The sequence below is a fragment of the uncultured Ruminococcus sp. genome (assembly GCA_902785355.1).
Classification (GTDB): domain Bacteria; phylum Bacillota; class Clostridia; order Oscillospirales; family Acutalibacteraceae; genus Ruminococcoides.
Window position 1 is genome coordinate 1 of the sequence record CACZYF010000005.1, and the last position, 56,285, is coordinate 56,285.

51 protein-coding genes are annotated in these 56,285 nt (G+C 52.9%); 4 read left to right on the forward strand and 47 right to left on the reverse strand.

The features are described 5' to 3' along the window. Positions 1-330: 330 nt before the first annotated feature. The 33 genes from uvrA to hprK all read right to left on the reverse strand — a co-directional run bounded on the left by uvrA (position 331) and on the right by hprK (position 42,308). On the reverse strand, positions 331-3,150 hold the full coding sequence (gene uvrA, locus R2I50_RS01845; RefSeq protein WP_316607383.1) for an excinuclease ABC subunit UvrA: 2,820 nt from the start codon (positions 3,148-3,150) through the stop codon (positions 331-333). A gap of 61 nt (positions 3,151-3,211) precedes the next feature. After that, positions 3,212-5,125, reverse strand: a complete 1,914-nt coding sequence (ftsH, locus tag R2I50_RS01850) for an ATP-dependent zinc metalloprotease FtsH (RefSeq protein ID WP_316607438.1) — start codon at positions 5,123-5,125, stop codon at positions 3,212-3,214. Between the two features lie 129 nt (positions 5,126-5,254). Beyond that, positions 5,255-5,794, reverse strand: coding sequence for a hypoxanthine phosphoribosyltransferase (gene hpt, locus R2I50_RS01855; RefSeq protein WP_316607384.1), 540 nt, complete (start codon positions 5,792-5,794; stop codon positions 5,255-5,257). Next, positions 5,787-7,142 carry a tRNA lysidine(34) synthetase TilS gene (gene tilS / locus R2I50_RS01860; protein ID WP_316607386.1) on the reverse strand — a complete coding sequence of 452 codons (1,356 nt, stop codon included), beginning with the start codon at positions 7,140-7,142 and terminating at the stop codon, positions 5,787-5,789. Before tilS ends, hpt begins: the two co-directional genes overlap by 8 nt. After that, positions 7,135-8,502 (reverse strand): replicative DNA helicase, encoded by a 1,368-nt coding sequence (gene dnaB / locus R2I50_RS01865; protein ID WP_316607388.1) that lies wholly within the window; start codon positions 8,500-8,502, stop codon positions 7,135-7,137. The genes tilS and dnaB overlap by 8 nt, the downstream gene beginning before the upstream one ends. Positions 8,503-8,560: 58 nt before the next feature. Next, positions 8,561-9,007: a 50S ribosomal protein L9 gene (rplI, locus tag R2I50_RS01870; RefSeq protein ID WP_316607389.1), complete on the reverse strand. Its 447-nt coding sequence runs from the start codon at positions 9,005-9,007 to the stop codon at positions 8,561-8,563. A 60-nt stretch (positions 9,008-9,067) separates the two neighbouring features. After that, complete coding sequence (locus R2I50_RS01875; RefSeq protein ID WP_316607390.1) at positions 9,068-11,005, reverse strand: DHH family phosphoesterase; 1,938 nt, start codon at positions 11,003-11,005, stop codon at positions 9,068-9,070. Between the two features lie 231 nt (positions 11,006-11,236). Further along, a complete protein-coding gene (locus tag R2I50_RS01880; protein WP_316607391.1) occupies positions 11,237-12,916 on the reverse strand; it encodes an InlB B-repeat-containing protein in 1,680 nt (559 codons plus the stop codon). Between the two features lie 168 nt (positions 12,917-13,084). Next, positions 13,085-14,551, reverse strand: coding sequence for a dockerin type I domain-containing protein (locus R2I50_RS01885; protein ID WP_316607392.1), 1,467 nt, complete (start codon positions 14,549-14,551; stop codon positions 13,085-13,087). 45 nt (positions 14,552-14,596) lie between these two features. Continuing rightward, entirely contained in the window at positions 14,597-16,420 is a 1,824-nt protein-coding gene (locus R2I50_RS01890; protein WP_399552814.1) for a ribonuclease J, read from the reverse strand. Between the two features lie 251 nt (positions 16,421-16,671). Next, the gene (gene htpG / locus R2I50_RS01895) at positions 16,672-18,576 is read right to left on the reverse strand and encodes a molecular chaperone HtpG (RefSeq protein ID WP_316607393.1); all 1,905 of its coding nucleotides are present in this window, start codon (positions 18,574-18,576) and stop codon (positions 16,672-16,674) included. 247 nt (positions 18,577-18,823) lie between these two features. Then, positions 18,824-19,879: a dockerin type I repeat-containing protein gene (locus R2I50_RS01900; RefSeq protein WP_316607394.1), complete on the reverse strand. Its 1,056-nt coding sequence runs from the start codon at positions 19,877-19,879 to the stop codon at positions 18,824-18,826. 43 nt (positions 19,880-19,922) lie between these two features. After that, positions 19,923-20,807 carry a hypothetical protein gene (locus tag R2I50_RS01905; protein WP_316607395.1) on the reverse strand — a complete coding sequence of 295 codons (885 nt, stop codon included), beginning with the start codon at positions 20,805-20,807 and terminating at the stop codon, positions 19,923-19,925. Beyond that, positions 20,804-21,286 carry an RNA polymerase sigma factor gene (locus R2I50_RS01910; protein WP_316607396.1) on the reverse strand — a complete coding sequence of 161 codons (483 nt, stop codon included), beginning with the start codon at positions 21,284-21,286 and terminating at the stop codon, positions 20,804-20,806. Before R2I50_RS01910 ends, R2I50_RS01905 begins: the two co-directional genes overlap by 4 nt. Before the next feature lie 206 nt (positions 21,287-21,492). Continuing rightward, on the reverse strand, positions 21,493-21,768 hold the full coding sequence (locus R2I50_RS01915; RefSeq protein WP_316607397.1) for an HU family DNA-binding protein: 276 nt from the start codon (positions 21,766-21,768) through the stop codon (positions 21,493-21,495). A 47-nt stretch (positions 21,769-21,815) separates the two neighbouring features. Continuing rightward, positions 21,816-22,601 (reverse strand): nucleoside triphosphate pyrophosphohydrolase, encoded by a 786-nt coding sequence (gene mazG, locus R2I50_RS01920; protein ID WP_316607398.1) that lies wholly within the window; start codon positions 22,599-22,601, stop codon positions 21,816-21,818. A 34-nt stretch (positions 22,602-22,635) separates the two neighbouring features. After that, the gene (locus tag R2I50_RS01925) at positions 22,636-24,447 is read right to left on the reverse strand and encodes a polysaccharide biosynthesis protein (protein WP_316607399.1); all 1,812 of its coding nucleotides are present in this window, start codon (positions 24,445-24,447) and stop codon (positions 22,636-22,638) included. 114 nt (positions 24,448-24,561) lie between these two features. Next, the gene (gene hemZ / locus R2I50_RS01930) at positions 24,562-26,055 is read right to left on the reverse strand and encodes a coproporphyrinogen dehydrogenase HemZ (RefSeq protein ID WP_316607400.1); all 1,494 of its coding nucleotides are present in this window, start codon (positions 26,053-26,055) and stop codon (positions 24,562-24,564) included. Positions 26,056-26,112: 57 nt separating this feature from the next. Further along, the gene (locus tag R2I50_RS01935) at positions 26,113-26,733 is read right to left on the reverse strand and encodes an MBL fold metallo-hydrolase (RefSeq protein WP_316607401.1); all 621 of its coding nucleotides are present in this window, start codon (positions 26,731-26,733) and stop codon (positions 26,113-26,115) included. Continuing rightward, positions 26,730-27,185, reverse strand: coding sequence for a D-aminoacyl-tRNA deacylase (gene dtd, locus R2I50_RS01940; RefSeq protein ID WP_316607402.1), 456 nt, complete (start codon positions 27,183-27,185; stop codon positions 26,730-26,732). Before dtd ends, R2I50_RS01935 begins: the two co-directional genes overlap by 4 nt. A gap of 47 nt (positions 27,186-27,232) precedes the next feature. After that, positions 27,233-29,422, reverse strand: a complete 2,190-nt coding sequence (locus R2I50_RS01945; RefSeq protein ID WP_316607404.1) for a bifunctional (p)ppGpp synthetase/guanosine-3',5'-bis(diphosphate) 3'-pyrophosphohydrolase — start codon at positions 29,420-29,422, stop codon at positions 27,233-27,235. Further along, entirely contained in the window at positions 29,415-31,463 is a 2,049-nt protein-coding gene (gene recJ / locus R2I50_RS01950; protein WP_316607405.1) for a single-stranded-DNA-specific exonuclease RecJ, read from the reverse strand. The genes R2I50_RS01945 and recJ overlap by 8 nt, the downstream gene beginning before the upstream one ends. 51 nt (positions 31,464-31,514) lie before the next feature. Further along, positions 31,515-33,185, reverse strand: a complete 1,671-nt coding sequence (gene recN / locus R2I50_RS01955) for a DNA repair protein RecN (RefSeq protein ID WP_316607406.1) — start codon at positions 33,183-33,185, stop codon at positions 31,515-31,517. Positions 33,186-33,238: 53 nt separating this feature from the next. Continuing rightward, positions 33,239-33,688, reverse strand: a complete 450-nt coding sequence (argR, locus tag R2I50_RS01960; RefSeq protein ID WP_316607407.1) for an arginine repressor — start codon at positions 33,686-33,688, stop codon at positions 33,239-33,241. A 4-nt stretch (positions 33,689-33,692) separates the two neighbouring features. Further along, positions 33,693-34,532: an NAD(+)/NADH kinase gene (locus tag R2I50_RS01965; RefSeq protein ID WP_316607408.1), complete on the reverse strand. Its 840-nt coding sequence runs from the start codon at positions 34,530-34,532 to the stop codon at positions 33,693-33,695. A 5-nt stretch (positions 34,533-34,537) separates the two neighbouring features. Next, the gene (locus tag R2I50_RS01970; protein ID WP_316607409.1) at positions 34,538-35,338 is read right to left on the reverse strand and encodes a TlyA family RNA methyltransferase; all 801 of its coding nucleotides are present in this window, start codon (positions 35,336-35,338) and stop codon (positions 34,538-34,540) included. Positions 35,339-35,345: 7 nt separating this feature from the next. Then, complete coding sequence (gene dxs / locus R2I50_RS01975) at positions 35,346-37,193, reverse strand: 1-deoxy-D-xylulose-5-phosphate synthase (protein ID WP_316607410.1); 1,848 nt, start codon at positions 37,191-37,193, stop codon at positions 35,346-35,348. Between the two features lie 48 nt (positions 37,194-37,241). After that, complete coding sequence (locus tag R2I50_RS01980) at positions 37,242-38,114, reverse strand: farnesyl diphosphate synthase (RefSeq protein ID WP_316607411.1); 873 nt, start codon at positions 38,112-38,114, stop codon at positions 37,242-37,244. Position 38,115: 1 nt separating this feature from the next. After that, a complete protein-coding gene (xseB, locus tag R2I50_RS01985; protein ID WP_316607412.1) occupies positions 38,116-38,355 on the reverse strand; it encodes an exodeoxyribonuclease VII small subunit in 240 nt (79 codons plus the stop codon). Next, on the reverse strand, positions 38,352-39,275 hold the full coding sequence (whiA, locus tag R2I50_RS01990) for a DNA-binding protein WhiA (RefSeq protein ID WP_316607413.1): 924 nt from the start codon (positions 39,273-39,275) through the stop codon (positions 38,352-38,354). The genes xseB and whiA overlap by 4 nt, the downstream gene beginning before the upstream one ends. A 121-nt stretch (positions 39,276-39,396) precedes the next feature. After that, positions 39,397-40,263, reverse strand: coding sequence for an RNase adapter RapZ (rapZ, locus tag R2I50_RS01995; RefSeq protein ID WP_316607415.1), 867 nt, complete (start codon positions 40,261-40,263; stop codon positions 39,397-39,399). Positions 40,264-40,307: 44 nt separating this feature from the next. Further along, entirely contained in the window at positions 40,308-41,204 is an 897-nt protein-coding gene (gene murB / locus R2I50_RS02000) for a UDP-N-acetylmuramate dehydrogenase (protein ID WP_316607416.1), read from the reverse strand. A gap of 135 nt (positions 41,205-41,339) precedes the next feature. Further along, positions 41,340-42,308 (reverse strand): HPr(Ser) kinase/phosphatase, encoded by a 969-nt coding sequence (hprK, locus tag R2I50_RS02005; protein ID WP_316607417.1) that lies wholly within the window; start codon positions 42,306-42,308, stop codon positions 41,340-41,342. Between the two features lie 185 nt (positions 42,309-42,493). Here hprK and R2I50_RS02010 point away from each other — a divergent pair, with 185 nt between their 5' ends. The 3 genes from R2I50_RS02010 to R2I50_RS02020 all read left to right on the forward strand — a co-directional run bounded on the left by R2I50_RS02010 (position 42,494) and on the right by R2I50_RS02020 (position 44,232). Beyond that, positions 42,494-43,009, forward strand: a complete 516-nt coding sequence (locus R2I50_RS02010; RefSeq protein WP_316607418.1) for a YetF domain-containing protein — start codon at positions 42,494-42,496, stop codon at positions 43,007-43,009. Beyond that, entirely contained in the window at positions 43,006-43,386 is a 381-nt protein-coding gene (locus R2I50_RS02015; RefSeq protein WP_316607420.1) for a DUF4363 family protein, read from the forward strand. The genes R2I50_RS02010 and R2I50_RS02015 overlap by 4 nt, the downstream gene beginning before the upstream one ends. Before the next feature lie 90 nt (positions 43,387-43,476). Continuing rightward, a complete protein-coding gene (locus R2I50_RS02020; RefSeq protein ID WP_316607421.1) occupies positions 43,477-44,232 on the forward strand; it encodes a Fic family protein in 756 nt (251 codons plus the stop codon). 93 nt (positions 44,233-44,325) lie between these two features. Here R2I50_RS02020 and secF read toward each other — a convergent pair whose 3' ends face one another. Next, positions 44,326-45,264 (reverse strand): protein translocase subunit SecF, encoded by a 939-nt coding sequence (gene secF, locus R2I50_RS02025; protein ID WP_316607422.1) that lies wholly within the window; start codon positions 45,262-45,264, stop codon positions 44,326-44,328. Next, complete coding sequence (gene secD, locus R2I50_RS02030) at positions 45,261-46,598, reverse strand: SecD/SecF family protein translocase subunit (RefSeq protein ID WP_316607423.1); 1,338 nt, start codon at positions 46,596-46,598, stop codon at positions 45,261-45,263. Before secD ends, secF begins: the two co-directional genes overlap by 4 nt. Positions 46,599-47,003: 405 nt before the next feature. Here secD and R2I50_RS02035 point away from each other — a divergent pair, with 405 nt between their 5' ends. Further along, positions 47,004-47,750 (forward strand): ZIP family metal transporter, encoded by a 747-nt coding sequence (locus tag R2I50_RS02035; RefSeq protein WP_316607440.1) that lies wholly within the window; start codon positions 47,004-47,006, stop codon positions 47,748-47,750. 71 nt (positions 47,751-47,821) lie between these two features. On the opposite strand, the gene R2I50_RS02040 is transcribed toward R2I50_RS02035, so the two are convergent. From R2I50_RS02040 to R2I50_RS02095, 12 genes are all read right to left on the reverse strand, one after another. Further along, positions 47,822-49,099, reverse strand: coding sequence for an aminotransferase class I/II-fold pyridoxal phosphate-dependent enzyme (locus R2I50_RS02040; protein WP_399552817.1), 1,278 nt, complete (start codon positions 49,097-49,099; stop codon positions 47,822-47,824). Positions 49,100-49,363: 264 nt separating this feature from the next. Then, positions 49,364-50,113, reverse strand: coding sequence for a CpsD/CapB family tyrosine-protein kinase (locus R2I50_RS02045; protein ID WP_316607425.1), 750 nt, complete (start codon positions 50,111-50,113; stop codon positions 49,364-49,366). After that, complete coding sequence (locus R2I50_RS02050; protein WP_316607426.1) at positions 50,110-50,820, reverse strand: Wzz/FepE/Etk N-terminal domain-containing protein; 711 nt, start codon at positions 50,818-50,820, stop codon at positions 50,110-50,112. The genes R2I50_RS02045 and R2I50_RS02050 overlap by 4 nt, the downstream gene beginning before the upstream one ends. Before the next feature lie 138 nt (positions 50,821-50,958). Then, positions 50,959-51,255 carry a hypothetical protein gene (locus R2I50_RS02055; protein WP_316607427.1) on the reverse strand — a complete coding sequence of 99 codons (297 nt, stop codon included), beginning with the start codon at positions 51,253-51,255 and terminating at the stop codon, positions 50,959-50,961. Between the two features lie 114 nt (positions 51,256-51,369). Continuing rightward, positions 51,370-51,555, reverse strand: a complete 186-nt coding sequence (locus R2I50_RS02060) for a hypothetical protein (protein ID WP_316607428.1) — start codon at positions 51,553-51,555, stop codon at positions 51,370-51,372. A 57-nt stretch (positions 51,556-51,612) separates the two neighbouring features. After that, the gene (locus R2I50_RS02065; protein ID WP_316607429.1) at positions 51,613-51,855 is read right to left on the reverse strand and encodes a hypothetical protein; all 243 of its coding nucleotides are present in this window, start codon (positions 51,853-51,855) and stop codon (positions 51,613-51,615) included. A gap of 129 nt (positions 51,856-51,984) precedes the next feature. Then, a complete protein-coding gene (locus R2I50_RS02070) occupies positions 51,985-52,530 on the reverse strand; it encodes a hypothetical protein (RefSeq protein ID WP_316607430.1) in 546 nt (181 codons plus the stop codon). 291 nt (positions 52,531-52,821) lie between these two features. Beyond that, complete coding sequence (locus R2I50_RS02075) at positions 52,822-53,007, reverse strand: hypothetical protein (RefSeq protein ID WP_316607431.1); 186 nt, start codon at positions 53,005-53,007, stop codon at positions 52,822-52,824. A gap of 52 nt (positions 53,008-53,059) precedes the next feature. Beyond that, on the reverse strand, positions 53,060-53,194 hold the full coding sequence (locus R2I50_RS02080; RefSeq protein ID WP_316607433.1) for a hypothetical protein: 135 nt from the start codon (positions 53,192-53,194) through the stop codon (positions 53,060-53,062). Positions 53,195-53,203: 9 nt separating this feature from the next. Beyond that, positions 53,204-54,172: a hypothetical protein gene (locus tag R2I50_RS02085; RefSeq protein ID WP_316607435.1), complete on the reverse strand. Its 969-nt coding sequence runs from the start codon at positions 54,170-54,172 to the stop codon at positions 53,204-53,206. 191 nt (positions 54,173-54,363) lie between these two features. Further along, the gene (locus R2I50_RS02090) at positions 54,364-55,605 is read right to left on the reverse strand and encodes a sodium ion-translocating decarboxylase subunit beta (RefSeq protein WP_316607436.1); all 1,242 of its coding nucleotides are present in this window, start codon (positions 55,603-55,605) and stop codon (positions 54,364-54,366) included. An 11-nt stretch (positions 55,606-55,616) separates the two neighbouring features. Further along, positions 55,617-55,985, reverse strand: a complete 369-nt coding sequence (locus R2I50_RS02095) for an OadG family protein (RefSeq protein WP_316607437.1) — start codon at positions 55,983-55,985, stop codon at positions 55,617-55,619. Positions 55,986-56,285: the final 300 nt, after the last annotated feature.

A 56,285-nucleotide genomic window follows, 5' to 3' on the forward strand; every position in this document is an offset into this window, starting at 1 on the left:
AGTGAGGGATTTGAAGGCGAGTGTGCCGAGGTTCGAGCCGCGCGAAGAACCGAAGGTAAAAATGATTCGGTGAATCATTTTTAACGAGAGCGTTGATCGAGGTTTTCCTCCCGCATGGCGATCCTAAGACGATATCGATACAGTCGTACATATCGGAATACTCACTCTACGCCATAGAAAAGCAGGGTATCAAATGATGCCCTGCTTTTTTGTTACCGTACAGCGTTGAGTGAGGGATTTGAAGGCGAGTGTGCCGAAGGATAACTTGCCATGTTTGTTATACTAAGTACCATTAAAACACTTTAACATTTATTGCGTTATAATTGATGATTATTTCAGAAGCGGTTTAAGGTACTTTCCGGTGAAGGAGGCCTCGCACGCGGCGACTTCCTCAGGTGTACCTTGGGCGACCAAGGTACCGCCCATATCGCCGCCCTCGGGACCGAGATCGATGATATGATCGGCGGTCTTGATCAGCTCCAGATTATGCTCGATGACGATGACGGTGTTGCCGCTGTCGACCAGCTTATGAAGCACGTCGACCAGTCGGTGAACGTCGGCGATATGCAGCCCGGTAGTCGGCTCGTCGAGGATATAGACGGTCTTGCCGGTGGGACGCTTGCTCAGCTCGGTGCTGAGCTTGACTCGCTGTGCCTCGCCGCCGGAGAGGGTCGTGGCAGGCTGACCGATCTTGATGTAACCTAAACCAACGTCGTAAATCGTCTGCAGGCGGCGCTGAATCTTCGGGATATTCTTAAAGAACTCCAAGCCCTCCTCCACGGTCATTTCGAGGACGTCGTGGATCGACTTGCCCTTGTACTTGACCTCGAGGGTCTCGCGGTTATAGCGCTTACCCTTACAAACCTCGCAGGGTACGTAGATATCGGGCAGAAAATGCATCTCGATCTTGATGATACCGTCGCCCTGACATGCCTCGCACCGACCGCCCTTGACGTTGAACGAATAGCGGGAGGCAGTGTAGCCGCGCATCTTGCTGTCGGTAGTGGAAGCGTAGAGATTGCGGATATCGGTAAACACGCCGGTATAGGTTGCGGGATTGGAACGCGGAGTCTTGCCGATCGGACTCTGGTCGATATTGATGACCTTATCGAGCGCGTCGATACCCTCGATCGCCTTGAACTTACCGGGCGTACACTTGGCGCGATTCAGTTCACGGGCAAGATGCTTGTACAATATCTCATTGATCAGAGAGCTCTTGCCGGAGCCGGACACACCGGTCACGCAGACAAATTTCCCTAAAGGAATTTTAATATTGATGTTCTTCAGATTATTATGCTGAGCGCCGCGGATCGTCAGGAACTTGCCGTTGCCCTTTCTGCGTTTTTCGGGGAGCGGGATCGAGCGCTTACCGGAAAGGTATGCGCCGGTGATTGAGCGGTCGCAGGCTTCGATATCCTCGATGGTACCGGTCGCGACGACCTCGCCGCCGTGGACGCCCGCACCGGGGCCGATATCGACGATACAGTCGGCAGCGCGCATCGTATCCTCGTCATGCTCGACGACGATGACGGTGTTGCCGATGTCGCGCAGGTGCTTGAGGGTATCGAGCAGCTTATCGTTATCACGCTGGTGCAAGCCGATCGATGGCTCGTCAAGGATATACAGAACGCCCATCAGCGCGGAGCCGATCTGGGTCGCCAGCCGGATACGCTGGCTCTCGCCGCCGGATAAGGTCGCGGCAGCGCGGGACAGGGTCAGATAACCGAGACCCACGGATTTGAGGAAGTTGAGGCGGGAGGTGATCTCGCGCAGTACCTCGCCCGCGATCATACGGTCGCGCTCACTGATCTCGATATTCTCGATAAAGTCGAGGATCTTCACAATGCTCATATCGCACAGATCGGTGATGTTCTTGCCCGCGACGGTCACGGCGAGAGAGACCGGCGACAGGCGCTTGCCGTGACATGCGTCGCAGGGGATCTCGGTCATATAGCTCTGTATCTCATCCTTGATCCACTGGGAGCCCGTCTCACGGAAACGGCGCTCGAGGTTCGGGATGATACCCTCAAACTCTCGGTACAGCTCGCTGCGGTTGAAGGGCGTGCGGCGGATGAGGTGGAGCTTCTCTCCGTTCGTACCGTAAAGGATCGCGTTGACCGCTTCTTCGGGAAGATCCTTGATCGGCGTGAAGTAATCGAAGCCGTATTTCTCAGACAGACCGTCCATGTACATCTGGGCGATCGTGTTGCCCTCCATTGCCCAGCCGGAGCCCTTAATGCCGCCCTGGGAGATGGTCTTCTCGGGATCGGGGATGATCAGGGCGGGATCGACGCGCAGGAACACGCCGAGTCCGGTACACTTGGGACAAGCGCCGAAGGGGTTGTTGAACGAGAACATACGCGGGCTTAACTCATCGATACTGCTGCCGTGCTCAGGGCAGGCATAGTTCTGACTGTACAGAATATCCTCGCCGTCCACGACACTGATCATCACCAGTCCGTCGGCGAGCTTAGAGGCAGTCTCGAGACTGTCGGACAAGCGGGAGCGGATGCTTTCCTTGATCACTAAACGGTCAACGACAATCTCGACGCTGTGCTTTTTATTCTTTTCAAGAATAATATCTTCACTGAGATCATAAAGAATCCCGTCGGCTCTTACGCGGGCGAAGCCGGACTTGCGCGCGGAGTCGAACACACCCTTATGCTCGCCCTTCTTGCCGCGTATCACGGGGGCGAGAACCTGTATCTTCGTGCCCTCTTCCATAGAAAGTATATTGTCGGCAATCTGATCGACTGTCTGGCGGCTGATCTCGCGTCCGCACTTAGGACAGTGAGGCACGCCGATGCGAGCATACATAAGTCGGAAATAGTCGTATATCTCGGTGACGGTACCGACTGTGGAACGGGGATTTTTAGAGGTGGTTTTCTGGTCGATAGAGATCGCCGGGGACAATCCATCGATAGAATCGACCTCCGGCTTCTTCATTTGACCGAGGAACATGCGCGCGTAGGACGAAAGGCTCTCGACATAGCGGCGCTGACCCTCGGCATAAATGGTATCAAAGGCAAGAGAGCTCTTTCCCGAGCCGGATAATCCGGTCAGGACGACCAGCTTGTCACGGGGTATCTCAAGATCAACATTCTTCAGGTTATGCTTCTTTGCGCCTTTTATCACGATTTTATCTTGCATCTTATCACTTCTTCGTTACAAAAACACTGTCATTCCGTCCTTGGAATGACAGTGAGTTTTATTATTCTTCTGTGGAATTATCTATCGTTTCCTCGGCGGGAGCTTCGGACTCCTGAACGGGCTCGGCAGGCTCAGCCGGCTCAATCACCTCGACAGGCTCGACGTATGTGCCTGCCATCACGTCGGCGAAGGTCTCGCCGGACATCTTCTCATGCTTCATCAGGTAAGCTGCGGTCTCATGGAGCTTATCCATATGCTCGTTGAGGATTTCCTCGGTTCTGCGGTACGCCTTGCTGATCAGGCGGTGTACCTCTTCGTCGATCTTTCCGGCAGTCTCCTCGGAATAGTTCTTGGTGTGACCCATATCTCTGCCGATAAAAATCTCGCCGTCGCCGGAGGTATAGTTGATCGGGCCTAAGATCTCGGACATGCCGTACTTGACGACCATGTTGGTCGCGGTCTTGGTCGCCTTCTCAATATCGTTGGAAGCGCCGGTGGAGATATCGCCCATCACGAGCGCCTCGGCGACTCTGCCGCCGAGATCGACAATCAGCTCCTCCTCCATCTCACGCTTGGAGCGATAGCTGCGATCCTCCGCAGGCAGCGGCATCGTGTAACCGCCCGCCATACCGCGCGGGATGATGGATATCTGGTGGACGGGATCCTGCGTCTCACAGGCATAAAAGCAAATCGCGTGGCCTGCCTCGTGGTAGGCGGTGAGCTTCTTCTCATGCTCGCTCATAACGCGGGTTTTCTTCTCAGTGCCGACGACTACCTTGATCGCGGCTTCCTCAATCTCGGTCTGGGTGATCGCCTTCTTGTTCTTGCGGGCAGAGAGGAGAGCCGCCTCGTTGAGGAGGTTCGCCAGATCGGCGCCGGTGAAGCCTGCAGTCTGTTTCGCAACGTTACGCAGCTTGACGTCGGGCGACAGGGGCTTCTCACGCGCATGGACTTTCAGGATCGCCTCACGGCCGTTTATATCGGGATAACCCACCATGACCTGGCGATCGAAACGACCGGGTCTGAGGAGCGCGGGATCAAGAATATCGGGACGGTTGGTGGCGGCGATCATGATCACGCCCTCGTTGGCGCCGAAGCCGTCCATCTCAACCAACAGCTGGTTCAAGGTCTGCTCACGCTCGTCGTGACCTCCGCCGAGTCCGGCGCCTCTCTGGCGGCCGACAGCGTCGATCTCGTCGATAAAAATGATACACGGACTGTTCTTCTTAGCGGTCTCGAACAGATCGCGGACGCGCGACGCACCGACGCCGACGAACATCTCGACGAAGTCGGAGCCTGAGATAGAGAAGAACGGTACGCCCGCTTCACCGGCTACCGCCTTGGCAAGCAGGGTCTTACCGGTTCCGGGAGGTCCGACCAGCAGAACGCCCTTGGGGATACGCGCACCGAGCTTGTTGTACTTCTCGGGGTTCTTCAGAAACTCAACGATCTCCTCGAGCTCCTCTTTCTCTTCATCCGCACCGGCAACATCATCAAAGGTCGTTTTCTTCTTCTCGTCGTTCTGATTCTTGAACTTCGCCTTACCGAAGTTCATCTCTCTGCCGCCTATGCCGCCGCCCATACGGCGCATGACAAAGAACCAGAACGCCACCAGCGCAATCACAAGGATGGCGGTGGGGATCAGCTCGAGTAGGAACGAATTGTCGCTGATAGGCTTGAGGTCATACTTCATGGGGCTCTTGGGATTCGCCTTGTTATACGCGGCGACATCATCCTTGACGTCATCCCAGAAGGTGTACCAATCCATAATCTTATGGGTGATGATCTTGTCGTCCTTCAGCTTCATCTGAATCTTGGTCGCGGAACCGCTGCTCTCAACCTTGAACTCAGTGACCTGCTGATTCTCAAAGTAACCGACCACCTGAGAATAGGTGGTGGTATCGTTCGGCTGCCGGGTCAGTACCAGCGACATAATCAGGATCACGATAATCGGGATGCCGAGATAGATCAGCATACTCCTGACCTTACCCGTGTTGCTGTTTTTATTGTTGTTCAAATTCCTTCACTCCTTACGGGGGATTCGCAATAAATATATATCGGGTACAAACAGATATAGTGCTGTTCGCCCGTCACTGTTCACAAATCAAGAATAAACCTCAGGCTTCAAAACACCTATGTAGGGTAGGTTGCGGTAATACTCCTGATAATCCAGACCGTAGCCTACCACAAACTCATCCGGTACGTCAAAGCCGATATAGTCGACGTCGATCTCCACCTCACGGCGGGAGGGCTTATTCAGCAAAGTACAGATTCGCACGCTCTTCGCGTTCTTTGCGGAGAAGTACTTCTCGATGAAGCTGAGCGTGTTGCCGCTGTCGATAATATCCTCTACGATGATGACATTCTTATCATCTATAGGTTCTGACAAATCCTTGATGATATTCACGCGGCCGGTGCTTTTGGTACCCTTGCCGTAGCTGGATACGCACATAAAGTCGATCGTACACATCATGTCGATATTCTTCAGCAGATCAGCCATGAACTGTACGCTGCCCTTGAGCAGTCCGACCAGAACAATATCCCGCTCACCCTCATAATCACGCTCGATCTGAGCGGCAAGGCGCTTTGCTGCTTCATGTATCTCTTCTTCGGTAATCAGAATCTTTTCCAAATCCTTATGCATGGTTAACCCCCATTATGATGATCTCCCCGTCACGGGATAAATCTACTCTGCCCTGCGCGGAGGTGCCGTATCCTTGCATCCAGAGGATGACGGAGCCGTCGGCGACGACTGCGATATGATCGCGGCTCTCACGCGGGAGCTTCATTTCATTCATCAGTTTTTTCAGGCTTTTCGTCACGCCGCGGCGGGCGTCGGTAAAGGTATCGCCGGCTCTGCGGGTACGAAAAACGGTATTACATGATATTATATCACACGGAATCCCGTGTTTTAATAACAAATTGTTAATTTTCTCACTATTGTCGCCGTCGGTATCGAAAAGACTCAGCTTCCCGTCACGAATGACGACCCGCGCTCCGTGGTCTTTGATATAATCCGAGAACGGAATACAAAAATCACCCTCGGCTGCGTTATTTCCGACGACCCGCAGAACGCCCTGCGCGCAGAAAGCGGTAAATCCTCCGCCGAGCGACACAGCGCCGCCGGAGCGCATCTCTTTCATTATAAGCGCGATATGCAGAAAGTCAACCGGTGCGCCGGCGTTTTCCAAAACCTGCTTCACGGCGTATTTAAGAACGATCTCAGGCAACGTTAACAACTGTTCACAGGAATAGCCGTATTCCGTTTTCGCTATATTTAATTCTTTTTCGGAAATATCTTTGAAATAATCATCCGCTTCACGCATCAGCTGCGAATTACGGGCGACGCTCTCCCCCACCGACGGGTTCAGTTCCCGAAGGACAGGCATCACACGATGACGAATGATATTACGTGCGCAATCATCCGACAGGTTCGTCGAATCTGTCACATATTCCAAGCTGTTCTCGCGGCAATAGGCTTCGATCTCCTCACGGGAAACACAGAGGAGAGGCCGGATGATACGTCCTCTCTTTACAGGGATGCCGCTCATGCCGCTGATACCGCCGCCGCGCGTCAGATTCCACAACACCGTCTCGGCGTTATCATCGCGATGGTGGGCGGTAGCGAGCTTGCCGCCGATACGATCGAGCAGCTCATCGAAGTAACAATACCGCAGTCGGCGGGCACAGGTCTCGACGCTCTCGCCGCTGATCGCCGCCTCGGCAGGGACGTCGGCACGCCCGCAATAAAACGGGATATCCCGGCTTTCACAAAAATTCTTTGCGAACAACATATCACGATCAGCTTCCTCCCCACGGATGCCGTGGTGGAAGTGAACAACGGAGATTCGAAGGCTATATTCTTCTTTTATAGAATTAAGAATATGCAGCAGCGCAACAGAATCCGCACCGCCCGACAGTGCGACAATTACACTGTCACCGACGGACAAGAGGCGGTGTTCATCGATGAAACGCCTGACGCGGTCAATCACGGTTACGCTCCGTGCCGGTAAAGCGCATGAACTCGCCCTGCCAGTGCAGCTTGACGATCGTAGTCTCGCCGTGGCGGTTCTTCGCGACGATACACTCGCCGCTGTTCTGATCGACCGCCGCCTGAGCGGTCTCAGCGCCCTTCTCACGGTCATAATAGCCGTCGCGGTACAGGAACAGCACGATATCCGCATCCTGCTCGATCGAACCGGAGTCACGCAGGTCGGATAGCTGCGGACGGTGATCCTGACGCTGCTCGGAGGCACGGCTCAGCTGGCTCAGGCAGATGACAGGGACGTCGATCTCCTTTGCAAGAATCTTGAGGTTTCGGGTCAGCTCGGAGATCTCCTGCACACGGTTGCCGTCGCGGCGACCGGTGGACATCAGCTGCAGGTAATCGATCACAACGAGATCGACCCTCTTCAATCTTCTGAGCTTCGCTTTCATCTCCGGTACAGTGATACCGGGCGTATCATCAAGATACATATTCGCGTTTTTCAGCACGTCGCCCGCGCCGATCAGCCGCTCCCACTCCTCGTTAGAAAGTCGTCCGGTACGCAGCTTGGTACCGCCGACAAGCGCCTCAGAGGACAGCAGACGCGACGCGAGCTGTTCCTTGGTCATTTCGAGCGAGAAAAACGCGACGGTCTTTTTGCCGATGACGGAAACGTTGCGCGCGATGTTAAGCGCGAAGGAGGTCTTACCCATACCGGGACGAGCCGCGAGCAGAATCAGATCGGAGCGGTTCAGTCCGGTAATGACCCGGTCGAGGTCGCCGATACCGGTGGAAACGGGCTTTACCGAATCATCCTCACGGCTGAGCATATCCAGACGATCGAAGGTCTGGAAGAGCACCTCGTCGATACGCTGTAAGCCCTGGATATTCTTGCCGCGTCGGATATCGAAGATCTTCTGCTCTGCCGAGTCGATCAGCATCTGAGGTTCAGACTCACCCTCGGTGCTGTCCTCGATGATATCGCGAGCCGCTGAGATCAGCGCGCGAACGTCATATTTGTCGCGCACGATATGGGCGTAGTTCTCAACGTTCGCGATGGACGGACAGCTCTGTGCCAGCTGAACCAGATAGGTCTTGCCGGTCGCGTCGTCAAAATCCCGCTCCATCTTGAGCATCTCGAGAACGGTGATCTGGTCAACGGGCCGTCCGGAGGTGAACATCGACATCATCGCCGCATAGATCGTGCGGTGGTTATTCAGATAGAAATACTCAGCAGAGGGTAGGATCTCCGCTACGCGGGCGATCGCGTCCGGCTCCATGAGTATCGCGCCGAGTACAGCCTGCTCCGCTTCCGGCGAATACGGCAGCCTCAGCCCGTTATAAATAGTTGTGTTATTATCAGGCATAATTTTTCCTTTATGTAGCAGCTTGGTGTGCCGGAGCCTATAGCTTTAAGCTAACAACTCACGCTTTTTCGACGGAGATAGTGCAGTGCGCGGTAATGCCGGAATAGAGCTTGATCTCGCAGTCATAATCGCCGAGATTCTTAATATCATCCTTCAGGCTGACCTTGCGCTTGTCGACGTCGACATGCTTGCGGCGCTTGACCTCGGCGGCGATCTCCTTTGCCGTGATGCTGCCGAAGAGCTTACCGCTGTCGCCCGCCTTCGCTTTGATAACGAACTTAGAGCCCTCCAGCTCCTCCTTCGCCTTGTTAGCCGCCGCAACGGCGGTGTCGATCTTATACTGCTTGCTCTGCTCGGCGTTACGAAACTCATTCATCGCCTGAGCGTTCGCCTCCTTCGCGACGTTGCGCGGAAAGAGGAAGTTGCGGGCGTAGCCGTCGGATACGCTGACCAGATCGCCCTTCTTACCGAGGGACTTAACGTCCTGTAACAAAATAACTTTCATATTCATATACCTCCTGTATGTAAATCATTATCATTTGAGGAGTACTCTCCCCTATTGAATTTATTGCATTTCTTTCAGAACCTCGAGCAGCTTTTCCTTCGCTTCTTCAAGACTGACATTCTTCAGCTGCGTTGCCGCCATGGTCTGGTGACCGCCGCCGCCGAGCGCCTCCATCACCAGCTGAACATTCAGCTTACCGAACGAGCGGGCTGAGATGTTCACGGTATGCGGATCGATGCGGGAGATCACAAAGGACGCATACGTATCGTTGATGGAGAGCAGATCATCCGCTGCCTGTGCGCAGACGACTCGGGAGTTCTGCATATGCTCGTCCGCTACGGTGATAGCGCAGTGGTTATACAGCGTCGCCGAGGATACCAGCCTGCTCTTTTCACGGTAATTCTCAAGAGAATTGGAAAAGACGTTGCGAACGGTGACGGTATCGGCGCCCTTCTTCCGTAAAAACGCCGCCGCCTCAAAGGTACGCACGCCGGTATTGATGACAAAGTTCTTAGTATCCAGCATAATACCCGCCATCAGCGCCTCTGCGTCGGTATGGGTCAGGCAGTCCTCGCCGAGATAACCGATGACCTCGGTGACCAGCTCGCAAACCGATGAAGCGCTCGGCTCATGGAGGAACGCGCCGGGGGTATCGATGAAGTTGACCATCTTGCGATGATGGTCGATGATAACGACCTCGCCGCAGCTCTTATACAAGCGCTCATTTTCCACAAAGTCAGGCGAGTGGGTATCGACTATAATCATCAGGGTACGCGCTCCGGCGAACGGAAACGCCAGCTCCGGAACAATAAACATATCCCGGTGATTTCGTCGCAGATGATCGATCATCGCACGCGCCATGGTATGCTCGATGTCGGTGACGATATGGCAGGGCTTGCCGAACTTGCGGGTGATCAGCGCATACAGACCCGCGGCGGCTCCGATGCTGTCGAGGTCGGAGTACTTGTGTCCCATCACCAGAACGCAATCGGCACGCTCGATGCTCTCGGCGATCTGCTGCGCCGTCGCGCGGACTCGCACCTTGGAAGATTTTTCAACGCCCTTGGCAACGCCGCCGAAGAAGATGTAATCCGCTCCGGTGAGCACTGCGACCTGATCGCCGCCTCTGCCCAGAGCCATATCCAACGCCTTCTTAGCCTGTCGGGCGCTCTCGGTCAGGCTGTCGCAGCCTCTGCCGATACCGACGGAAAGCGTAGCGGGTCTGCCGTTATAGATGATCGCGCGTATCTTATCAAGCAAGCTGAACTTTGATTTGATCTGTTCGTTGAGCACACGTTCCTCAAAAATCGCGATATAGCGGTTTTCGCCGATCCTGCGCAGCAGAATATCGTTCTGAGTCGCCCAGCGGTAAAGCATATCCTCGGCGTTGAGGTGCGCTGCGGCCGCCTCCTGATCCGACTCGGCGGAAAAGTCCTCGATGTTGTCAAAAACGATCAGCGCGACGCTCTTCTTGGTCTCTTCATAACGCTGCGCCGTCTTTTTATAGAAAGTATCGTCGATGAACTCAAACAGCACGCCGCGGTCGATCTCACGGGCAAACGCCGTATAACATCTGTCGCGGTACACAACGTCAAAGGTGCCGCTCATAATAGCGGAATAGGCGTCGATACCGGAGAGATACGGCTCGATACTATTGTTCTCTCCGTGCTCGCCGTCTAAGAACGCCTTTCGAAAAAGCTCGTTGTAAGCGATCAGCTCGCCGTTCTCGCCGCAGACGGCGACAGGCGTTTTCATCGCCTCGAGACGTTTGTTATCCGGTGAAAAGCAGTCATCCATCGCCGACGCGCTCAGCGTACGGACATAGCCGCGGAATTTCAGCGCCATCGAATACACTACGGCAACGATGATCGCGGAAACCACGAGCTCGATGATACCCAATATTCGGTTGTAATAGAAGGTGATCGCTGACATGGGAATCAGCAGCACCGCGAGAATAAGGTAAACGGGAAGTACCGTCCAGTTGCGTTTATTTTTCATGATCGTAAAAAGATTGTGATAGCCGCGAGGCAGGCGAGACATCGTGTTGCAGGGGCTGAATTGATGTCAGCCCGACTGAAAATCAAAACCTGTTTTCAACATTGCACGTAGGTTTTCTGTTTTCAAAAACGTCGGATAGAATCACCAAATGCGGCGGATGTGTCGCTGTGCGAACGTCCCTTGCGGGACACGGAGGTCAAGGTCCTCCCCTACATGCATATATAAAACTGATTACCACAGCTTGCTCTTGCCCTTTGCGTGAGCGTTGATACGACCCGCGTCGGCAGTCGAGACCTTGCTGTCTGCGTTCACGTCGGCACAGCTGAACTCATAACCTGAAAGCGTGCTTTTGCCGCGCGCATGCGAATTCGCCTTACCGTAATCGACCGTGGTGATCTTTCCGTCGCCGTTGATATCGCCGAGGGGATGGATCTTGAGATCCAGCGTCTGAGGAGCAGAGCCGACGACGATCGAATAATTGCACGTCACATGATTCGGCTTTGCAACATAGAACACGTATCGTCCGCCGGGCAGATTAGGAATCGAATAGGTCGTGCTGTTACCCGTTACACGGACGACGCCGGTCTCACCTGTCGTAAGGTTGCGGAAGCTGATCGTTGTCTCGTCGGTACTGTTCAGAAAGCTCGTCACCGTGCCGCTGAGATCGTCGGCAGGGGCGGCGCAGGTGAACAAGCGGCTCATAGTGATCTTCTTTTTCGGGGTCGCGACCCATATAGATTTTGTGGTATCCTTGCCGTTCATCGTGCCGGTCAGTCCGGACTCGGCGAACTCATAGCCCTCGTTCGGGATCAGGGTGACCTGCGCGGAGTATTTCTTACCTTCGGTGAAGGTATCGGTATCAGGATTCAGGAGATTACCGTCATCATCATACCAAGAGATATATCCGTAATTCGGGATCGTCGGTCTGTAGCCGCAGTTTGCGGGGATCAAGCACTCGCCGTCCGGCGATTCACCCGCGACAGGCTCCGTGATGCCGGTGATGACGAAATGAGAGATCGGACCGAAAGTCCATTTTGCGTACAGAGTAGTGTCCTCAAGGTAAGGATCGTAGTTATTTACCATCGGTCCATCATTTTTCCTGATTGTCCATCCGACAAAAGTATAGTTGGTGCGGGTCGGCGTAGGCAAATCTGCTGTCAACCAACCGGATGTGTCGGTCTTTATGGTTGACGGGGTGACGGAGCCGCCGTTCGCATCAAAAGTAATCGTGCGCACGGCGTAGTTTTTCGTAAATGTCTTAGCGGAGCTGACAGCGTCATCGCTTGCCGTATGACCATTGCCGCATGCATGAACCATAAATGTATAGGATTTGGTTCCTGATACTATCCAAGAAGCAAAATTGAAATATGTTGTTTTCGCAGCAGAAGAATTCAATCGCACGCCATCAGCGTATAGCCAAATAACGTATTCCCCCGCGTCAGGAACTGCGTCCCATATCCCGAAAGTACCTTCCCACCGCAGATTCGTGGGAGTTGAGAGTTGAGGGTTGGAATTCACAAAGGTGTAAGTACCCTCCCATCTCTCTGATAATTGATGACCTCCCTCGTTACCGGCTTTGCTCCATGCCTCCAGTCTCACGTCGAAGGTACCACTTGGATAAGCGTGATCTATACATAATTGGCGCAGATCGATCATCGTTCCTTTTTCGGCATACCACCACCCGCCGCCGGTATAAACACCAAAACGATAACAAGTCGCACCGAGGAACGGATCCCATGAAAGGATGCCGTCGTCAGAGATACGAACATTCTTTAACGAGCCTTCGGAACTGCCGGTCTCGGCGACCTCGGAGGCTCCCTTTTCTAACGAAGCTGCCGCGCCCGCCGTCACCGGCATAGCGGTGAACACCAGCAGCAGGGACAGGAGCATACAGATAATTGACTTTTTCATAAGCACCCCCGTGATTATATAGGAGAATAATAATATTGTTTATACTTCCATCGGTGTGGGAAGTATCATCAGCAAACGCACCATCCGGTGGGCAGTCAGCGGCCGCCCCTACGGACCTTCATCTCAGGAACCGTTCCCTGCTTACTTTTCGGCATGTTTGACAGCGGCTCACCAGAGCTTGCTCCTGCCCTTTGCATGAGCGTTGATACGACCCGCGTCGGCGGTCGAGACCTTGCTGTCTGCGTTAACGTCGGCACAGCTGAACTCATAACCTGAAAGCGTGCTTTTACCGCGCGCATGCGAATTCGCCTTACCGTAATCGACCGTGGTGATCTTTCCGTCGCCGTTGATATCGCCGAGGGGGTGGATCTTGAGGTTCAGCGTCTGAGCGGCAGCGTTAACGATGATGTGATAGGTGCGGGTCGCGTGATTCGGCTTTGTAACATAGATCATGTATTGTCCGGCGGGCATCTTGGGGATCGAATAGGTTGCGCTGTTACCCTTTACACGGATGATGCCGGTCGCGTTTGTCGTAAGGTTGCGGAAGGTGATCGTTGTCTCGTCGGTACTGTTCAGAAAGCTCGTTACCGTACCGCTGAGCACGTCGTCGGAGGCGGCGCAGGTGAACCAGCGGCTCATATAGATCTTCTTTTTCGCCGTTGCGATGAAGATCGACTTCGTGGTATCCTTGCCGTTCATCGTTCCGGTCAGTCCGGACTCAGCGAACTCATAACCCTCGTTCGGGATCAGGGTGACCTGAGCGGAGTATTTCTCGCCGGCTTTGAATCTATCGGTATCCGGGTTCAGAAGATTACCGTCATCGTCATACCAAGAGATATATCCGTAATTCGGGATCGTCGGTCTGTAGCCGCAGTTTGCGGGGATCAAGCACTCGCCGTCCGGCGCCTGTCCCGCGACAGGCTCGGTGATGCCGCTGATGACGAAATTCGAAACGACGGTCGTCCCCTGATAGGTGACCACATCCGTCTGACATCTCAGGCTGTTGCGGAAATCCTCACCGTTGACCGCGACGACAAACGCAAAGTAACGATTGCCGAGCGTAAGGTGATTGGAAACATTCACACTCGTTTGCGCAGTGATCACAGCGCAGTGATACTGTATCGAGTCACGGTAAATCGTCACCTGATATGATTTTGCGTTGGGCACCGGGTTCCATGAAATGATTCCGTTTGTTCCAAAGGTCGCTTTAGGTGTTTTGAGTATCTCAATATTTGTTGTGATGGTATTGGACTGTCCATTCGCAATCATCTGACCGTACTGATCAATCGCCTCGATCTTTACCAGATAATCAGAACCGCCTTCTCCGGCATCGAGGAAGAAAGAGCTGTCGAAGGTCATCGTGCAGCCCTTATCAGCCGACTGCGACAGGACAGAACCCACCTGAGCGAAATGATCAGTTCCGGGTTTGCTGTTCTCGAACCAGATATCATACCTTACGGCATTATAAACCGGCTCCCAATACGCTACGGCGAAGTTTTTATCCGGATAGTAGACGAAGTCAATGCTCAGATCGCCGGTTGCGGCGGTATCGGTCTCAGCCGCACCGACCGTCATCGGCATAGCGGTGAACACCAGCAGCAGGGACAGGATCAAGCATACAATTGACCTTTTCATAAAGCACCTCCGTAATTACGTTATCAGGTATGGCGGGTGAGTCTTTTATACTTCCATCAAAATCGGTAAAATCATCGGGGAGCGGCCGGTCTGGCGGACGATCAGCTTGGCGATATCGTCCTTGATCATATTCTTGATTACGCCCCACTCATGGATACTGCGGCGGGAGCAATCCTCTAAGATATCGCGGGAGAGAGACTTGATATCGTCCATCAGATTACCGCTTTCACGGACATAGACAAAGCCGCGGGAAACGATATCGGGGCCGCTGATGACATGACCGTCGTAGACATCGAGAGAAGCGACGATGATGATCAAGCCGTCCTGTCCCAGATGCTTACGGTCGCGAAGCACGATGGAGCCGACGTCGCCGACGCCTAAGCCGTCGACAAAGACCTTACCGGCGGTGACAGGCTCGAGCTCCTTGATGCCCGTGTACTCGTTGATCTCAATCTTCCTGCCGATATCGCCGATATAAATGTTTTTACTGTCCATACCCATCGACATCGCGAGCGCACGATGCTTCTGCAGCATTTTCTGCTCGCCGTGGACGGGGACGAAATACTTGGGCTTAACCAGCGCGTGGATCAGCTTCAATTCCTCCTGACAGGCGTGACCGGAGACATGCACCTCGTACATGCTCTCGTAAACAACGTCGCAGCCGCGCTTCAAGAGCTCATCGACAACATTGCCGACGGTGCGCTCGTTGCCGGGGATGGGCTTTGCGGAAATGATGATGAAGTCGCCCGCGCCGACAGATACCTTGCGGTGATCGGAATACGCCATACGGGAGAGCGCGGACATCGGCTCGCCTTGCGACCCGGTAGTCGCCAGCACGATCTGCTGGGGCGGATAGTCCTTGAGCCGATCGATATCGATGATCATGTTCTCGGGAACCTTGACGTAGCCCAGCTCCTGAGCGACCTTCATATAGTTGATCATGGAACGACCGGAGAAGGCGAGCTTCCTGCCGTAGCGGTGAGCGCAGTTGATGATCTGCTGGATACGGCTGATATTGGACGCAAAGGTCGCGATGATAATGCGTTTATTTCGGGCGGTGGTGAACAGCTTATCGAAGCTGTCGTTGATCTTTGCCTCGGTGGGCGTGTAGCCCGGACGCTCCGCGTTGGTGCTCTCGGCAAAGAGCGCCAGAACGCCCTCGCTGCCCAGCGCTGCAAAACGGTTGAGGTCGGTGGGCTCTCCCTGCATGGGCGTATAGTCGATCTTGAAGTCGCCGGTGTGTACCAAAACACCCGCGGGGGTGTGCATGGCGACGGCAACCGCGTCGGGGATGCTGTGATTGACGTGTATGAGCTCGATATCGAAGCAGCCGAGCTTGATATGCTCGCCCGCGTTCTTCTTGATAAGTGTGGGCGGTGCGGAGAGGCTGTGCTCACGCAGCTTGTTCTCAATCAGTCCGATCGTCAGCGGCGTGCCGTAGATCGGGACGTTCACCTTCGCGAGCAGATACGGGATACCGCCGATATGATCCTCATGTCCGTGGGTGATGACCACGCCGCGGATCTTGTTGCGGTTCTCCTCCAGATAGGTGTAATCGGGGATCACGAGGTCGACGCCCAGCATATCGCCGTCGGGGAACGCCATGCCGGAGTCGATGATGACGATATCGTCCTGACACTCGAAAACAGTCAGGTTCTTACCGATCTCGTTCAGACCGCCGAGGAACGCCACGCGGACAGAGGGCTTCTCGGGAGCCTTCTTTTTCTTAGGATAGGGCTTCTTTCCTTTTGTGTTGGCGGTCACGGCAGGCTTATAGGACTGCTTTGGCTCCGCCTTATTTTTCTTCGTATTCCGGGGATTTTTCGGTTTGCCCTTCATCATTTGAGTCTTATTCTTTTTTTCGATCAAATCAATACCTCCTTATAGTCTTTTGCTCGGGTAATGAGCTGTATCCGAATTCTCCTTTTACCGTTCGGGAGAACAAAATACGATCGTAATGAATAGCCGATAGGCATACTCCTACTTATACAGAATATATGATACCACATCAAGCGCCCTTAGGTCAAGTGCAGATAACTCAGTATCGGCAGAAAAGCAAATAAAAATGCCCGAAGATCAAAAACCTTCGGGCATTATTCTATAATGGAATTATACGGCTGTTATACCATCAGATCACATACCAGGTCGCTGATCTCGGCGGGGTTTTCGAGGTTCAAGCCGTTGATCAGGCGCGCCTGGGCATAGAGGATCTTGCTGTAATCGGCGAGCTTTTCCTTATCGTTGCCGAAGAGGAACAGCAGCTTATCCTTGATCGGGTGATCCATGTTGATCTCGAGGACGGTCTCCGCCTTGATGTTCTGACCCTCGGTGCCGGGCATCTTGTTGAGGATCTGCTCCATGCCGACGGAGACATTACCCTCGCTGGAGAGGCAGACGGCATGGTTCTTCAGCGTATTGGTATAGCGAACCTTCGCGACCTTATCGCCGATAGACTCCTTCATGAACTTGAACAGCTCCTCGCTGTTGTCGTTCGCTTCCTTGAGCTGCGCCTTCTCCTCCTCGTCGCCTAGGTCGAGGTTATCGGTACAAACATTCAAAAATGCCTTCTTATCATAATCGCGTAGGATCTGGACGCAGAACTCGTCAATATCCTCGGTCAGGTAGAGCACCTCATAGCCCTTCGAAAGCACGCTCTCGACCTGCGGGAGCATGGCGATCTTCTCGGCGGTCTCCCCTACGGCATAATAGATCTTGTCCTGATTCTCGCGGGCACGGTCCACATACTCTTTTAACGTGGTGAACTTGACCTCGCCGGGCTTGGCGTCCGCGGATGTCTTGAAGAGCAGAAGATCCTGGAGCTCCTCACGGTTGGCGCCGAAGGTGGAATAAATGCCCCACTTGAGCTGGGCGCCGAACTCCTTGAAGAACTGCTCGTATTTCTCACGGTCGGATTTCAGCATCTTGCCGAGCTCGGAGGCGATCTTTTTCTCCAGTGCTTTCGCGATGATCTTCAGCTGACGGTCATGCTGGAGCATCTCGCGGGAGATGTTCAGGCTCAGGTCGGCGCTGTCGACCAGACCCTTGACGAAGCTGAAATGATCGGGCAGCAGATCCTTGCACTTTTCCATGATCATGACAGAGCTCGAGTAGAGCTGTAAGCCCTTCTCATAATCACGGCTGTAGTAATCGTACGGTGCGTGGGCGGGGATGAACAGCAGGGCGGTATAGGTGGCGTTGCCCTCGGTAGACTGGCGGATGACCTTCAGCGGCGCTTCATAATCGGCGAACTTCGCCTTGTAATACTCGGCGTACTCCTCATCCTTTACCTTGCTTTGGGGCTTCTTCCAGATCGGGGTCATGCTGTTGAGGGTCTCATCCTCATAGACGTCCTCGTATTCGTTCTCGGTACCCTCCTTGAGCTGACGGTGAGAGGTCAGCATCTTGATGGGATAGCGGATATAATCGCTGTACTTCTTGATCAGCTCGCGGATACGGTAGGTCTCGAGGAACTCGCCGTACTTCTCCTCCTCGGTATCCTCCTTGATGTGCAGGGTGATGACCGTGCCGACTGTGTCCTTATCACAGGGCTTGACGGTATAGCCGTCGGCGCCCGAGGACTCCCAGACAAAGGCTTCGTCAGAGCCGTAGGCGCGGCTCTCGACCTTGATATTGTCGGCGACCATGAACGCGGAGTAGAAGCCTACGCCGAACTGGCCGATGATGTCGATCTTGTCGTTCTTATTCTCCTCGTCGGACTTGAAGTCGAGGGAGCCGGACTTCGCGATGGTACCGAGATTGTTCTCGAGCTCGTCCTTCGTCATGCCGATACCGTTATCGGTAACGGTGAGGATGCGGTTCTCCTTATCGACCGCGAGACGAATCTCGAAGTCGGAGTGCTTGAGACCCACGCTGTCGTCGGTCAGCGAACGGAAATAGAGCTTGTCGATCGCGTCGGAGGCGTTCGAGATCAGCTCGCGCAGAAAAATCTCCTTATGGGTATAGATGGAGTTGACCATCATATCCAGCAGCTTCTTGGATTCAGTCTTGAATTGCTTTTTAGCCATAGTGTATTACCTCTTTTTGATGAACTTCAATTAACTAAGAACTAAGAAAGAAGAAATAAGAACTGTCCCGGAACTAATCCGATATTTCTTATTTCATATTTCTTAACTCTTATTTACATTTTATTATACTCCAATTTTTAGCACTGTCAAGGTGAGAGTGCTAATTCTTTGTAAATTAAATGTGAACCGGATAAGGAAACGCCGCTGAGCATGCACTCAGCGGCGGGCTTATATTTCTAACTCAGAATTAATAAGGCAGATCAACCAGATAACGCTGGATCGCGGTCACGTCAAGGATGTTTCGCTCGCCGTCTCGGTTGAAATCGGAGTAGTACATTGGTTCACGGTTCCACGAGTATAAGTCGATTTTATCATTATCAGGGTAATCACGGATACGGGCGTCACAGCGTTGGATGATAGTCGCATCAATAATCGAGATAACATTGTCGTCGTCCAGATCTCCAAGCGGCTTACCCTCGGTGACGTATTCATCAAACGCTCTTGGAAGTCCGTCGTACTCTTTTGCGACAAGTGAAGCGGCGTCGATGAAATCATCCCGTTCTACGTCATACACTGCGTAACCTGAATCAAAGGGAGCGTAATAATTACTGTGAGAGATCACGCGGTTGCCGAGGATAGCAGTGTAAACAGCAGGCTGGCAAATATCCAATCGGCAGGCGACCAGCACCCAGTCGTTTTTACCGCTTGCATCATAATGATAGTAGCACTCACGATAGGACGCAACGTGCTCATACTGTGTTTCATACTTCTGCTTAAAGCTGCTTTCATAAATATGCCCCGACGCAGGCTGTTCTGCACTCTGCGTCGTTTCAACAGGAGCCAAACTCTCATCATAATCGAGGATCTCTACCTCACTGAACGCCGAGATTGCGTAGACCTGTTCTTTTGTTAAGCTCAGAACAACCATCGGAGAAACAGTACCGCAAAACAAAACATCTTCATCCGATACGCCTGACTTTTCGATAAGCGCTTTATTTCCTGCCGCCTCCATTTCTCCCGCGATCCGGTTATAAACTTTGGAATAGGTATCAACCTCATCCAAGGTCATGCAGGTACCCGCAGTCAATCCACACTCTTCAAAGGTCATACGTTCTATAAGCTCTGCATCATGCTGATAATAGAGCCAAATACCGGTCGATATTTTCTCGCCTTCGGGAAGCTTATCGAGCTGTTCCGCGAGAGCAGAAGTGATTTTCCCATTCTTCTCCTTTGCGAGCACCGTTATAGTCACACAGGATAACAGCAGGGCGATCGAAATCATAATCGACAATACTTTTTTCATGATCTAATTCTCCTTTCGAGCGTATTACATACTGCCCGTTTCTTCACAGCCAGTGTACACTGTTCGTGGTCAGTACATTTCCGTTACTGTCATAAATGATACAATTGAAAACATCTCTCTCCGATCGAAAAGGCACATTGTAGTAAACTGCAAACTCATAAATATAGATATCACAATCTCTATCACTTCCGATCTCTGTCATCAACCTTTCGTCAGCAAACAGCTCATAGCCGCCGAACACCTCTCCGGCTGTACTTTCGATACGGCAATAAACCCTGCGATCTTTGGGAATCTGATTATGCAGAATCGTCGTACTGACTCTCGTAGGAGGCGTCCAAATCCCTTCGGTAGGGTCAAGCCACACTTCAGTTGGATCGTCGGGAACCCACGGCAGCGCTGTCGGGGGCTGAGGATTCCACGAGCCTTGCTTTTCGGTCGGTTTTTCTGTCGGAGGATCGGTAACAGGAGCTATCGGAGCTGCGGTTGGCGCAGTATCGGGGGCGGGCGTCGTATTTTCGGTCAACGGTGAAACGGTGGATTGATTATTATTTACCGTGCTCTGCCGAGCGGGTGCGATAGTGCCGTCGGTCACGGGAGAAGTCGGGGAGATTTCGGGAGCGGAAGTGCTTAGGATCGGCGATTTTGAGGGAGATACCGGCTGTTCGGTGATCGGCTGCGTCGCGGCGGTCGCGCTGTCCGTCGAAGCGGGCTGAACGACAACGGGGGATTTTCCGTCCATGTTCAGGAACAGAGCGGCGCTGACAGCGGTGATCAGGACGATACTCGCGGCTGCTGCGGCGATCCGAACAGCTCGGGTACGATACCCGACCGGCTTATGCTTCGGCTCATCGGGGATCGCCAGCACCTTTTCCCTCAGCTTCTCAGGGACTTTGATATTCTTGACGCTATGGAAGTTGATATTGTTCACGTTTCCTCACCTCCATAAATCTGTTTGAGCTTATCTCGTCCGCGTTTCAGGAGCGACATGACCGTTCCTTCCCTTGTATCGAGGATCCCGGCGATCTCTCTGACCTTGTAGCCTTCTTCATAATAGAGGTACAGCACCTCGCGGTATTTGGCACTCAGCCGCATCAGCGCCCAGCTGAGATCGCTGTGATCGTCCGATTGAGGAAGGGGAAGCTCTCCCAGATGATCCAGCGGTACAAAGCGAAGGGAGCGGCGAACGCTCATGCGACATTCGTTGATCGCGACGTGCAGCAGCCACGCTTTCAGATGGTTTTCGTCGGTAAAATCGGGGGATTTCTCATACAGCTTGATGAACGTATTCTGCACGCAGTCGTCGACGTCGGCGTTGCCGCTGAGACGCATCACACAGACAGCGTACACGGTACCGATATACTTATCCACAGTCTGTTCATAGCTGAGCCCTGCATACAACCGATCCATCGTTCATCCCCCTTCACTTACTAAATGCGCGAAGTACACGTTTAATTGCATTGTAATCAATTTTTTACAGAAAGCACATATCAATGTGCGAATATCCCGGCGGAACACGGGACGCTGAGGCACCGTTTCATGCAATTATCACTGACCGCTGTTTGCTAAACAAAAAAGGCTGACAGTCGCCTGTCAGCCCTTGGGTCTTGCAAAAATTACTTGTTAACCGCGTCCTTGAAAGCCTTGCCTGCCTTGAAAGCGGGAACCTTGGAAGCGGGGATCTCGATCTTAGCGTTGGTTCTGGGATCAACACCGGTACGAGCGTTTCTCTCTCTTCTCTCAAAAGTACCGAAACCGACCAGCTGGATCTTGTCGCCGGCAGCGATGGTCTCTACGATGGTGTCGAAGGTAGCGGCTACAGCAGCCTCAGCGTCCTTCTTGGAAATAGCAGCTTTTTCAGCAACAATTGCGATGAGTTCAGACTTTTTCATTTTTTGTTTTCCTCCAATAATTTATTGCGGAAGATTCCGCGTATTTTCTATTTAACTTCTTCCCAAAGGGAATCAATTAACGACGGTTGGGCGGTTTTCATGTCGATACCGCGCTCATGCGCGAGCTCCTCGACTGCGCGAAACCGCTTCGCGAATTTATCGGTAGAGCGGTAGAGCGCCTGTTCGGCGTCCACACCGGCGAATCGCGCGATGTTGACGACGGAGAACAGAAGATCGCCGAGCTCCTCCTCGATCTGCGCCTTGTCGCCGCTCTCGATCGCCCTAAACAGCTCCTGCTGTTCCTCGGGAACCTTTGACGCGGCTTCGGCGGCGTTCTTAAAATCCATGCCGGATTTTGCGGAACGCTTCTGCACCTTCTGCGCACGCATAAGGGCGGGGAGCGACCGCGCTACGTCATCGACAGAGTCGGCGTAGCTCTCCTGCGACTTAGTCTGCATCTTGATGGCGTCCCAATTACGGAGCACCTCCTCGGGCGTCTCGGCGTCAACGCTGCCGAACACGTGCGGGTGACGGATGATCAACTTCTGACAGACGTCGTTACATACGTCGTCAAAATTAAAGCGTCCTTCCTCCTCTTCCATCAAAGAGTGGAAGATCACCTGCATCAGCACGTCGCCGAGCTCCTCTTTGAGCAAGGGGGAATCGCCCTTGTCGATAGCTTCGACTGCCTCGTAGGTCTCTTCGATAAAATTCTGACGGATGCTCTCGTGGGTCTGCACCTTATCCCATGGGCAGCCGTTCGGAGAGCGAAGGATGCGCATAATTCCGATCAGATCAGTAATATTATAGGCGTCCTTGTACTGAAAATCCATAATTTCACTCATTTTATCCATTGGTATTACTATATTACCTTAACAGGTGAAGTTTTTCAAGGATTGTTACAATATTTTTACCTTTTGGCAGCATGGCGATCTCATCCTTGCTGAAGGTGCGCATCAGCATCAGGGCGAGAACATACACGATGACCGCAACGATAACACATGCGACGATGGAAATAAGGTTGCCGGTGAACATGCTGAACAGCTTATAAACGCCGAACGCAGTCGCGGCGCAGATCGCACCGGAGATCAGCGGCTTCAACATCGTATTGACGAAATTCGGCATACAGCCCGAATGACGGATCAAGAGGTACATACCGACGATGAACACAAAGGTGAAGGCGACCAGAGAGCCGACAGCCGCGCCGGTGACATTGATCTCGACAATGCTGACGAAGAGGTAGTTGGTCGCGACCTTGATGACCATGGCGATGGTACACAGGATCAGCGGCAGATGAACCTTACCGAGGCTCTGCAGCATGCTCATGACGGGCGTAGACGCCGCGACAACGATGCACGAGAAGCCCATGATGCTCAGGATCGAGGCGGAGACGTCGCCCTCGAAGCCGCCGCCGTAGAGCAGGGTGATGATCGGCTTTGAAAGCGCGAACAGCGACAGTCCCGCCGGCAGGGTGAACATCATCGTCATCTTCAATACGGTCTCGATGCTCGTCTTGAGCTCCTTCTTATCACCGGAGCTGTAAGCGGCGGTAACGTTCGGCAGCGCCGAGGTACCGAAGACCTGGGTGACGGTCGTCACGAGCTGCATCAGCGGCAGGGCGTTCGCAAAGCAGCCCCACAGCGAGGTGTGCAGCGAGATCTCCTCCGTACCCACGGGATGTACCATGTGAGAGAGCTTCTCGGCGTACTGAGAGCCGAACTGTGCGACCAGCAGATCGCCGTTGGTCAGGCTGGTATGATACAGCACGTTCTGGATGACCACCGAGTCGATGGTGGTGGAGATATTCATGATAAACGCCGACAGGATGATCGGTACGGCGGTTTTGATCAGGATCTTTAAGGTTTCCTGCTGGGTACGGGCGTCGACGGAATCATGCATCATCTCGTCGGTGACCATAAACTTGTGCTTGCTGTAGTAGATACGCAGGAAAAGGAACGCGAACAGTGACCCCAGCGCGATACCCGCGATCGCCGCGGCGACCGAATAAGCGAGCAGAGTCTGCATGGCGTTCTGGGGGGTGTCAAAGGTCTTGCCGAATACGGTGCCTGACGCGGAAAACTCGGACATACCGAACTTCATGACGAGGTAGCCGAGCGTCAGACCGCTGACGACCTTGACCAGCATCTCCACGACCTCAGAGCAGGCGGAGGGGAACATGTTGCGCTGACCCTCGTAGTAGCCGCGATAGATCGACACCAGACACCCAAGGAATACCGCGGGCGATAAGGTCATCATCGCGTACAGAGAAAGCGGCTGCTTGATGATCGAGACATAGACGAAGCTGATACCGATCATCAGGGCAAAGCACACCAGACCCATGACGATGAACAGGCGCTTGGATGTCTTATGGATGACCGCTACGTCCTTGTAGCGTTTCTGGGCGACGCTCTCGGCGATCAGTCGAGATACCGCGATCGGAAAGCCCGCCGTCGCCAGCGCGAACAGCGGCGTATAGACCTCATAAGCGTTGCTCAAAAGCCCCTGACCGACGCTGCCCATCGAGAAGCCGGCGATATCATCGTAACCCGCGTACATGCGGTACAGGAATATCTTGTAGAACATGCCGAGCAGCTTGACGACGACCATGCTGACGGTCATGATCAAGGCGCCCTTGACAAAGGTTTTTGACGTATTCTTACTTAAACTGTCGTTATTCATTCAATCACTCCATTTACTGTTATCCGCCGGGGATAACAACAATCGACAGATCGGATATTCTGACTAAAGAGGTATTTTAGCACAGGTAAAAGGATAATTCAACCGTGCGGAGAATTATTCGTTGTATTCACCATAAAAAGATTTCACGCGCTGCTTGCGCTGTAACAACTCGTCAAAGCGGCTGATATATTCATACGGATATTTGAAGTTGAATATGCGCTCGAGATAGTCGGATGCGGTATCGCGCAGCTTGGTCACAGCACCCGCCCCGCAGGCGAGGATCGAGTGGGTCTCCTCCATGATGTACACGTTGTAGGGGCTGAAATACCCGGGCTTTGCCCAGCCGATATTCTCCAGATTCGAGAGCATCTTGCTCTGACGGTAGAGGTAGTACGGCTCATAGCCGCCGTCGGTCAGCTGAGCGGAGGCATAAGCGAGCATCCGCGCCGTGTATGCCTGCTCCCGTACCGCGTCGGCGGAATTAAGGCGGGCAGAGCGTTTGACGGCGAGCGTATGAACAGTCACGCTCTCAGGGTCAAGCTCACGGATGATGCTAATGGTGCGCTCGAAGCTCTCGGGCGTATCGGTGGTTAGCCCTGCGATCAGATCCATGTTGATGTTGTCAAAGCCCAGCTCCCGCGCGAGACGAAAGGCGTCGATTGTCTGCTGTGAATTATGCTTGCGGCCGATATGCTCCAGCACACTGTCGTTGAAGGTCTGGGGATTGATCGAGATACGGGTGACGGCATGCTTTTTCAGCGCCGTCAGCTTCTCCCGCGTAACGGTATCGGGACGGCCCGCTTCGACCGTGAACTCCGCGCAGCGGCTCATGTCGAAATCCGCCTCGATCTCACTGAGCAGAAGATCGAGCTGTTCGGCAGTAAGGGTCGTGGGCGTACCGCCGCCGATATAGACGGACTCCAGCCGCAGATCAAGCTCCCGCGCAAGCTCCGCCGTATAACGGATCTCGCCGAGCAGCAACGGGATATAATCCTCAATCAGCTTCTTTGCTTTCTCGACGCTCTGGCTGACAAAGGAGCAGTAGCTGCACCGAGTCGGGCAGAACGGGATGCTGACGTACAGCGAGAAAGAGCGCTTACCGGAGCGTTTGATGATCGCTCTCTGATTATGACGAACGGTTTTAGCCAGCTCGGTCTTTTCTGCGCTGACGAGAAGGGTGTCGCGGAAATATCGCTCTGCTTCCTCTTCCCCGTCCTTATCGGCGAGCCGCGAAAACAGCTTGATCGGCCGCACGCCGGTCAGGATTCCCCACGGCAGCTCGCGGTGATAATGCGCCGAGAGCAGTCGGTAGAGCAGGATTCCCATCTGCAGCTCGTCATCATCGCTCAGCGGAGCGGACAGTTCCCCGCGCTCACCGTCTGCACATAATTCTACCCTGACCTCGTCATAAACGGAGGTCAGGATATAAGGCGCTTCAAGAGTATTCCATTGGTGTATTACCGTGACTTCTTCGGTAAAGAGGAAGGCACGGCATAGATTTTCCATTTCATAATGGAACTTGTGGTTGTCGATATATAGATTCATAATTCGGTGAACGGTGAACAGTGAATGGCGGCGGGTGGGCTTCGCCCACAACCAATTGATCATACTTCCTACTATCAATCCGAAACGCGTCAGTGTTTCCCTTCACTGTTATCTGTTATCTTATTGCATATACGGGTTGTACTTTCTTTCCTGATTCAAGGTAGTGAACATATCATGTCCCGGGAACACGCGGTAGTCGCCGTCGAGATCCCTGAGCCGCTCGATCGACTTCATCATATCCCTCATGCTCGAGGTCGGGAAGTCGGTGCGCCCGATGCTCGTGCAAAACAGCGTATCGCCCGAGAAGATACAGTCATCCACGATATAGCATCCGCTGCCCATCGTATGGCCGGGCGTCAGGAGAAAACGTATCTCACTCTCACCCAGTATAACGATATCGCCGTCCTTGAGCGGACGATCAACGGTGAAGGGCGGGATGGCCAAGCCATGCTTCTTTGAGAGATTATAGCTCGGCTCAGAGATGAGCAGGAGTTCCTTCTGCGCCGCGCATACCGTCGGATGATAACGCTCGCATAGCTCCGCCACACCCAAAACATGGTCATAATGACCGTGGGTCAGCAGGATATAGTCGAGCTTTCCGCCTCGGCGGTCGATCTCGGAGATGACCGCGTCGCTGTGGTCGCCGGGGTCGATGACCGCCAGCGCACCGCTCGCCTCATCCTCTATCAGGTAACAGTTGGTGCCGATCATGCCGACAACATCATAATCTATCTTGATCATTTCTTCAATTCCCCGCTGTCGAGAATAATGGTAACGGGTCCGTCGTTGAGCAGTTCGACCTTCATATCCGCGCCGAAAACGCCCTTGCCGACGTTTGTTACGCCCGCATCTATAATTCTTTTACAGAAATATTCATACAGTTCATTCGCGGTATCGGGCTTTGCCGCGCCGAAGAAGTCGGGACGTCTGCCCTTGACGCAGTTGGCACATAAGGTAAACTGCGATACCACCAGCGCCGAGCCGCCCGTCGTCAGAAGGGACAGGTTCATCTTATCGTCGCTGTCGCTGAAGATACGCAGGTTCGCGATCTTATCCGCGAGCACCTCGGCGTCACGGCGGGTATCGCCCTCGGCAACACCCAACAGGATCAGCAGACCGCCGTCGATCGCGGAGATCCGCTCCCCTTCTACGGTCACGCTCGCGCGCGTCACGCGCTGGAGCACTGCTTTCATAATATATCACTCTTTCTGTCGGAAAAACATAATAAAAGGAAGCCCCGTCAAATTCTGGTGATGGAAACGATGCCGTTGATCTGAGCGAGGTGCGCCATCACGGAACGCAGGTGATCCATGTTGTTGATCTCGATCGTCACGGTGACCATCGCCTGATTATCCTTGAGCTCGCGGGAGTTGAGCATGTGGATGAAGATACGCATGTTGGAGAGTTCACGAGTCACGTCTGCAAGGAAGCCGGTACGGTCGTTACAGACGATCTCCAAGGTGCTCTGGAAGGACTCGTTGATCTCCTCGTCCCAGTGAGCGTTGACCCAGCGCTCGGGCTCCTCACAGGCGGATAGATCGGCGGGAACGTTGGTGCAGGTGCGCTTGTGGATGGACACGCCGAAGCCGCGTGTGATATAGCCGATGATCTCATCCCCCGGCAGCGGATTACAGCAGCGGGAGAACTTGATCAGGCAGTCGTCGAGTCCCTCGACGGTCACGCCTGAGCCGACATGCTTCTTGCGCTTGGAAGTGCGTTCCTCGTTGATGGGCTGCGGCGCTTCCTCGGACTTCTTATACTTCTTGGTATAGATCTCCTTGACGCGGGGCATGATCTTCCAGAGCTGGATGCCGCCGTAGCCGATGGATGCGTAAAAGTCGTCGAGAGAATTGCAGTAGTGGCGCTGGATGATCGGCTGCAGGCACTCCTCGAGATCCTCATCGGCGAACTGCATACCCGCTTTCTTAAGCTCGTGCTCAAACATCGACTTGCCTTCGGCGATATTCTCTTCACGGCGTTCCTTCTTGAACCACTGACGGATCTTGGATCGGGCGGAGTTGGTCTTGACGATCTTGAGCCAGTCACGCTTGGGACCGGTACCCTCCTTCTGGGTCAGGATCTCAACGATATCGCTGCTCTTGACCTTGTAGTCGATCGGTACGATACGTCCGTTGACCTTTGCGCCGACCATTCGGTTGCCGACGCCGGAATGAATGGCGTAAGCCATATCGATCACGGTAGAGCCGGCGGGCAGATTGATGATATCGCCCTTAGGCGTAAAGACATAGACCTCGTTTTGAGAGAGGTCGTACTTGATGGTTTTGACGATCTCGGTCTTGTCGTCGGAGGCGTTCTGCTCCTCCAGGACCTGACGGATCCAGTTCAAATTCTCGTCAAAGCTGTCCTGTTTTCCGCGCAGCTTGAGCTTGTATTTCCAGTGAGCCGCGATACCGTATTCGGCGGTATGGTGCATCTCGTAGGTGCGGATCTGAACCTCGAAAGGGATGCCGTTCTTGTCGAAAACGGTGGTATGCAGGCTCTGATACATATTCGATTTCGGCGATGCGATATAATCCTTGAAGCGGTTTTGCACCGGGGTGAAGATATCATGGACAATACCCAGCACGTTATAGCAGTCGGCGATGGTATTGACGATCACGCGCACGGCGAAGACGTCGAAGATCTGATCGATCTCACGCCCCTGCATAATGGTCTTACGGTAGATAGACACCACCGACTTCACCCTGCCCGAGATCGTGACATGCGGGATGGAGAAGCCGATCTTTTCGAGGATCTTTCGTTTGATCTGCTCGATAAAGGCGTTGCGCTCATTTTCGGTGAGCTGCAGCTGGCGCTCGATCTCGGCATATCCGATAGGATCAAGGTAACGCATGGAGAGATCCTCCAGCTCATCCTTGATCGCCTTCATGCCGAGGCGGTGCGCGATCGGCGCATAGACCTCCATGCACTCGAGCGCTTTGTCGCGGCGCTTCTGCTCCTTGACGCACTCGATGGTGCGCATATTATGGACGCGGTCGGCGAGCTTGACGATGATCACGCGGATATCGTTGCTCATCGCGATCAGCATTTTACGGACGTTCTCCGCCTGCCGCTCCTCCCGGTCGGTATAGACGATCTTGCTGATCTTGGTCAGTCCGTCGACGAGATTCATAACGTCCTCGCCAAAGCCGGCCTTCACCTCATCAAGCGTAACGGCGGTATCCTCGACGGTGTCGTGAAGGAGAGCCGCGACGACGGAATCGGTATCCATGCCCATCTCGGCGACGATACACGCGACGGACGTAGGATGCAGAATATACGGTACGCCGGAAACGCGCCGCTGGTCGCCGTGAGCGAGGTTGGCGAACTCATATGCTTTTTTGATCTTACGCTTGTTGTACTTGACGCTGCTCTTATCGATCAAATACATCAACTCGTCAAAGTCTTGATAATGAACGACGTCATTCATCCGCGCTCACCTCCCTTAGCTTCTTTATGATAACGGATGTGTTCAGATCGACCTTACCGCCGACCTCACACATCTTGATTTCAAAATCATACATTCCCTCGAAGATTTGAATCAAGCCGAGCTCGTTCATACACTCGAGGATAACTCTCAGCTTACCGTATCCGATATTCGAATCAAGGCGATACATCAGCGCGTCGAAGGAATAGCGAAAGCCTTTATTCGACCGCAGAAAACGGTAAGCAACAGCGAACTCCTGACGGTCGGGGATCAACGACCGCGCCTCGGCGGGTGAGATCAGATCGCCGCGGCAAAACCGTTCAAATAATTCTTTTGAAGAAATAATCTTATCTTCATCCAATCCCGAAAAACGCATGTCGCGGACGACAACGGACAGGCTCTCGGAATTATTATAATGATTGATATCCAGCGTGACAGCCAGATCGACAATGTCTCCCGGCTGATAAGGAAACTCCGCAAGCGTCGTAGAAAAACGAAGGGCATAAACAGTGCTGTTGCCCCTGGAAAGCGTCAGTCTGAGGTGCTTGCCGCCGCCCATCTCTCGAATATCCTTGAGGGTCATGTTGAACAGTCCGAACAGCGGAGTCGGATTATCGGCGCCGTAAGGCTCCATCAGACTCAGCCCGCGGGCAAGGTCAACGTTCAGCTGAGCGGGATTGAGCTTGCAGTCCAGCTGCAAAGTCGGCACGGGGATCGGATGCTGTTCGGCATAGGCGTTGATACGCTCGATAAAAAGCTCGATGTTCTCTCTACGAATACCGAACCCAACCGCCATCGGATGACCGCCGCACTGGTCGAGCAGATCCTCGCACGAGAACACCGCGTCGATCAATGAGAATCCGGAAACGGAGCGTCCCGAGGCGCGGCAGATATCGCCGTCGAGCGAGATAACGATAGCCGGCTTGGCGTAGACCTCCTTGATGCGTGAAGCGACGATGCCGATCACACCCTTGTGCCAGCCGTCGCCGTAGACGACGATGATTCGGTTATTCACGATGGACGGTTCCTCACGGATCATATCGTCAATATCGGAGAGGATCTCACGCTCGATACGCTGGCGTTCGGTGTTGTCTTTGCTGAGCTCCGCGGCGATATCGGCGGCATATTCCTCGTCATCAGTCAGGAGCATGGTAACAGATTTCTTCGAAAGGCCCAGTCTGCCGCCCGCGTTGATACGCGGTACAAGGGTAAAGCTGAGGTTACCGGCTGATAGCTGCTTTCCGCTGAGTCCCGCGTCCTCTATAAGGGCGGCGATGCCCAGCCGGTCGCCGTTATTGATATGGCGCAGACCGTTCTTGACCAGCACGCGATTCTCACCTCGCAGAGAAACGATATCGCCGACGGTACCGATCGCGGCAAGGTCGGAGTAATTCTCCAGCAGTCCCTCCACATCGGCATACTCGCCCTCGATTGCCTGTACCAGCTTAAAAGCGACGCCGACACCGGATAATTCTTTAAAAGAACTATTGCAATCGGGGCGGTGCAGGTCGATCACGGCGACCGCGTCAGGCAGTACATCCGGTACGGCATGGTGATCGGTGATTACGGTATCGATACCGAGGCTGTTCGCGTAATCCACCTCGTCTACCGCCGCAACGCCGTTATCGACGGTAACGATCAGGCTGACGCCCTGCTCATACAGGCGCCCGACGGCACCTTTATTCAGTCCGTAGCCCTCCTTTTCACGGGAAGGGATATAATACATTGCGTTAGCGCCGATGTCGGAGAGATAGGAGTACAAGAGAGCCGTAGCCGTTACGCCGTCGGCGTCAAAATCGCCGTAAACACAGATGCGCTCACCGTCCTCGATCGCTGACTGTATCCTTTCGACCGCGTTATCCATATCCTTGATCTCGAAGGGCGAGGCGGTGAGCGTTTCGTTCGACAGGTAGTCGATGATCGAAGCCTCATCACTGATCCCTCGGATATCCAGCAGCATGGCGATCAGCATCGGCAGATCATAGCGCTGAGAAATGGCTACCGCGTTATTCTTATTCAGTTTTCTGGTAATCCATTTCTTCATGACGGCTCCTTTCTTTATATTAAAAGTAGTTTTTTACGTTATATTATGGGTTTATACATTCCTTGCTGCCTGCAGCAGTTCCCTCGCGTGGTTGCGGGCGCTGTCGGTGATCTGCTCGCCGCCCACGATCCGCGCAAGCTCCTCTACCCTGCCGTCGTCATCAAGCGGAGAAACATGGGTGAAGGTGCGGTCGTCGTGTACCTCCTTGCTGATATAAAGGTGGTTATCGGCAAAGGCGGCGATCTGCGCCTGGTGGGTCACGCAAAGCACCTGACGGTCGCGGGAAAGCTGACTGAGCTTTTTTCCGACCCTGTCGGCGGCTGATCCGGAGATACCGGTGTCGATCTCGTCAAAAATCAGCGTCTGGACAAAGTCCGCGCGGGACAGCACAGTCTTGATCGCGAGCATCATACGCGACAACTCGCCGCCGGAGGCGATCTTGCTGACAGGCTTAGGCTCTTCGCCGGGATTAGTGGAAATCAAAAACTCAAGCTTGTCGATTCCGCGTGAGTTCAGCTCGACCTCGTCGTGTTGAATCGCCAGTCGGACATTCGGCATTTGCAGAAACGCCATTTCGCGTTCCACACTGCCGCGAAAGTCCTCGCAAACCTTTTTACGAATCTCAGATATTTCTTTTGCGGAATTATAAGCGCTATGATACAAATCATCCCTGCGGCGCTCCAGCTGTTCGCGGTTGTAAGCGTAATCCGTCAGAGATTTTAATTCTTTTTGAGCATTATCCAGATAAGCGAGCATCTCTTCCTCGGTGTCGCCGTACTTGTGACGCAGACGGTAGAGCAGGTCGAGACGCTCCTCGATCTCCTCGAGCCTTCCGGGGTCGGCGTCGATGTCATCCATCGCGCTCTCCAGCTCGCGGGAGATATCCTGCAGCTCATATAAAGCGGAGGACAGGCGATCGGAAGCACCCTCGAGCGAGGAAAGATAACGCGAAGCGTTCATCACCGACGTCGATGCGTCGTCAAGCATGCGCAGAGCGCCGTCGACCTCGTCGTCACCGTCCAGCGCGATACGCGCGCGCATCAGCTCCTTCGCGATCTTCTCGCGATTTTGCAGGGCGTTGCGCTCCTCGGTAAGGCTGTCGTACTCGCCGATGGTGATATCCGCGTCCTCGAGCTCGGTGATCTGAAAGGTCAGCAGGTCGATCCGCCTGAGGCGCTCCGACTCATCGGTATCAGCGGAGGAAAGCTCCTCCTCCACCGATCTTAACTCACGGTAGAGCTTCCGATAGGCGGAAAGCCGCTCGGCGATATCCGCCAATGCGTCGATATAGACGATGTGCAGGGTGGGATTCATCAGTTCGAGGTTATCGTTCTGGCCGTGGATATTGATAAGGTACTCGCCGATCTCTGCGAGCGCTGAGACGGTGGCGGGGCGGGAGTTGATGCGGCAGGTGTTTTTACCCGAGGCGCTGAGCGAACGCGAGAGGATCAGCGTTCCGTCCTCCGCTTCGTAGCCCATCATGCCGAGCTTTTTCAAAGCAAGCTCGGAAAGCTCCTCAAAGGTCGCGCTGACAAAGGCTGCGTCCGCTCCCGAGCGGATCATCCCGCGGGAGGAGCGCTTGCCGAGCACGGCGTTGATCGCGTCGATCACGATACTCTTACCCGCACCGGTCTCGCCGGTAAGGACGTTGAGCCCCTCGGTAAAGTCGATATTCGATTTTTCGATGACTGCGATGTTCTCGATGTAAAGGTTAGTCAGCATAAAAGACTTCCTTTGTGTTTGATGTATATAGTCGCTTCAAAAGCGGATCTCACTTATGCAAGATAACGGTTGAAGTCCTCGGTACACTTCTGAGCCGCCTCGATATCCTTACAGACGACCATGATGGTATCATCACCCGCGAGAGTGCCGACGATCACATCGAAGGACATCATATCCAGCGCCGCGCAGGCAGCCTGCGCCATGCCGCTGAAGGTCTTGACGACAACGATATTCATCGCTGTCTCAACCGAGATAACCGATGACGAGAAAATGGTATGGAAGTTGTTTTTTGCTCCCTTCTCAGCGCTGGGTGACGCCTGGTAGCGATACTTGCCGTCAGCCAGCAGGGTTTTGGTCAGGCGGAGCTGCTTTATATCGCGCGAAACTGTAGACTGGGTGACGTCATAACCGTCTGCGCGCAGATAATCGATCAGTTCCTCCTGCGTGGTGATCGGGTACTTGTTGATCAGTTCCAGAATCTTATTGTGTCTTGTCGTTTTCATGTGCTTAGATCTCCTTTAGTTTTTCGCTGAGAAGGGTGTAAAAATTTTTCTCTTTTAGAATTATTAACGATAATTTCATCGGTGATTTTCTCACCGTAATTATATCGTCGGAGGATAAGGGGATATGGTTTTGACCGTCAACCGTGAGATAACAGTTGAACTCAGCCGACGGATAAGACCGCGCGTACAGCACTGTATTGCCGCCGAATACGACGGGGCGGGTGGAGAGTGCGTGAGGACAGATGGGATTCAGCAGAATACAGCTCATATCGGGCTCGATCACAGGGCCGCCCGCCGAGAAGGAGTATGCCGTAGAGCCCGTGGGGGTTGCGAACAGCATGCCGTCCGCGCGATAAGAGATAATGCGCTCACCGTCAGCCTCGACCGTATAGTCGACCATGTTCGCCAGCGTATCGCGGTGGAGGACAGCTTCGTTGACAGCTGTATAACGCTGTTCCCCGCCGTTCTTCGTAACAGTGATATCCAGCAGCATGCGGCTTTGGATGCGGTATTCGCCGGTGATCAGCTTACCGAGCTCGTCGAGCTCGTCGGGCTCGATATTGGCGACGAAGCCGATCCGCCCGAGGTTGATACCCAACAGCGGCTTGCCGTAGAGCGCGGCAAGCTTCGCGTGGTGGATGATCGTGCCGTCGCCGCCGACCGTAACGGTGATATCACAGTCACGGATGATCTCATCGGCGGTGTCAGCTACCGTCGTTCCAACAACCGGACAGTCGGCGCAGGTCAATACCTCGGCGCCCGCTTCTGTCAGAACGGATACGACGCGCTGTGCCGTCTCGAGCGCATGCTTTTTACTTTTATTGACGATCAATGACGCTTTCATATGATTCAGTCCAGTTCGTTATGTGACGCCTCGACAACCTCTGCGGCAGTTACCGTAAGAAGATTCTCGGGTTCGTCGCTTTTTTTGATGTGTAAGAGGTATTCGATGTTGCCCTGCGGCCCTTTGATCGGCGAGTAATCGAGTCCCAGAACGGAGAAACCGTTATCAATGCAGAATCCGATGATCTCATCGACGACAGACGCATGCACCTTCTTGTCACGGACAACGCCGTTCTTTCCGACGTGCTCGCGTCCCGCTTCAAACTGCGGCTTGATCAAGCATACGCCCTCGGCGTCAGCGGCACAAATGCCCCGCGCCGCGGGGAGGATCAGCTTCAAGGAAATAAACGCAACATCTACGGAGAAAAAGCCGATCTCCTCGGGAACCTGCTCATGGGTCACATAGCGCATATTGGTGCGTTCTAAATTAACGACGCGCTCATCGTTGCGAAGCTTCCACGCGAGCTGACCGTAGCCGACGTCGACGGCATAGACCTTGCTCGCGCCGTTTTGCAGCATGCAATCGGTGAAGCCGCCGGTCGACGCGCCGATATCCATCGTGACCTTCCCGTCAAGCGTGATCGGGAATACCTGCATCGCCTTCTCGAGCTTGTAGCCGCCGCGCGAAACGTAGCGCAGGTGATTGTCACGCACCTCGACAGCGGCGTTCTCATCATAATTGGTACCGGCTTTATCCGCCTTTTGGTTATTGACGTAGACGCAGCCGGACATGATGACCGCCTTCGCCTTCTCACGGCTCTCAAAGAAACCTTTCTCTACCAATAATACATCCAGTCGTTTCTTCATAAGCGCCTCACCCGATCGCCGCCGCCATGCTCTCTGCGTCCAACCCGAGGGCTTTCAGCGAGCTTTGCACTGCGGCGTGCTGTACATAAATATTGTCGACAGCCCTGACGTGATAATGACCGTCATAGCCGATTTCTTCAAGCTGATCGCGCAGTATATCGGCAACAGAGCCGCTGCGTATCCCTTCTTCAAAGAAGAAGATATTCCGAAAAGCCTTTGCCTCTTCAACCGCCTGATGATCGATCGGCTTGATGCGGCAGAGCTTGAGGATGCAAACGTCCCTGCCCCGTTCCTTGAGCATGCGCTGCGCCTTCAGCGCCTCGCTGAACAGTCTTCCGTAAGTCACGATCAAGGTATCGCCGCCGTGACCGCCGAAAAACTCGTAGTTGATATTTTCAAGGGAATAGCCGTCGGGCTTCTCTCCCTCTCCCCCGCGCGGATATCGTACAGCAGCCAGACCCTCGGTATCATAAAGCGCGGCGGTCAAAGCATTCTCAACGCCGTCGAAATAACAGGGAGAGTAAACGGTGACGTCGGGGATGCTGTTAAGCATCGAAACATCAAAAAGCCCCTGATGGGTCTCGCCGTCCTCGCCGACAACGCCGGCACGATCGATCGCGAGCACCAAATGCGCTCCCTGCATAGACGCGTCATGGATCATCTGATCATAGCCGCGCTGCAAAAAGGTAGAATAAACCGCGAACACGGGCAAAAGCCCGCTCAGCGCCAGACCGGACGCAAAGGTCACCGCATGTTCTTCGGCGATGCCGACGTCGAAAAAGCGATCCTTATACAGCTTGGAGAAATCCATCAGCCCGGTTCCGGTACGCATGGCGGCAGTAACGGCACAGACGCGCTCATCGTTCGCCGCAAGCTCACAGAGCTTGTGACCGAAGACAGCGGAAAAGCTCTCTTTCGCGCTGACCGGCTCGCCGGTGTCGATATCAAAAGCTCCTACACCGTGGTAGGAGGCGGAATCGTCCTCCGCGAATTTGTAGCCCTTGCCCTTCTTGGTGACAATGTGCAGCAGAGCGGGATCTTTGCTCCGTTTTACGGCGTTGAGCGCCATGACGAGTTCCTGCATGTTGTGACCGTCGACCGGTCCGTAATAGGATAATCCGAGCTTATCGAAGATCGTGTGGCGGTAGAGCACATGCTTCACCTTAGCTTTAGAGCGCTTGAGTACAGAGCTGATCGGTCTGCCGAGCAGCGGAACACGGGAAAGTACCTTTTCGGTACCGCTCTTTAATCGCAGGTACCACGGCTGCATGCGGATCGAGCCGAGGTAGCGCGCCATCGCGCCGACGTTCTTGCTGATCGACATGCGATTATCGTTCAGGATGATGATAAAATTCTTATTGTGCTGACCGGCGTTGTTCAGACCTTCATAAGCCATGCCTCCGGTCAGGGATCCGTCGCCGATAACAGCGATCGTATAGGAAGGATCTCCCAAAAGCTGTTTTGCCTTCGCGATACCCAGCGCCGCTGAAATAGAAGTGGATGCGTGACCGGCGTTGAAAGCGTCGCAGGGGCTTTCGTTCCGCTTCGGAAAGCCCGACAGCCCGCCCTCACGGCGGATCGTGTCGATCTCACTGTAGCGGCCGGTGAGCATCTTATGGGTATAGCTCTGGTGTCCGACGTCAAAGACGATGCTGTCCGAAGGGCAGTCAAAAACACGATGCAGCGCCACGGTCAGTTCAACCACACCGAGGTTCGACGACAGATGACCGCCGTTGACCGATACGATATCGATGAGCTTCTCTCTGATCTCGGAACAGAGCTGATCGAGCTGATCCTCTTTAAGCGCCTTAACGTCAGCGGGAGATTCAATTGTTTCTAAAATCTCATATGACATAATCAAATAATAAGTTTATGCGACAGGTTTGCCTGAGGTTCTGCCGCGTTATTTTTTTCTGTTTGCCAGACGGACGGCAAAATCCGCCAGATCGGATGTATCGCCGTCAAATGCGTCGAGCGCTTTGATCGCTTCTTCGGTCAGCTCGCCGACGAGCTCGCGGCAGCGATCGATCCCCAAGAGGGACATGAAGGTGTTCTTCTCGTTATCCGCGTCGGAGCCGATGGGCTTCCCCAGCTCCTCGGCGGTCGACGTAACGTCGAGAATATCGTCAACGATCTGGAAGGCAAGTCCGATCGCGTGCGCATAGCGCTCGGCGGCGCCGATCTGCTGCTCGGATGCACCCGCAACGATACACCCCATCATGCAGGCGGCTTCGATCAGGTTGGCGGTCTTCTTCTCCTCCATCAGCTGAACGGTCTCGATATCAACGTGCCGATGCTCGATACTCAGATCGATCGTCTGACCGCCCACCATACCGAGTACACCGGATTTTTCGGACAGTACTCGCGCCGCGCGGGCGGCTCTGTCGCCGCCGACGGCGGCAACGGACAGATTACCGAGCATCGTCATATACGCCATACTCTGCAGGGCGTCACCCGCCAGAAGCGCGATATCCTCGCCGTAGACCTTATGATTCGCGGGCTTACCACGGCGGTAATCGTCATCATCCATACACGGCATATCGTCGTGGATCAGGGAGTAGGCATGAACCATCTCCACCGCACAGGCAAAGGGCATCGCTTCTTCAACGGTGCCGCCGCACAGCTCAGCGAAAGAGAGCGTCAGCGAAGGACGCACACGCTTACCGGGCAGGAGCAGAGAGTAGCGAACCGCGTCCAACAGTTTTTGTTCTTTATAATTCCCTGTGGGAATATATCCTTCAAGAGCGGCTTCGATCGCCGCGACATAATTCTTCATCTTATTCCTCGGTTAGCGACTCGCCGTTCTTCTCAAGCTCGGCGATCCGCTCATTTATATCGGTGATCTTGACTTTGCTGTCATTGAGCTTGCGTCGACAGAGTACCACAAGCTTACACGCCTGCTCGTAAAGCTCGATACTCTCGTCAAGCTTGGTGGCGGGGTCCTCCAGCTTTGTGACAAGCTCGTTCAAGGCTTCGTAAGCCTGTTCAAAGTTCATCTCGTTATAATCCTTCATCATGAATCCTCTTCCTCCGCCATGCGGATAATCTTCTCGAGCCGATGGTTCACGCCGCTGCGTGAGATCGGCGGGTCGAGCATCGCGCCCAGCTCGCGCAGGGTCAGCTCGGGGTACTCGTAGCGCAGCTCTGCTACCGCCTTGAGCTCGTCGGTCAAGAGATTGATCCTGCCGTTCTTCCTGAGCTTTTTGATCGCCTTGATCTGCCGCGCCGACGCGGAAGCCGTCTTCTGCAGATTCGCGATCTCGGAATTAGCGCGGCGGTTCGCGGTGTTACGCACCTGCTTGAGCGCTTTGGTGCCCATGATGTTCATCGACGCCACCACCGCACCCATATAGGTCAATAGATCGGTGATCTGCTCGCTGTCCTTGATATAGGCGATGTAAGTGCCGCCGCGGGAGAGAAACTTTGCCCGGATATCACAGTCGGGGATCTCGCTGATGATACGGCAGATATCCATGCATAAGTTGCGATGGCTGACGGCGATCTCAAGGTGATAGCCCTTTTCAGGGTCGGTCACGGAGCCTCCGGCGAGAAACGCGCCGCGGATAAAGGCGCGCTGCTCATCCTCATCGTCGATGTTAGCGCGGTTCACTCGCAGATTGACCTCGTGCTCATCATGACCGTAGCGTTCATAGATCTTGCGGCATTTGTCGGGAGAAGTCACGACGGCGGTATAGTTTCGATTTTTCCCGGATTCGCCGCGCATCGGAGCGGTAACCTCACACTTCGCCTTAAACAGCTTATTCAGTAAAAAGATGAAATGCGAAAAGGTGTGTTCGTTCTCGGTCTTGAAAACGATGCTCTTCGGGCTGAACTCCCGCGAGAGCAGCAGCATCGCATACAGCTCGCTGTATTGGAGCGATACGCGGGTCGAGAGCTTCTGACAAATTTCGCGTTTTGTATCGGTTGAAAATGACATTTATTCAATGAGGAATCAGGAATGAGGAATGAGGAATTACAAGAGATCATGCTAAGATCCCGTTGTCAATCTCATTTAAACGTTTATAATTCCTAACTCCTAACTCCTAATTTCTAATTATTTACGCTTTCCAGATATCTCGGTGGTGGATGGACGACTTCAAGCCGTTCTCTGCAAAATGGAGATTGAGCAGACGCGCAACCGTAACGGAACGGTGCTTACCGCCCGTGCAGCCGACGCCGATGACCAGCTCGCTCTTGCCCTCCTGCTGATACAGCGAAACGGTGTAGTCGAGAAAATCATATAATTTCTGCACAAATTGACCGGTGACCTCAAAGCCGAGGATATAGTCCCTTACCGGTTCATCGAGACCGGTAAGCGGTTTAAGCTCTTTGACATAGAAAGGGTTGGGCAGGCAGCGCATATCGAACACCAGATCCGCTTCGGGCGGGATCCCGTACTTGTAGCCGAAGGAGATACAGGTGATCAGCATGGCGTCGCCCGCTCCCGCGGTGAACAGCGTGGTCACGCGTTCCTTGAGCTCGCCGGGCGCCATGAGAGTCGTATCGATGACGTAATCCGCCATCGTCTTGACGTTCTTCATCAGCTCAGCCTCGAGACCGACCGCCTCTTCAACAGAGCCCGAGACAATCTCACCGATCAGCGGGTGCTTGCGGCGCGTCTCCTTGAAACGAACAATGAGGGTATCCTGCTTTGCGTCGAGAAACAGTATCTTGAATCGCTTACCTTCCGCGTGAAGCTTGCTAATAACGTCAGCTATATCGGCGAACATCTCGCCAGAACGAGCGTCGGCGACAACAGCGACCTGCTTCATCCTTTTGTCGGCGGAATTCTCGCATAGGTCATAAAAGGTATCAAGCAGCAGGGGCGGCAGATTATCGACGCAGTAGAAGCCGATATCCTCCATCGCGTGCAGAGCGTTGGTCTTGCCCGCGCCGGACAAACCGGTAACGATCACAAATTCCATATGTCAACTCCTGAATGACTCACCAATGAAAGTATATAGGCAGTTTATCTGCCGGTACGGATGATCTCGCGCTCCAGCTCGAAGCCGGTCTCACGCTTCACGGTCTCCTGTATCAGAGCGACCAGCCCCATCACGTCGTCGCAGGTCGCGCCTCCGATGTTGATGATAAAGCCCGCGTGCTTTTCGCTGACCTGAGCGCCGCCTACGGTTTTGCCTTTGAGTCCGCACTGTTCGATCAGTGTTCCGGCGAAAGCCCCCTCGGGTCGCTTGAACACCGATCCCGCGGAGGGGTACTCCAACGGCTGCTTGGTTTTACGGCGATTCATCACGTCATCCATCTGTGCTTTGATGGCAGTTTTGTCGCCGTTATTCAATTTATATTTCGAAAACAGAATAATACTGTTGTTCTTCTTAAAAACGCTGGTTCGATAACCCATCTCCAGCTCCGCGGCAGGGACCTCGACGATCTCACCGTCCGAATTTAAAGCGGTCACGCTCAGAGCGACGTCCTTCATCTCGCCGCCGTAGGCGCCGGCGTTCATATACATCGCGCCGCCGACCGTACCGGGGATACCGTAGGCGAACTCCAAGCCGGTCAGACCGTTCTCAAGAGCCACGGTACAGAGCCGCGAAAGCTTTGCGCCCGCTCCGGCAGTGATGACCGTGCCATCGACCGTGATCTCTTTGAAATCTCCGTCAAGCGAGATCACCGCACCCTCGATACCGTCGTCGGAAACCAGAAGATTCGATCCGTTGCCGAGGATCATATAGGGTACGCCGCAATCCTTACAGGCGTCGACGGTCGCTTTCAGCTCGTCGATGTTTCGCACTGTCACAAGCACATCCGCAGCGCCGCCGATCTTAAACGTCGTATGCGCGCTCATCGGCTCGTTCTCGATGTACGATATACCCTTGTCAATTATAATATCAATTATGTTCATAATAACTCCATGTTATAATTCGGATAACAGATCATGCCGAAAGGAGAGCTAAGTCCTCACTCGTTGATATAGAAAACCAAAACGCAAAGCGTTTCCCGCAACCGTTATCCATTCTCCGTTAACCGTTCTCCGATCTCACCAGTTCGTATCGATCTTCTTTTTGCCGATATCGTCGGGGCTGATGTCCATACCGAGGTTTTGCAGGAGCTCCTGAGCGCCGTTGTAGCCCATCTTCTTCTGGCGATGATTCATCGCGGCGACCTCGATAATAACAGCGAGGTTTCGGCCGGGCTTGACGGGGATGGTGACGACAGGGATCTCCAAGCCGAGGATCTCCATATATTCGTCATCCATACCCATACGGTCATAGACCTTCTTCGAATTCCACAGCTCGAGGTTAATGACCAGGTCGATCTTCTCGCTCACCTTAACGGCGCCGATACCGAAGATACGGCGGGCGTTGATGATGCCGATGCCGCGCAATTCGATAAAGTGGCGGATATTCTCGGGAGAAGAACCGATCAAAGATTTCTTTGAGACGCGCTTGATCTCGACGGCGTCGTCGGCGATCAGGCGATGTCCGCGCTTGATCAGCTCGATCGCGGTCTCGGATTTACCTACGCCGCTGTCGCCGATCAGCAGACAGCCTTCGCCGTACACCTCGACAAGTACACCGTGGCGGGTGATGCGGGGCGCGAGCTCAACATTCAGGAAGGACACGATCGCAGCGTCCAGTACCGAGGTGGTATCTGTGGAAGTCACGATCGGAACCTGATACTTCTCGGCAAGCTCCAGCATAACGGGCAGAGGCTTGATATCACGCGCTATCACTAAAGCGGGAGGGTTCCGGGATATGATCGGCTCAAGCTGCTCGCGCTGCTTCTCCTCACTCTCGCCTTCCAAGAAGGACATCTCCGTCAGTCCGAAGGCGATCAGATAACGGCTGTCGTAATACGTCAGGTAACCGACCAGCTCGAGTCCGGGACGGTCGACGTCCGAGACGGTGATGTGTACCTCTTCGGGATCGACAGGCATATAGTATGCGTTCAGCCCGATCTCGTCGATCAGGCGTTTGAGGGTTACATAATACGGACTCGCGTTCATAATAAGCCTTCTTTCTGACTGAATTATTCGGTAAAAAAGATTTCGTTACTCTTTTAACGTACACATGGTAATTATACTCCATTTAGTAATATTTATAATCCTTTAAAAGAAATATGCATTTTATTATGCAGAAATCGCATACATAATTTTAGCGGTTTTTCACAAGATAACAACGGTGATTTATTATGTTGACAATTCTGATACGCACCGTCGTGATATACATCGTCGTAACAGCGGCACTGCGCGTCATGGGCAAGCGGCAGGTCAGCGATATGCAGACCTCTGAGCTCGTGATCACGCTGATTATCTCTGAGGTCGCTTCTCTCCCGCTGGAAAACGCCGAGCGCCCGCTGCTGAACTCGCTGGTACCGATCATGATGATCGTCGCGATCGAGCTTTTGATCTCACTTTTGATGATGAAAAGCCGCAAGGCGCGCTCGTTGATATGCGGACATCCGATCGTAGTCATCAAGGACGGCAGGATCATCGACAGCGAGCTGCATCGTCTGCGTATCAGCCGCGAGGATCTCTACTCGCTTCTCAGGGAGAAGGAGTTGAGCGACGAGAGCAGTGTGCGCTACGGGATCATCGAACCCAACGGCACGCTGAGCGTACTGACAGATGAAGCACTCAGCGACGACAACATCGGCAGCAAGGAGCTGCAGGATGAACTCAGCGAGATACAGGAGGAGCAAAAATGAAAAGAGGATGGATCGCGCTGGTAATGATCGCGCTTTCGCTCTTACTGGGTATCACAGAATACAGCTATGTCACATCAAATTCAAACGTCTATCTCCGTATGCTGGAAGAAGCGGATCAACGGATGGAGGAGCATGACTTCATCGGGGCGGAATCGACAGCAAAGCGCCTGAACAATCGATTCAGGAATCAAAGCGGGATATTCAACATCTTTATGTACCACAGCGAAGTCGGCGATATCGAGAGCGATCTCATGATGATGATCCGCTACGCGCAGACGGGCAGCAGCACGGATTTTCTCGCGACCTCCGCATGCGCGAGGCGGGAGATCCAATCCATCCGTCAGTCGAAGCAGCTGAGATGGGATAATCTGTTCTGATACGAGAAAAGGGAAATTTTTTTAAAAATCTCCCTATTTCAGAAAAAGTATGCTATACTACTCTATAGAGTAGTAATTGGAGATGATAGCATGACGAATTATGAAAAAGCAGTTGCCCTCTGGCAGCAACGTAATATCACAAATGACGCGGAACTTGCGGAAGCGCTGAACGGATACAGTATTGCGTTTGCATATCATTCCGGAAAAATCGAAAATAAACAAATCACCTATCACGACACCAGAGAAATCTTTGAGCACGACGGCGTGACTTCCTACACCGGAGATTTACGAACCTTGTTCGAGATCAGAAACGCAAAAGAAGCGAATGAGCTTTTTTTGATTTCGTTCAACGAGCGACGACCGATTGATGAAAGGCTCGTAAAAGCATTTCAATATAAGCTCACACAAAATACATATGACACACGGCGTTATCAATTGGGTGAGCGTCCCGGTGAATACAAGCTTCATGACTATGTGACCGGCAAGGAAGAAATCGGCGCTGCTCCTGAAGACGTCGCCGAAGAAATTGCTGAGTTGCTCTGTGAACTGCAAGATATTTCCGATGACAAAGCGCTGACTGCTGCAGCATATTTCCACGCAAAGTTTGAAAACATCCATCCCTTCGCCGATGGTAACGGACGCACCGGACGACTGCTGGTGAACTATCTGCTGGTTCTGCACAACCATCCGCCAATCGTCATTCATGAAGAAGACCGACGCACATACTTTGAAGCATTAGAGTCTTGGGATCGTGCGCAAAGCCTTGAACTCTTGATCTGTTTTCTGAAAGAGCAAACTGCTAAAACATGGCAAAAGCAAATCGAACGCACCGATAAAAAGATTTGATACTAAGTATCATAACAACAAGGAAAATGCAAGCAAAAAATAACGGCACCGCTCGAATGAACGGTGCCGTTAAGCTTGATGTAATAGATTTGTTTACGCAGTTTTGCTCTTGCGCTTGTTCCAAGCCACCCACAGAGGACCTGCGATGCACAGGGAGGAGTAGCAGCCGGAAACAATACCGATCATCATCGGCAGAGCGAAGCCCTGAACCGAAGTCAGGTTGAAGATCAGAGCGACAACATAAACGGTGCCGATCGCAGCCAGCGTAGTAACGGAGGTGGCGATGGTACGACCCATAACCGCTGACGCGCTGCGGTTGAAGACATCGGCGATATCCGCCTTGGGACCTGCCAGACGGCGTTCCTCACGGACACGGTCGTAGATAACGATGGTATCGTTCAGCGAGTAACCGATGATCATCAGGACGACCGCGATGAAGTTCGAGTCGATCGGCATACGGAAGATGACGTACATAAAGTAGATCATCGCCACATCATGGAACAGGGCAACCAGCGCCATAACGCCGGCGGACAGACCGCCGATACGCTTGAAGCGGATGGTTACATAGATGACCATGAGTACGGAAGCGATCGCGACCGCGGTCAGACACTTCAGAAGGAACTTCACGCCCATCGAAGCCTCGACGGATGAAGTCTCTTTGTACTGGAAGTTATTATCGGGGAACTTCTCCTCCAGCGCCTTGGTAACGCCGTCCAGAACGCTGGACTCAACGCTGTTGTTGCCGGAGAACTGGATCGAGACGGAATACGCCTTCTGATCAGAGGTGTTGTTCATGATATCCTGAGCGATCGTGAAGGAAACCTCCTGATCGGTCGCCTTCTGGATCGTATCCTTCAAAGCAGCCTCGTCGATATCGCCGACGTAGGAATAGTTCGCGATGGTACCGCCCTTGAACTGGATGTCGAGGGTAGCGCCGAAGATGATGTTGCAGACAAGACCGATGGCGATGATTGCGAGGGAGATGCCGAAGAACACCTTGCTCTTACCGATGAAGTTTAACGTCTTTTTCATTTACCCTCACCTCCAAACAGCCACTTTTTACGCAGGGGATTGAGACCTACGATGCTCTTGAGCATGACTCTGGAGAGCCATACACCCATGATGAAGTTAGAGATAACACCCATCAAAAGGGTATAACCGAAGGCGTAGATGGTACCGGTGGTGGACTCACCGAAGATCCATGACAGGATGTTGGACGGGCCGAATACCAGCAGCAGGATGACGGATACGATGACGATGGTCATGTTACCGTCGATGATCGCGGTCAGGGAGTTCTTGGTACCGGTCTCGATCGCACTGTCAAGGGTCTTACCGGCCCGGAACTCTTCCTTGATACGCTCGGCAGTGATGATGTTCGCGTCAACACCCATACCGACCGACAGGATCAGACCGGCGATACCGGGCAGGGTCATGGTGAAGGAGTTGAACACGCCGAAATAACGGGTAACAGCTGCGATAGACAACGCCATCTGACCGATCAGCGCGATAATGGCTACGAAGCCGGGTACGCGGTACTTGATGATCATGAAGAGCGCGATCAGAGCAAAGGCGATGATCGCCGCATAGCCCATCGCGGTCAGAGAGTTCTGACCCAGCGTCGGGCTGATACCGCTGTAGGAAGCAGCCTCCAGACCGAAGGGCAGCGCACCGCCGTTGATCTGGTTCGCAAGCTTAGTCGCGGATTCAGCGTCGAAGTTACCGGTGATCTGTGCCTTACCCTCGGAGATAACGCTCTGTACGGTAGGATTACTCAGCATGGTATCGTCCATGTAGATAGAGATCTGCTGGTTCAGATACTGAGAGGTAACGTCGGCGAAGGTCTTAGCGCCCTCGGAGGTAAGCTCGAGCTGTACGATATACTGACCCGCCTTACCGTCGGATGTATCAACGCCGACCGAAGCGCTCGCGACCGCGGAACCATCCATGACGGTCTCGCCGGAGGGATTGCGGAAGGTCAGCTTAGCGGTAGCCGCCAGCTCGTCGACCGCCGCGACCGGGTCGAAGTTGGTGTCATCTTCCTTCCACGGGAAACGAACGATGATACGATCGCTGCCCTTGTCGGAGTAGATCTCATAGTCGGTGATGCCGTTCGAGACCATACGGGTCTCGATGATCGATTTAGCAGATTCTAACTGCTCATCCGTAGCGTCGATATCGCCGGCGGGCTTAAAGCTCGCCTCAACGCCGCCGCGGATGTCAATTCCCCATCTGATGTCGCTGATACCCTTGATCGTGGTCTTCTGGATATCGCCCTCATAATACTTGACGCCGACGGTAGCCGTAACGGCAAAGCAAATGATGAGGATCGCGACAATGAAGAATACAGGCTTAGAAATTCTTTTCATGCCTTGGACCTCCATGTTTTTTTCTGTTCTTCTGCGGGATTTCTACAGGAATTCAGCGCACAGGCGCTGAAACACCAATATAAAAATCCACAATAACAGATTAATTATACAGACTTGAGTAGTAAAAGTCAATAAAAAGAATCGAGATTTTTAAAGAATCCTGTTGTCATAAGAGAAAAAAGCTGAGTTTATTTTTCTATGTAAGAACTATAGCTTTATTATAATTCGTTTTCAGAATTAAGTCTCAGAGCAGTTCTCTGTTTTTGATTTCCCGCATCCCATTCCTCACTCCTCTCTCCTCTCACCTCTCCCCTTCTTTTCGCATAGAATAAAGCGGAACAAAAGTGTTTCTATACAGAAAATCAATAAGGAAAGATAGTTGTGAATCATGTATTTTGGGGGCTGATGGTCCCGTTCATCGGTACGGCTCTGGGATCCGGCGTCGTTTTCTTCATGCGGCGTTCACTGAGCACCGCGCTCACAAAAGCGCTCAACGGCTTTGCGGCGGGTGTAATGACCGCCGCCTCTGTCTGGAGTCTGATCATCCCCGCGACGGAGCAAAGCGAACAACTCGGCAGGCTGCGATTCATCCCGCCTGTGATCGGATTCTGGCTGGGCGCACTGTTTCTGATCCTGCTCGAGCGGCTGATCCCCCGACTCTGCCGCAAAGCAGCTCATACCGGCTCCCGCGAGAAACGAACGCTGATGATGATACTCGCCGTCACCCTGCACAATATTCCGGAGGGAATGGCGGTCGGGGTCGTTTACGCAGGATTTCTGACCGGAAGCAGCGGAATCACGGCGGGCGGCGCGTTTGTATTTGCGCTTGGGATCGCAATACAGAACTTTCCCGAGGGGGCGATCATCTCCATGCCCCTGCACGCAGGCGGACATAATAAGCCGAAAGCCTTAATTAGCGGCGTTTTATCGGGAGCGGTTGAGCCTCTCTTCGGAGCGCTGACGATCCTTTTTGCGGGCTTGGTTATTCCCGCGATGCCGTATCTGCTGAGTTTTGCCGCGGGCGCAATGATCTACGTCGTCGCCGAGGAGCTCTTGCCCGACGCGGCGGGAAACGCTCGGTCACACATCGGCGTGCTCCTGTTCGCGTTCGGCTTCACTGTCATGATGGCGCTGGATGTCGCGCTGGGTTGAGCGAAGAGGCTCGTTGATACAAAAAGGCTCCGGCAAGCGCCGGAGTCTTTCGAACTGTCATAACAATATAATTATGCGCTGAGCTTTTCCAGCGCGGCGAGGCGGGTACACACGCAGAACACATCCATCGCCTTCGAGAGATCCTCAAGCGTCGGGAAGGACGGCGCGATACGGATGTTGCTGTCGTGCGGGTCGTTGCCGTACGGATAGGTCGCGCCGGCGCCGGTGAGGTTGACGCCCGCTTCCTTACACAGCTCGACCACACGCTTGGCGGTTCCGTCGAGAACATCGACGCAAACGAAGTAGCCGCCTCGGGGACGGTTATAACGAATAACGCCGAGCTCGTCGAGGTTCTCGGCAAGCTTGTTGATAACGATCTCAAAGCGCGGGCGGAGCACCTCTGCGTGCTTCTTCATATGCGCCTTCATGCCCTCAAAATCGCCGAAAAAGCGCACATGACGGAGCATGTTCAGTTTATCATAGCCGATCGTCTGGAACTTATACTTATTCTTGATAACCTTCATATTATTCTCGGAAGCTGCCATCGCAGCAACGCCGGAACCGGGGAAGGTGATCTTGGAGGTCGAGCCGAACTCGATCACGAGATCAATGTTACCGGTCTTCTCACACTCTTCAAATATATTGAGGATCTCGTCGCCCTCATCGCTCAGATCGTGGATGCAATAGGCGTTATCCCACATCACGCGGAAATCCTTCGCGGCAGGCTGCAGCGCGGCGATACGGCGCACGACCTCGTCGGAATAGGAGATGCCGCTGGGGTTTGAGTACTTCGGCACACACCAGATGCCCTTGACGGAGGGATCCTTGACGAGCTCCTCGACAATATCCATATCGGGACCGTTCTCATCCATCGGTACCGGGATCATCTCAAATCCAAAATATTCGGTCACGCCGAAGTGGCGGTCATAGCCGGGAACAGGACAGAGAAACTTGCGGTCGGGTACCAGGCTCCATGCGGGAGTACCGGGTACAACGGGCGTATTCATAAAGCAGGAGATCGTATCGAACATCATGTTCAGCGATGAGTTGCCGCCGACCATCACCATCTCGGGCTTTACGCCCAGCATATCAGCCATCAGACGCTTGCACTCGGGGATACCGTCCATCACGCCGTAGTTACGGCAGTCGGTACCGTCCTCGGCAGTACAGTCCGCATCCATGTGAAGGATGTCGAGGATAGGCAGAGAGAGCTTCAGCTGATCGACCGAGGGTACGCCGCGCGCCATGTTCAGCTTTAGACCCATCGACTTGATCTCCTCGTACTTCTGACGGACGGAAGCAAGCTCCGCTTCACGCTGCTCGGGTGTATATTCGATATACTGCATCATCATCATTCCTTATCGTAATTAATTTGCTTGCACAATCTCATTGAATATGAAATTTAGTAAAACAAAATTGCAAAAACACAATTTCTCTTCCTTATTATAATATACCTCAGCGAATGATTTTGCAACACTTTTTATCTATTCTTGCAAAATTTGTACAGTTTAGCGTATTACGCTCTGCATAAAGCGGCTGTTATGGTCAATATGCGAGATTCACATTGTCTTGAAGAAAAACTCCCTATACAAAGCGTATAGGGAGCCTGAATATCAATATCTGTAATAATAGTTACTGTTGTAATTATAGCTGTAGTTATAATTGTATTTCTTGCCGTAGCGTTTGGAGCGCAGCTCACAACCGACCTTCAAGAAGCCGAGCACCTTACTGTCAGCAAGACGAACGCTCTGCAGCGCGCGCTCGATATCACCGTGACTGGTAACCTTCTCACGCACAACCAGAACGAAGCCGCCGACCAGATCCTTCATCGTAAGCGTATCGGCAACAACACCCAGCGGAGGGGTATCCATTACAACGTAATCGTAGACCTGTTTCGCCTTCTCAACGAGCTCGGCAAAATAGGCGGACGCCAAAAGCTCAGACGGATTGGGAGGGATCGCGCCGGAGGTCAGTACATCCAGGCAGGGAACGGCATCGCGATGAACGGCGTTATCAAAATCGTTGAACTGTCCGATTACATCGGAAACGCCGGATTCATTTTTCAGCTTCAGCAAATTGTGAAGGTTCGGACGACGAAGGTCCGTATCGATCAGCAGCACGCGCTTACCCATTTTTGCAAAGGAGATCGCGAGATTAACGGTCGCGGTACTTTTACCCTCGCCCTTCGACCAGGATGTTACGGCAACGCAATTGCTCTTGAGCGCTGTCAAAGAGAATACCAGATTGGTACGCGCTATCTTATAACCCTCAACGATCGCAAACTTAGAGTCGTTTGTCAGAACGTTTTTTGCTTTTTCAGGAGTTTCAACGGAATTCTTCTTTCCGGTGTTGATCAGTTTCATTTCTTCTTTGCACCGCCTTCCGATTCAAAATCGATGATTTCGGCAAATACGGGAATATCATACATCTTATACAGGTCATCGCCGGGCTTGATGGTCGTATCGATGATCTCCAACAGGAACGAGATGAGCAGCGATAATACCAATCCGGCAAGCAAGCCAATGATGACATAACGCTTTTTGTCGGGTGAAGAGGGAGTTGACGGTACGTTTGCTTCATCGACCGTGTCGACCTTACCGGCGTCCTGGAAGTACTTACGGAACACCTGCGGTGCGGTCTGGGCGACCTGATTCGCAATATTTGCCGCGGTATGGGGATCGGATGATGTTGAGGTAATACGCAGGAAGTAGGAATCCTCGATCACTTCGATCGAAACGCTCGCGCCGCTGATGATGCTCTTCATATCGGGATCGACAGTGAACAGCGTAGCACAGGTATTCGCCAACGTAACAGATGACGAGATATCCGACATGTTGACCTTTTCCCCGCCGAGATTGTTGTTATTATTTGAATTACTGCTGATCGCGTCAGCGTCGAAGGAATTACTGTTCTGCACAAGGATCAGCGCACTGGTGGTGTACATCGGCGTCACCATGTAGCTGACATACAGAAACGCCAGGACGGCGCCCAATAGCGTTATCGCGATAATCAGCTTGATATGCTGCAGAAGCATGCGCAGCAAATCGCTGATGGTTATCTGTTTGGTCATATGAACCTCCTAAAGAAATATCGAAAGGGATAATACCCCATTTAATCATTTTATATTATATCCTATTGTTTGCGATTATTATTCTTATTTAGAATTATAGTGCTGTTATTTTTCCTTTTCGACAAAACATCACACGTTTCACGTCGTCAGACTGGTTTGCAGCTGTCCTACATCGGGCGTATTCTTCGCCTTCTGTTCCTTGAACGCCGCGATCGCCTGCTCCATCTCATCAGAGGAAAGCCCCTGATTCTTGAAGTATTTCTTGAGGATCGTTTCCTCATCGGCGCGCTGCTTGCCGTTGATGAGCTCGGCGAGCTTATCATAATCGAAGGCGGGAGCAGTCTGGCTCTGCTGACTGCCGCCCTGCTGATCACCCTGCCGGGTCTGCGTATTCTGCTGATTGTTCTGCTGGTTCTGGTTGTTGTTTTCGCTCATAATAAGCTCCTTTCAGTTGTAAGGGTGTCTCCCTGTTCAGTTTTCGGGGTGTCTCCCCTGCTTTTTCAAGCACAGTTGTTCGGGTGTCTCCCGTTTATAGGCGTAAAAGAGCGACTACTTCTCAGCAGCCGCTTCGGGTGCGTCGGCGTCGGGCTTTTCAGCCAAACCCAGCGATATCAACTTTTCGGCGCGATCGGGGCTGACCGTCAGCTCCTCGCCCGCCTTTTTCAGCTTCAAGCCCTCGGTCTTATCGTAGAAATCGCGCTTGACCGTCAGCTTGATCGGTTTAGGTGTCGCCATCTTCTCACCTCCTTTTGGGAATCAAAAAACCGCCCTCATCGAGAGCGGGATTAATAGCTATTGTAATTTTTCTCTTCTTTGAATTCCTACTTCCAGAGAAAACAAAAGAACATTTTCATAGCTGACATCTTTTCCGTTATCAATATAATCTATTATCAACTGGCGGTCTTCATCGTATGGGCTTTCTGCTAACGTGCCAAGAATATAGTCAGGATCTTGTGAAAACAGCTTTAATTTTTCGATAAGTTGCAAAGTAACTTCAGATGGTTTCTTTTTCTGAATAAACTCATCAATCGTCATTCAATATGCACCTTTCCTATGATTCGATAGTTTCCAGAACCATTATTCTCAACCGTGTAGTAATAATCGCCTATTGCCTTTTTGAAAATCTTTTTTGTTCTTTGCTCAGAGGAAATATTAGTTTCCAATTCACTCGATCCTGTTGAAGCCGGTGCCGCCGTTTCCTTCGGGCTTGTTGCCCTTTAAGGCGGGGACATCCTCCAACACCTTCTTGATTGCCTCGGTTACAGCTTCCTCCTGTACCTGACCGGTCTCGTCGGTGGCTTTGTTCAGATCTGCCATACGCAGCAGATAATCCACAGAATCAAGCGGGACGCCCTGCTTGAGCGCCGCCTTCATCGCAGCATTTTTGACGCGCTCCTTGATCAGATCGCTCTGCGCGGTCGTCAGATTGGTTTGCAGCTGTCCTACATCGGGCGTGTTCTTCGCCTTCTGTTCCTTGAACGCCGCGATCGCCTGCTTCATCTCATCAGAGGACAACCCCTGATTCTTGAAGTAGTTCTTGAGGATCGAATCCTCGTCAGCGCGCTGCTTGCCGTTGATGATCCCGGCGAGCTTGTCGTAGTCAAACGCAGGAGCAGTCTGATTCTGCTGACTGCCGCCCTGTTGATTACTCTGTGAGGTCTGAGTATTCTGCTGATTGTTCTGCTGGTTCTGGTTGTTAGTTTCGCTCATAAAAAAGCTCCTTTCAGTTATAAGGGTGTCTCCCTGTATCAGTTTTCGGGGTGTCCTCCCCTGCTCTGTGTTCTATGTTATAGAACACGCAGCATATCAGTTTTGCGCGGTGTCCTCCCGTAGTTTATCGGGTATGTGAACCCATGCCTTCGGGCATTTCAATTGTCATTGCGAGGAGTGTATGTCATAACATATCACGGTTAAAGAGAACCACTTCTCCTCTTTGTGAGATTCCCACGTCGTAACCTATGGTTACTCCTCGGAATGACATAAAAGGCATAACAAAAGCGGCTACTTTTCAGCAGTCGCTTCATCGGCGCCGGCGTCGAGCTTCTCAGCCAAACCCAGCGATATTAACTTTTCAGCGCGGTCGGGGCTGACCGTCAGCTCCTCGCCCGCCTTTTTCTTCTTCAAACCCTCGGTCTTATCGTAGAAATCACGCTTGACCTTCAGCTTGATCGATTTAGGTGTCGCCATCTTCTCACCTCCTTTTAGGCATAAGAAAACCGCCCTCACATCGTGGGAGCGGTTAACCGTGATCTGCTGCTTTTTCTTTTTCCTTTAACGCCACGTTATATGCTTCAAACTCCTCATCAGACATTGCACGTATCTTTTGAGTGTCTTCTAGCATATTTCTATCATCACAGATATAATCGTTTGTCATGTTTCCCTCCTATAAAATTCTAAAGATAAAACCATATTCTTGACATAAATCTTCTAACGCTTTTTCCATTGAAGTGATTTCGGAATATCTTTTATATTTTCGTAAAGCAGAGTTCCAATCGCTTTCTAATATCACTTTAACAGGTCTCGTATAATAATATATACTGCCGTTATGACCTACCGTGATACCAGCAACATTTTTATTTCTGTATAAAGCGTTGATATCCGAGATGCTGGGCGGCAACCCTTTAGGGTGATTGTGCAACAGCAGTACTTTTTCACCACTGGAGTCTGCGGCATCAAGTTCACGGGTAAACTTTTCGGTTCTTCTCACAGCAGATTTGATATGTTGGTTTGTAATTCTGCCGACCTCATGACCATCAAATAAACTGATAGCGTATATTTCCTCGGTATCTGCCCCATCGCGATTGTTTAAAGCCCATTTTGCTCTGGTTTCGATAGCGGAGGATACTTTTTTGTCATTGGATAACGCTGTAAATCTTTCTGAATAGGCGTCACTCTGAATTATATTCCAATCTACCGCGCATGAAATGTCTTTCATTTTTCGTGGTGAAGATTCGTTTACTATTATACCACTTTTCTCAGCTTTTTCAAGCTGTTTTTCGTGATACGACTGCCATTTTTCGGCGTAGGCTGACCACTGGTCTTTCCTGCCGCCGTAGAGCTTTTTGTTATCGGGATCGAGGGCGTGTTTTTCGAGGCGGCTGTACATCTTTTCCATCCGCTTGCCGTATGCCGCCTTCTGTTCGGCTCGCTCGATCTCGGTGAGATCTTCCTGCGCTTTCTTCGGGAGAACCTCACGATCGGGTGGGGTGCTGATCCCCTCTAAATACATCGACGAGCTGTCCTTACAGCGCGGATGGAACAGACCCGCCTTGATGGCGTCGGACAGCAGCGGGTACTTACCGTCCGCGTCCGTCTTCTTCCCTCCGGCATAGACGTCATCAATGAACACCATACCGACAAAGTCCGCGCACCGTCCGCAGGCTCCGTGACGGCGGTTGCAACGTTGCGCTCGTTGAAGTGCTCCGGCAAGCTAAGCAGGCATACAAATCATCTTTGCTTTATCAAAAACGGGCAGTTCCTTATATAGTAAAAAACCTCTTTCGATGCTCAAAAACACATCGAAAGAGGTTTCAATCTTTACTATTATCCTAAGATACTGAGCAGAACGCCCGCCGCTACAGCGGAACCGATAACGCCCGCTACGTTGGGTCCCATCGCATGCATCAAGAGGAAGTTGCCGGGATTTTCCTCCTGGCCGACCTTGTTGGATACACGCGCCGCCATCGGAACAGCGGAAACACCGGCAGAACCGATCAGCGGATTGATCTTACCGCCGGAGAACTTATACATCAGCTTACCGAACAGCACGCCGCAGGCGGTACCCATGCAGAATGCCAACAGACCCAGCGCGATGATTCCGAGGGTCTTGGGCGTGAGGAAGACGGTACCGGTCGCGGTAGCGCCTACGGTGGTACCGAGGAAGATGGTGATGATGTTCATCAACTCGTTCTGCGCGGTCTTGGAGATACGCTCCACGACGCCGCTCTCCTTAAACAGGTTTCCGAGCATCAGCATACCGACCAGCGGAGCCGCAGAGGGCAGCGCGATCGCAACGATAATGACGACGATGATCGGGAAGATGATCTTCTCGAGCTTAGAGACAGGTCTGAGCTGACCCATCACTACGGAGCGCTCCTTCTTGGTAGTGAGCACCTTCATGATCGGAGGCTGGATGATCGGTACGAGCGCCATATATGAGTACGCCGCAACAGCGATCGGTCCGAGAAGCTCGGGGGCGAGCTTCGAGGTGACATAGATCGCGGTAGGGCCGTCAGCGCCGCCGATGATACCGATCGCACCGGACTGAGCGGGAGTAAAGCCTAAGAGGATCGCGCCGATAAAGGTGATGAAGATACCGATCTGGGCAGCCGCGCCGAGAATAAAGCTCTTGGGGCTGGCGATCAGCGGACCGAAGTCGGTCATACAGCCGATGCCGAGGAAGATCAGCGGCGGATAGATACCGAGCTTAACGCCCTGATAGAGATAGTACAGCAGACCGCCGTACTGGGGCACGTTATAATACTGAACGCCGTTGAGCGTTGTCGTCGCGTAGTTGATGACCTGTCCCTGATGCGCGGCTTCATACACCGAGCACTCGATCATCTCTGTCGACGGAGGCGCCATGATCGCGGGATAAAGATTGACGAGCAGCATACCGAAGGCGATCGGGAGCAGCAAAAGCGGCTCATACTGCTTTTTGATCGCGAGGTACAGGAGCACACACGCGATACCCATCATTACATAATTCTGCCATCCGAGCTGAGTGAAGCCGGAATCCTGCCACAAGCCCTTGATCGCTTCTAAAAATCCGTTAAATACAGCCATGCTCTACCTCCTCAAAACGGCCTGACGTTGTCCGACAGTCCTGCGCTGCGCCAAGCGCTGCCGCGCGAGGGGGACTTGCGGATACTTTTGATACGTACCTTCGATGAGGAGCAAACGGAATACACCGCGGCGGAAATCACCGCGATCAGCTCGTTATCGTCTACCTCAGGCTCTTCTGCGACAGCCTGTACGGGCTCTTCGCGCTCGACCTTCGGCAGATCGGCGTTTCGGGAAGCCTTCTTCTCCCGCTTCTTGTTCTGGATGTTGAAAACAACCGTACCGTAGGCTTTGATGATACCGATCAGGATCAAGAGAACCGCAAAAACAACGGCAAATCCGGTCAGCAGTATCGTCAAAGACAATGTGAATTTATCTCCCATACAAAAGATAACCTCCTAATCTGTGCAGGATCCTTGCAATCGGCTTGGTTATATACACAACGGTTTTATTATTCTAAATAAGAATATTAAGTGTATAGACACGACCGATATCGCACAAGATTATCCCATATTAATCTAGAGTATATTATACTACAAATCAAAAGATATTTCAACCTTTATTTTCCGTTTTTCCGCCCGGGTGTGTAGGTTTACAATAGAGTCGTTACAGTAGAAGTAAAAAAGAATAGCAAATAGGAAGAACCTGTGTTACAGTTAGTTCGCTTACAACAAAACTCTACA

What these genes read in the sequence shown, in the direction of transcription:
- uvrA (WP_316607383.1), bottom strand. Translation starts at nt 3,150, where the DNA reads ATGCAAGATAAAATCGTGATAAAAGGCGCAAAGAAGCATAACCTGAAG.
- ftsH (WP_316607438.1), bottom strand. Translation starts at nt 5,125, where the DNA reads ATGCTGATCTATCTCGGCATCCCGATTATCGTGATCCTGATTATGTCG.
- hpt (WP_316607384.1), bottom strand. Translation starts at nt 5,794, where the DNA reads ATGCATAAGGATTTGGAAAAGATTCTGATTACCGAAGAAGAGATACAT.
- dnaB (WP_316607388.1), bottom strand. Translation starts at nt 8,502, where the DNA reads ATGCCTGATAATAACACAACTATTTATAACGGGCTGAGGCTGCCGTAT.
- rplI (WP_316607389.1), bottom strand. Translation starts at nt 9,007, where the DNA reads ATGAAAGTTATTTTGTTACAGGACGTTAAGTCCCTCGGTAAGAAGGGC.
- R2I50_RS01875 (WP_316607390.1), bottom strand. Translation starts at nt 11,005, where the DNA reads ATGAAAAATAAACGCAACTGGACGGTACTTCCCGTTTACCTTATTCTC.
- R2I50_RS01880 (WP_316607391.1), bottom strand. Translation starts at nt 12,916, where the DNA reads ATGAAAAAGTCAATTATCTGTATGCTCCTGTCCCTGCTGCTGGTGTTC.
- R2I50_RS01885 (WP_316607392.1), bottom strand. Translation starts at nt 14,551, where the DNA reads ATGAAAAGGTCAATTGTATGCTTGATCCTGTCCCTGCTGCTGGTGTTC.
- htpG (WP_316607393.1), bottom strand. Translation starts at nt 18,576, where the DNA reads ATGGCTAAAAAGCAATTCAAGACTGAATCCAAGAAGCTGCTGGATATG.
- R2I50_RS01900 (WP_316607394.1), bottom strand. Translation starts at nt 19,879, where the DNA reads ATGAAAAAAGTATTGTCGATTATGATTTCGATCGCCCTGCTGTTATCC.
- R2I50_RS01910 (WP_316607396.1), bottom strand. Translation starts at nt 21,286, where the DNA reads ATGGATCGGTTGTATGCAGGGCTCAGCTATGAACAGACTGTGGATAAG.
- R2I50_RS01915 (WP_316607397.1), bottom strand. Translation starts at nt 21,768, where the DNA reads ATGAAAAAGTCTGAACTCATCGCAATTGTTGCTGAAAAAGCTGCTATT.
- mazG (WP_316607398.1), bottom strand. Translation starts at nt 22,601, where the DNA reads ATGGATTTTCAGTACAAGGACGCCTATAATATTACTGATCTGATCGGA.
- R2I50_RS01925 (WP_316607399.1), bottom strand. Translation starts at nt 24,447, where the DNA reads ATGAATAACGACAGTTTAAGTAAGAATACGTCAAAAACCTTTGTCAAG.
- hemZ (WP_316607400.1), bottom strand. Translation starts at nt 26,055, where the DNA reads ATGATCAATTGGTTGTGGGCGAAGCCCACCCGCCGCCATTCACTGTTC.
- R2I50_RS01935 (WP_316607401.1), bottom strand. Translation starts at nt 26,733, where the DNA reads ATGATCAAGATAGATTATGATGTTGTCGGCATGATCGGCACCAACTGT.
- dtd (WP_316607402.1), bottom strand. Translation starts at nt 27,185, where the DNA reads ATGAAAGCAGTGCTCCAGCGCGTGACGCGCGCGAGCGTGACCGTAGAA.
- R2I50_RS01945 (WP_316607404.1), bottom strand. Translation starts at nt 29,422, where the DNA reads ATGAATGACGTCGTTCATTATCAAGACTTTGACGAGTTGATGTATTTG.
- recJ (WP_316607405.1), bottom strand. Translation starts at nt 31,463, where the DNA reads ATGAAGAAATGGATTACCAGAAAACTGAATAAGAATAACGCGGTAGCC.
- recN (WP_316607406.1), bottom strand. Translation starts at nt 33,185, where the DNA reads ATGCTGACTAACCTTTACATCGAGAACATCGCAGTCATCGAAAAATCG.
- argR (WP_316607407.1), bottom strand. Translation starts at nt 33,688, where the DNA reads ATGAAAACGACAAGACACAATAAGATTCTGGAACTGATCAACAAGTAC.
- R2I50_RS01965 (WP_316607408.1), bottom strand. Translation starts at nt 34,532, where the DNA reads ATGAAAGCGTCATTGATCGTCAATAAAAGTAAAAAGCATGCGCTCGAG.
- R2I50_RS01970 (WP_316607409.1), bottom strand. Translation starts at nt 35,338, where the DNA reads ATGAAGAAACGACTGGATGTATTATTGGTAGAGAAAGGTTTCTTTGAG.
- dxs (WP_316607410.1), bottom strand. Translation starts at nt 37,193, where the DNA reads ATGTCATATGAGATTTTAGAAACAATTGAATCTCCCGCTGACGTTAAG.
- R2I50_RS01980 (WP_316607411.1), bottom strand. Translation starts at nt 38,114, where the DNA reads ATGAAGAATTATGTCGCGGCGATCGAAGCCGCTCTTGAAGGATATATT.
- xseB (WP_316607412.1), bottom strand. Translation starts at nt 38,355, where the DNA reads ATGATGAAGGATTATAACGAGATGAACTTTGAACAGGCTTACGAAGCC.
- whiA (WP_316607413.1), bottom strand. Translation starts at nt 39,275, where the DNA reads ATGTCATTTTCAACCGATACAAAACGCGAAATTTGTCAGAAGCTCTCG.
- rapZ (WP_316607415.1), bottom strand. Translation starts at nt 40,263, where the DNA reads ATGGAATTTGTGATCGTTACCGGTTTGTCCGGCGCGGGCAAGACCAAC.
- murB (WP_316607416.1), bottom strand. Translation starts at nt 41,204, where the DNA reads ATGAACATAATTGATATTATAATTGACAAGGGTATATCGTACATCGAG.
- hprK (WP_316607417.1), bottom strand. Translation starts at nt 42,308, where the DNA reads ATGAACGCGAGTCCGTATTATGTAACCCTCAAACGCCTGATCGACGAG.
- R2I50_RS02010 (WP_316607418.1), top strand. Translation starts at nt 42,494, where the DNA reads ATGTTGACAATTCTGATACGCACCGTCGTGATATACATCGTCGTAACA.
- R2I50_RS02015 (WP_316607420.1), top strand. Translation starts at nt 43,006, where the DNA reads ATGAAAAGAGGATGGATCGCGCTGGTAATGATCGCGCTTTCGCTCTTA.
- R2I50_RS02020 (WP_316607421.1), top strand. Translation starts at nt 43,477, where the DNA reads ATGACGAATTATGAAAAAGCAGTTGCCCTCTGGCAGCAACGTAATATC.
- secF (WP_316607422.1), bottom strand. Translation starts at nt 45,264, where the DNA reads ATGAAAAAGACGTTAAACTTCATCGGTAAGAGCAAGGTGTTCTTCGGC.
- secD (WP_316607423.1), bottom strand. Translation starts at nt 46,598, where the DNA reads ATGAAAAGAATTTCTAAGCCTGTATTCTTCATTGTCGCGATCCTCATC.
- R2I50_RS02035 (WP_316607440.1), top strand. Translation starts at nt 47,004, where the DNA reads ATGGTCCCGTTCATCGGTACGGCTCTGGGATCCGGCGTCGTTTTCTTC.
- R2I50_RS02040 (WP_399552817.1), bottom strand. Translation starts at nt 49,099, where the DNA reads ATGATGCAGTATATCGAATATACACCCGAGCAGCGTGAAGCGGAGCTT.
- R2I50_RS02045 (WP_316607425.1), bottom strand. Translation starts at nt 50,113, where the DNA reads ATGAAACTGATCAACACCGGAAAGAAGAATTCCGTTGAAACTCCTGAA.
- R2I50_RS02050 (WP_316607426.1), bottom strand. Translation starts at nt 50,820, where the DNA reads ATGACCAAACAGATAACCATCAGCGATTTGCTGCGCATGCTTCTGCAG.
- R2I50_RS02055 (WP_316607427.1), bottom strand. Translation starts at nt 51,255, where the DNA reads ATGAGCGAAAACAACAACCAGAACCAGCAGAACAATCAGCAGAATACG.
- R2I50_RS02060 (WP_316607428.1), bottom strand. Translation starts at nt 51,555, where the DNA reads ATGGCGACACCTAAACCGATCAAGCTGACGGTCAAGCGCGATTTCTAC.
- R2I50_RS02065 (WP_316607429.1), bottom strand. Translation starts at nt 51,855, where the DNA reads ATGACGATTGATGAGTTTATTCAGAAAAAGAAACCATCTGAAGTTACT.
- R2I50_RS02070 (WP_316607430.1), bottom strand. Translation starts at nt 52,530, where the DNA reads ATGAGCGAAACTAACAACCAGAACCAGCAGAACAATCAGCAGAATACT.
- R2I50_RS02075 (WP_316607431.1), bottom strand. Translation starts at nt 53,007, where the DNA reads ATGGCGACACCTAAATCGATCAAGCTGAAGGTCAAGCGTGATTTCTAC.
- R2I50_RS02080 (WP_316607433.1), bottom strand. Translation starts at nt 53,194, where the DNA reads ATGACAAACGATTATATCTGTGATGATAGAAATATGCTAGAAGACACT.
- R2I50_RS02085 (WP_316607435.1), bottom strand. Translation starts at nt 54,172, where the DNA reads ATGGTGTTCATTGATGACGTCTATGCCGGAGGGAAGAAGACGGACGCG.
- R2I50_RS02090 (WP_316607436.1), bottom strand. Translation starts at nt 55,605, where the DNA reads ATGGCTGTATTTAACGGATTTTTAGAAGCGATCAAGGGCTTGTGGCAG.
- R2I50_RS02095 (WP_316607437.1), bottom strand. Translation starts at nt 55,985, where the DNA reads ATGGGAGATAAATTCACATTGTCTTTGACGATACTGCTGACCGGATTT.